This window comes from Rhodanobacter sp. FW102-FHT14D06 (genome assembly GCF_043950705.1).
Taxonomy (GTDB): Bacteria; Pseudomonadota; Gammaproteobacteria; order Xanthomonadales; family Rhodanobacteraceae; genus Rhodanobacter.
In genome coordinates, this window is sequence record NZ_CP170722.1 from 3,009,753 (window position 1) to 3,067,423 (window position 57,671).

The following is a 57,671-nucleotide window of genomic DNA, read 5'->3' on the forward strand; positions in this document are numbered from 1 at the left end:
GCGCGACGCCGCCACCGCCGATCACCGTGCCGTCGCGCTCGAGCACGAAATAGCTGCTGCGCGGTTGTGCGTAGGACTCGTACATCGTGTCGACTTCGGCGTCGTGGATCGCGAAGCCGGGGCCGTCGGCGCCGAACTCGGGCATCACCGCGCGGATGATCGCGGCCATCGCCGCGTTGTCGCCCGGTGCGATCGGGCGGATCAGGAAGTTTTCGCTCATGGGGTGTGGTCGGGAGTGAGATAGGGGAGGCCGGCCTTCATCACGAAGACCGGATGCTGGAGTGCGTCGATCTGCGCGCTCGGATCGCCGCTGAACGCGGCGAGGTCGGCCGCCAGGCCGGGTGCGATGCGGCCGAAGCGCTGCGACTGGCGCAGGATTCTTGCCGCCACGTCGGTGGCCGCGTGCAATGCCTGCGCGGGCGTCATGCCGCCGGCCACCATCGCTGCCGGCTCGCGCCAGTTCTCGCCGTGCGCGAACACGCCGACGTCGCTGCCGTTGCCGATCGTGACGCCCAGTTTCAGCGCGGTGCGGAAGGCGTGGTCGGCTTCGCGCATGCGCTCGGTCGGTTCGCTCTTGCCGGGCACGTAATGCTGGAAATATTCCGCGGTGGACTCGACCGCGGTGAGCGTGGGCTCGTAGGCGATGCCGTGCTGCTTCATCAGCCTGAAAGTGGCCTCGCTGGCGCCGTAGCCGTGTTCCACGCTGTCCACGCCGGCCTCCACCGCCATGCGCACGCCGGCGTCGCTGGCGGCGTGCACGGCCACCGGGCGACCGATCTGGTGCGCGGTGTCGACCAGCGCCTTCAGTTCGGCGGCGGTGAAGGTGGGCGCGGTAGCGCCGTCCGGGCCGACCCGGTAGTCGCCGTAGATCTTGATCCAGTCGGCACCGCGCGCGGCCTGTTCGCGCACCGCGGCCATCGCGGCATCGACGCCGCTGACTTCCTGCGCGCCGCCGGGCAGTTCGAGGTCCGGACGGAAGCCGCGCGGGCCGGGGCCGTAACTGGCGGTGGCGACGATCGCGCGGGTGGCCACGAACAGGCGCGGGCCGGGGATCAGGCCTTCGTCGATGGCGCGCTTGACCGACACGTCGGCGTAGCCGGCACCTTCGGTGCCCAGGTCGCGCAGCGTGGTGAAGCCGGCAAGCAAGGTGTCGCGCGCATGCTTCGCCGCCAGCAGCGTGCGGTAATCCTGCGGCTCGGTCAGCACCTGGTCGTTCCACAGCGTCTCGTTGTACGGATGCAGGAACAGGTGCGAGTGCAGGTCGATCAGGCCGGGGGTGAGCGTGGCGCCGGGCAGCTCGACCCGCTGCGTGCCGGCCGGCACGTCGATGCCTGCACGCGAACCCACCGCGGCGATCGTGCCGTCGTGCACCAGCACCGCCCAGCCCGTGTGCGCGGCATCGCCCTCGGCCGTCCACACGCGCTCGGGCAGCAGCAGCCAGTCGCCTTTCGGCGTCGCCGCCGCGGCAGTCAGGGAGCACAGCAGGAGCAGCAACAGTGCCGCCGTCCAGCGGATCATTGGGCGTGCACGCATCGTTTCGTTCCCTTCGTGGGCGAGGCTTTCGATGATAACGAGTCACGCAAGACTGCAAATGACAAGCTCAGCGAGCGGTACGCATAGGTAATCCGGCTGCTGGTTGAGATATTTCGGCAGCTGCGCAGGCTTGCAGGAACGCGTGTTTCAGAAAGTTGGTGTCAGCGTACGGTGAGTGGGCGGCGTGCCGTGCAAGGTCGCGCAGGTAGGCTTCCGGTAGCTTGCCCTCCGCACCCCCAGATTCGTCGTACCAGCGCCACTCGTCTTCCATGGCCACCAGCCACGCCTTGGCATCGGCTGCGCATAATTTGGCGCGGTAGCGCTCTTCGATGCCGTACACGTCTTTCCACGTTTCGATCTGCTCGGTCAACTCGGCAGGGCCGAAATCCAACGCGATGTCGCCAGGCTGCAGACCTTCGATGGCGCCGGACTTCAGTCCGACTTGAACTTGTACACGCCAAGGCTGGGGCGCGAAGGGGTAGAACAGCTTGCGGCGGGCCTGCTGGTCGCACGGATCCTTGGGGGTATAGGCAGGGTTTGTGCTGCCCTTGTAACTGCTGTTGCAGTGATGGCAGGCAGGCACCAGGTTGTGGAAGTTGATGCTGTTGAATGGGTAGAGCGCCTTGGGCAGGTAGTGGTCGTAGGCCTCGCGCTTGCTGTGATACTCGCCCAGCAGGTCGCTGAGTCCGCAGAACGGGCACTTGCCGGTGTTGTTGGCCCGTACGAACGCCTGATAGTGCGCGTCGATGTCGCCGATCTGCTTCCTGATGGCAGCAAGGTCGAGCTTCTCGTAAAGCCCTTTGAAGAACGTGGCGAACTGCTTGGCGAGTTCAGGGTTGACGGTCTTGATTTCCTCATAGCGGATCAGCGGAACGCTCGAGTCGTTCGCACAAACCTTTTCCAGGTCGTTGTTGCCGCTATACCAGCGGCGCAACTTTCGGATATGGCTTGCAGGCAGCGTCCGGAAAATCTTGTAGATCGACTCAACGTGGGTGTTGAAGAAGTCCGCGCCCTGGGTGTCGGAGTAGTGGAACGCCTTCATGACGGCGTACAGCTTGGCGTTGGTGGCGAACAAATGCAGACCGTAGGCTCCCCGAGTCCTTGCCTTGCACCAGACGGCAAAAAAGATGAAGTCGATGAAGCCCTGCATCTTCTCCATTGAGTGCTTCACGTAGACGTAGGGAAACAGCATCAGGCCGGCTCCGCGCCGTGGCGCTCGCTGCCGGCAAGTAGGGTGTTGACCAGCAGCACTTTTTCTACCGAGTCGCCCAGGGTGCGATCCAGCTCGCCGATCAGCGCCTCGAGTTGGCTGGGGTCGGCAGCAAAACGCTGACGCACGTCGTCCAGCAGGGCCTTGGCGTGACCGCCGATGGTGTCGCGCTTGCCGAAGCTGAGCATGGTGATCTTGTTGATCGAGGCGCCCAGCGTGTTGTAGTCCGGGTGGTGCACGCGCAGTGTGCCGTCGGTCTCGTTGCGTTCAAACAGCAGCACTTTGTCCGGAGTGCTGTCGGAGATCGGGAAGGGCGAGTGGGTGGTCAGCAGCATTTCCGCGTGCTTGCCGCCAGCGCCCAGGCAAGCTGCCAGCCGGCTGATGAAGCTGGCGCGCCAGTCCGGATTGAAATGGGTTTCCGGTTCGTCCAGCAGGAACAGGCAGCGGCTGCCGGCAAACAGCGTGCACAGGCCCAGGCTGTGCAGCAGCTGGTGCTCGCCGTCGGACAGACTCTTGAGGCTGAGCGGTTTGGCCACGCCCTGCTTGCGAAAACTCACATGCTTGAAGCGCATCACGCGTTCGTCCGAGGCCAGGGTGGGCACGGTTTCGCGCACGTAGTCGCTGCTGGAGCGATACAAATCAGCTTTCAGGCTGTCGCTGACGGGGTACAGGTTCAGCGTCAGCAGTACCTGCAAGGCTTGGAACAAGGCGCGCGCGTCGTCGAAGTTGGCCTTAAATGCCTCGCGTGTGTGCGCATCCACTCGGAAGTCCAGCACCAGGCTGTCGCTGGTCTCGTCCACGTATTCCAGCGTGGCGCAGCGGCGCAGTGCGTCTACCGCCAGCGAGGAGGGCTTCGTTTCGTCGGAGTCGGGCTTTTGCAGCAGGCGCAGCACGTCCAGCCGGTAGCCGTTGCTATCAGCATTGAAGGTGACCAGTGGTCGTTCGTTGCTGGTGCCGGTGATCGCTGTCATGAACCGTTCCGCCTGCGCTTCGACCAGTGGCAGGCTGCGGCGCAGGATGATGCGGAAGCGGGTGAGTGTCTCGACGCCGATGCCGGCAGCAAAGGCCGGTGGGGCGTCACCCTCGGCAAACAGCAGGTTGCACAGCAGAATGGCCTGGCTGAATTCGCTGTCCAGATAGGCCAGCCGCGCATCCGGGTGGCCGGCGTAGGCTTGGCGTTCGCGCAGCGCTGTCCAGTATTCGTCGAAGGCCACGAAGCGCATTTTGAAGAACGGCAGGCTGAGCACCTCGTTTTCACCTGAGGAATAGCCCAGCACGAAATCGGGCAGCAGCATCTCGCGCTGTTGCTCGCCACATTCGCCGTCGCTGCCGGTGCCTTCGGCCAGCTCACCGAAGCTGGCGGCGTTGATCCAATACATGCGCGGCGAGCCGCCGGGTTCCTTCACCACGCGCACCTGTGCGTAATCGCTGGCGTCGCGGGTGGGGTAGATCAGGTAGTCCAGTTCGAAGCCCTGTGGTGCGCCAAGATCATCAGCCTCAACCAGCACAGCGGGCAGAAAATTGCGACGCACGCGCTGCACGTCGAGCTGGTAGAAGATCGCCGCCAGCACCTCCAGTAGGTTGGACTTGCCGCTGCCGTTGCGTCCGGCGCAGACGAAGGGCACAAAGTCGGTGCCGGACTCAAGCTCGTTCTGGCGGCTCCATTCGGTGCGGAAGTCATGCTCGAAGCCGGGCGGCAGGCTGCGGAAGCCCTCCGGGTCGGTGATCTTGAGCCGCAACAGCTTCATGCGTGGGCGGTCCGCAGCGTGACGCGCTTGGACTCCTTGTCGTAGCCCTGAACCAGCGTGCCGTCATTCAGCGCGCCAAACACCCACTCTTTGATCTGATCGTAAGCAGCCATGCTCAGTTCCAGATCGTCTTCGGGGTAAAGTTCGGTCAGGCGAGTTTGCGCGGCTTCCAGAAAGTCGGGTAGCACGAAGGTGTGGCCATGCAGCCGTGCTTGCCAGGCTTCCAGCCAGGCGGTGAGCAGGGTGAGCCGGTCGGCTTCATCGGCCAGCGCGTCGGCGCTCAGGCCAAGGTCGGGCAGGGACGTGACGGGCACGTCAAGATCGACGGCGGCGTCGGCGGTGCCTTCCATGGTGGCAGGTTTCAGCGTCGCCGCCGGCAGCGGGATGCGCGAGAGATCTAGCTCGCCCTTGAAGGCCGACTGGCTCAAGGCGGCGTAGAGGGTTTCGAGGTCGGTGAGGGATTGGCGGTAGTGGGATTTGAGCTGATCGACGTGCGCGTGCACCTCGGCAAAGCGATTTTGCAGGCCAATGGGAGGGTGCTTGATCTTGGTTTCTTTGATGATGCCCAAGTTAAGTCCACTCATGATCGCCCCACGATTCCTGCTGGCCAACTGATTCAGAACAAATGGGCTGGAGTGGATGGAATAGGACAAGAACAGTGGGTTGGCGACTTCTCGGTTCAACGTGATTGCAGCGAGGTGCTTGGTATTTATGGCAACGGGAATGTCGTCAGGTATTACCGCAGAACGGCCGATAGTTCCCATGATGGTGATAATTACGTCGCCGGGGTAAATCCGGTAGTTCTGTAGCGACTGGTACTTGTCGTGAGTGATGAATCGGCGTTCGCTCCAGGCAAAATGATTCTGAACAGCGTTGTCTATGCCTAACACTGCGACGTCGCCTTCTGGAGTGAATTCGCTGTGCAGCAAATTGGAACCAAAAGGCCCTGTTCGTATCGCGCCCTTATGCTTGGCTGCAAGCTCGCGGATCTCAACTAGCGGCCACTTATCAGAGCCTGGGCTCATGGGCCCGAACATCTCCAGGAACACGCTCTTGAGCAGCTCGTCGAGCTGCAGCAGGTGCTGCTTGCGCTGGGCGATCAGCCCCTCCACCTTTCCCAGTAGGTGGGCAATGCGGATCTGGTCATTGCGTGGCGGGAGTGGCAGCTTGATGTTCTTAAGGCCTTTGTACTTCAGGGAGTCGCGGACTGCGCCCTCAGTGTTTGCACGAATCTGCGCGTTGCCCAAGTCGCTCTTGAGGTACCGCAGAAGAAATTCGGGATGCAGACTGTCCTCGCAGGTGAAGACGATGTACAGGGGGCTGACGAGGACTGGGTTTGCTTGGCAAAGATAGTCGATCGAACCGACGTTGATGCGGGAAGGGTTGTAGGCGAATTGACCAGGCATGACCACTTTGTAGTTCGAGACGTCCTTGCTGAAAACTTCTTTACTGAAATAGTCGGTTGACAGCTTGAAGCCTTCGGAATTGGTAACCGAAAACACTTCGATAGCAGCATCCTTGCGGTTTCGTTCGCTGATTTGATGGATATGGTTGCCAAGCGCGACGACGGGGAGGTGGCTTTTCATCCCACCATCTCTTTCAGTGCCAGCAATTCCCCCACGATGCCGCCCTGCAGCTTGCCCAGCTCCGCATCGTCCAGTTCTCCCACCTCGGCATGGATCAGTCGATCCAGGATCACGCCGGGGTTTTCATAGGCTACGGCCTCGAACACTTCTTGCCGGTAGCGCGAGAGTGAGAGGTCGAAACCTTCGTCCTTGATGTCCTTGTACGGCACCATGAAGCAGCGGCTGGCGCGGTCGTTGTCCTGCTTCGCGTTGCGCGCGTGGTAGCGGGCCACGATATCCTGCAGATCGCCATAGCCGTCCTGCTTGGCGCGCTTGTCGTCCAGTGAGTACCCGTCGGCCTGCATGTCGTAGAACCATATGTGTTCGGTGGCCGGCTTGCTGACCTTGTCGTCGCGGCCCCAGACTTTGGTGAACAGCAAAATGGCGGTGGCGACGCCGGCGTAGGGCTTGAACACGCCGCTGGGCAAGGTGATGACGGCTTTGAGGTCGCAGCGATCTACCAGCAACTGGCGCAGCTCCTTGAACGCCCCGGCGGAGCCGAACAGCACGCCTTGCGGGACGATCACGCAGGCGCTGCCGCCTTTCTTCAGCAGGCGATAGATGTTTTCGACGAATAGGAGTTCGGTCTTGGTGGTCTTTAAGTGCAGGGCCTCGTTGATGTCGCCCTTGTCGATGCTGCCGGTGAACGGCGGGTTGGCCAGCACCAGGTCGTAGGCGGCTTCCTCGTTGTAGCTTTTGCTTAAAGTGTCGGTGTAGTCGATGTTGGGCTCGTCGATGCCGTGCATCATCAGGTTCATCAAACCCAGGCGCACCATGGTGGCGTCGATGTCATAGCCGTACAGGCTTTGCTGCAGGATGGTTTGCGCCTGCTCGGTGAGGGTGGCGGCGACCGAGGTGCGGATGAAGCCGTCTTCGTCGGGCGTCAGGCCTTTGGTGCCGGCGCGAAGCGCCAGCTGGGTGACGATGTACTGGTAGGCGCCCAGCAGAAAGCCACCGGTACCGCAGGCGGGGTCGGCGATGCGGTGGCCCAGCTGCGGCTGCACCAGTTCGGCCATCAATTTGATGATGTGGCGCGGGGTGCGGAACTGGCCGTTCTTGCCGGCGGTGGCGATTTCGGCCAGCAGCATTTCGTAGACGTCGCCCTGGATGTCCTGGAAGGCCTGGCCGTTGTCCCGCGAGTCTTTCTCCATCACCGCGAAGATTTCGTCGATGGTCTTCACCGCCTCCACCAGCAGGCTGGGCTTGGGGATGATGAACACTGCGTTCTTCATGTGATGGGTGAAGCGGCTCTCGGCGCCGTTCAGGTCTTTCAGGAACGGGAACACGCGGGTCTGCACGTGGGCGAGCATCTCTTCGGCCTGCATGTGCTCCCAGTCGCTCCAGCGCAGGCTGCGGCGATCCACGGCGAATTGCTCGGGCTTGTCGTGGCTGCGGTATTCGGGCGGTATCCATTGGCCGTCGAAGCGCGAGGCATAGGGTTTGCCCAGCCACTCGGCGTCGGCGGCGCGCTTGGCGTCCAGCTCGTCCATGCGCTTCATGAACAGCAGGTAGGTGATCTGCTCGATGGCAGTGAGCGGGTTGGAGATACCGCCGGCCCAGAACTTGTTCCAGAGCTGTTTGATGGTGTTTTTGAGTTCGGTGTTGTTCTGCAGCATGGCGTGCTTCTTTTCAGTCTTCGTGCTTGGGGGCGGGTAGCTTGCCGCTGGCCTTGACCAGTTTCTTTTCCTCGGTCTTGACGCGGCGCTCCAGCTTCTTGATGTCTTCTTCGGGTGGCAGGCGCTCGGGCTGAATGCCGCGCTGACCGAGCATGGCCCGCACGCTTTGGTTGTTCTGCACATGCTCGCGGGTGATGGCCGGCTCGCCGTGCAGGTTGTCCTGGTCCACGTTGTGGTTGGTCATCTCGGTGGCGAGGTTCTTGGCGGCGATGGTGAGCGTGGGCAGGAAGTCGGCCAGCGGACGGGTCTGGGTGATGCCGTAGCGGTCTTTCATGGCTTGCGTGGTATGGCCACCGAACAGGGCGGCATCGCCCTTGGAACGGATGCGGCCGAACCCGGCATCGTCCACGCCACGTTCGTAGATGTTCTGCGACAGAGATTTTTCCGACTCGCGCAGGCGCTCGCGCGCATCCAGCCGGGCCTGCAGGCGCATGCGTTCCTCGATCAGCTCCTGCTTGCGCGTCTGTATGGCAAAGTAGCTTTGCGCAAAGGCAATGGGCTCCTTGCGCGGATCGCCGTTCTGCGCGATGAGGTAGCAGGCGTAGCGGGTGAGCATGAAGTCGTCGACCGGGCGCTTCGCACCCTTGCCGGTATCGATCAATTTCGTGGCGCCGCGAAAATGATCGTCAGGGTTGTAACCAGTTGTTTCACAAGAAATGATGGCGCGGGCGATGGCGCTCTGGAAGTTCTCCCAGCGGGCGTAGCCCAGCGGTTCCATCAGTTCACGGGCGAACCAGAACTCCACGCCTTCCTCGGACGTGCGCTGGCTCAGCGTGTCGAAACGCTGCTTGAGCATCTGGATGGCGGTTGGTTCCATGCGTGTGTTCTCCCTGTGCGGCCTCAGGCGGCCAGTTGCGTGGTCAGGTGCAGGATGTCGTGGATCTCCGCTGCGCTGAACACGCCGCGGATGCCTTGCGGGTGGATGACGGTGAAGGGTGCGGCGATCAGGTCTTGCTTCTCCACTTCTTCGCGCTCGATGAGTACGTTGCGCAGCAGGGTGAGAAACTCCAACTGGCGGCTGTTCAGTGTGCTGTGGGCGCGGATGAACTGATCGAAAGCGGCGCCGACTTCTTCGGGGAAGCTTTTGAGCGGCTCCAGTCCGAGGATGTGACGGATGAACTGGATGAAGCGCGCCTTGCGGTTCCGGTAGACCTGACGCAGCAGGTCTTCGGTGATGTGCGGGTGTTTCTGGTGCAGGTAGTCGGCCAGTTCGGCGGCTTCGGCCTCGCTGACCGGCTCGCCGTGCTTGAGCTTTTGCAGCACGGGGTTGGTGGCCGTGAGTTCGGCGATCAGCGCCTCGACCATCTCGCGGTAGCGGGCGATGCCAACCGATTCGTGCTGCGGGCCGAACTCCACCCATTCCTTGCGGTGCAGTGCGTCCTGCAGGTTGAGGTGCACCGGTTTGGCGGTTTCGCCGCCGCCATCGCGAAATTTCATCAGTGGCGCAAGCTTCTCGATCAGTTCGTCGAGCTGGTCTTCACCGGCATTGGCCCAGTAGTCGGGTCGCTGCGCGCTACGGATCAAGGCTTCCTGCTGCTTGACGAAGGGCACGGCGAGCGGCAGTTCGGCGATTTGTTCGACGATGGCATCGCGGATGGCAGCGGCTTGCAGCTTGTGTTCCTTGTCGTCGAACAATTTGGTCAGCGCGTACTCGACCAGGTCGCGCTCGAAGCGCATGGCCTTGAAATCCGCGTTGGATACAGTGCGGAACAGCGGTTTGATTTCGTGACGGAGAAAGTCGAGCCGGGCCTTGTCCAGCGTGATCCAGAAATTCTCCTCACCCAGCCGGGCCAGTGCGGCGGCGGCTTCCTTGATGACGACCGAAGTGGCAGGCAAGGCGGCGATCTGTCGACGAAACTTGGTGATCTCGCGCGTGGCGGTGTCGGCGCGGCCACGGGCCGTGGCCTGTTCGATCTTGTCGATGCGCAGCCCCGCCAGCTTCACCGGCAGCGGCAGTTGTGGCGCGGGCTCCTTGCCCTTGGGCTCAAGTTTGAAGTACTCGAAGTTGTCCCAGCAATCGAGGATCAGGAAATGATCCTTTTCCACGCACCATGGCTTGATCTTGGCCGGTTCCAGCAGGCGCGTGCCGCGGCCGATCATCTGCCAGAACTTGGTGTAGGAATACACCGGCTTGGCGAACACCAGGTTGACGATTTCGCGCACGTCGATGCCGGTGTCGAGCATGTCCACGCTGATCGCAACCCGGGGCATATCGTGGTTGGCAAACTGGTCGAGTAGGCCACCCTTGCCGTACACGCGTGAGTCGTCGGAAACCAGCACTTTGGCCAGTTCGCCGTGGTGGTGCGGGTAGAGCTTGTCGAAGGTTTCCTCGATACGACGGGCGTGCGCCTTGGTGGTGCAAAAGAAGATGGTCTTGCCGGGCAGTACGCCATTGGCGTCCTTGATGGACTCTTCCATGAATTCGCGCACGATCAGCGCGTTGGTGCCGGCGTTGATGACCTGCTTTTCCAGCTGGGTGCCGTCGAAATTGATTTCCTCGACTTGCTTGCCTTCGAGGATCAGCTTTTTCTGGTCTTCCAGCGAGATGGTGCGCTTGGAGATGCCTTCCATCTGGAAGCGGGTCTGGATTTTCATGACCCGGAACGTGCTGAGGTAGGGCGGAGCGTGATTGATCGCTTCTTCGAAAGTGTAGGCGAAACTGGGCAGGCCGTCTTCGCAGTCAAATAGCGCGAAGGTGTTGTGGTCGACCAGGCCGGTGGGCGTGGCGGTGAGGCCCAGGGTAAGCGTTTTGAAGTAGTCCAGCACTTCGCCGTAGGTGTTGTAGATGGAGCGGTGACTCTCGTCGACCACGATGAAATCGAAGAAGTGCGGTGACAGCGACTGCGTTTGGTCGCGGACGAGGTTGAGCATGGTGGGGTAGGTGGCCACGTAGATGCGTCGATCCGTGGCGATCAGCTTCTCGCCCACGTTTGGCCAGCGCGGCTCGTTGGGCAGGTGCTCCTTGAAGGCAGCCAGTGCTTGCTCACGCAGGGCGATGCGATCAACCAGGAACAACACCTTCTCGACGTGACCAGCGCGCATCAGGGCGTCGATCAGGGCAATGCAGGTGCGGGTCTTGCCGGTGCCGGTGGCCATCACCAGCAGAAACGCGCGCTTGCTGGCTTCGATGCCTTCGAGCACCGCGCGGATCGCGCGGATCTGGTAGTCGCGCCCGGCGATCGAGGTGTTGATGAACTCGCCGGTCAACGGTTTGCGGTTGCGACGGATGTAGGCGAGGCGCTCCAGATCGTCGCGCGTGGGATAGCCAACGATCTTGCGTGGTGGCGCATGACCGAGATCCCAGAACCAGAGATCGCGGCCGTTGGTATAGAAGCAGAACGGCAACTCACCACTACGATGGCGCTGGATGTTCTCGCAGTATTGCTTGGCCTGCTCGCGCCCCAGCGCGGCATCGCGGCTGGCCTTCTTGGCTTCGATCACGGCCAGCGGCCTGCCATCCTTGCCCAGCAACACGTAGTCGCTGAATTGGTGGCCTTCGTAGGGTGTGCGTGGCTCGGCCACGCCCTCGGGCAGGCCCACCAGAATGTCGAACTCTTCGGCAACCTGGGTGGGGTCCTTGACGTTCCAGCCGGACAGGGCCAATTGCCGGTCGATCAGCTCCGTGCGTGTATGGGCTTCCGTTGTGATCATGCGTTGCCGGCCTCGATGGCTGCGTGGCTGGTCAGGAGGCATCCCCTGTCTGGCAAACTCGGGCCAGGCGGACACTAGTATGTGCCAAGCATCCTTGGTTTCTCAGTATGAGCCCGAAGGTCGGCCTTGGCACGCTTGTCTGCGGCAGCACCCCAATGGCGCACACCGGGTATACAGCCAGGGTGTGAGAGTGATCAGCGCAGGGCTACACGATCTTCTTCGATATCTCGGTGGCAGCATGAGTTGCGGAGACTTCAGGCCGCGGCGGTGCGTGCCCGGGTGACCCGGCTGGCGGTTTCCTTGTGCAGTTGCGCGGCCAGCCAGGCGCCGGTGGCGACCAGCAGGTCGAGGTCGATGCCGGTTTCCATGCCCATGCCGTGCAGCATGTAGACCACGTCTTCGCTGGCCACGTTGCCGGTGGCGCCCTTCGCGTACGGGCAGCCGCCGGTGCCCGAGACCGCGCTGTCGATCACGCGCACGCCCTCCTCCAGGCAGGCCAGGATGTTCGCCAGCGCCTGGCCATAGGTATCGTGGAAATGCACGGCCAGCGCGGCGATCGGCACTTCCTGCGCCACCGCGTGCAGCATCGCGCGCGCCTTCGCCGGCGTGCCGACGCCGATGGTGTCGCCCAGCGAGATTTCGTGGCAGCCCAGCTCGTGCATGCGTCGCGCCACGCGCACCACGTCGCTTGCCGGCACCTCGCCCTGGTACGGGCAGCCGAGCACGGTGGAGACGTAGCCGCGCACCTGCACGCCGTCGGCCCGGGCCTGTTCCATCACCGGGATGAAGCGCTCGATGGATTCGTCGATCGAGGCGTTGATGTTCTTGCGGTTGAACGCTTCGGATGCCGCGGTGAACACGGCGATTTCGGTGGCGCCGACTGCGCGCGCGCGCTGGTAGCCCTGCAGGTTCGGTACCAGCACCGGGTAGCTCACGCCCGGCACCTTGCGGATGCCGGTGAACACCTCGGCGGCGTCGGCCAGTTGCGGCACCCACTTGGGGCTGACGAAGCTGGTCGCCTCGATGGTCTTTAGGCCGGTGGCGGAGAGCCGGTCGATCAGTGCGATCTTCACCTCGGCCGGCAGCAACGTCTTCTCGTTTTGCAGGCCGTCGCGGGCGCCGACTTCGACGATGCGGACGTGGTTGGAGGTGTTCATGAAAAAGCTCCGGAGGACGCGATGTCCTTCTCCCTCCGGCGACTGAAAGGAGTCCCCTTGGGGTGAGAAGGTGCCCCGAAGGGGCGGATGAGGGTGCGAGGCTAATGCGGGCATTTCGCTCCGGCCGAACCCTCACCCCAACCCCTCTCCCACTGGGAGAGGGGCTTGGAAGCTACACGGCGAAGCGGACCAGCACCGCGTCGGCCTCGACAAACTCGCCCTGCGCGGCATTCACGCTCTCGATGGTGCCGGCGCGCGGTGCCTTCAAGGCCAGTTCCATCTTCATTGCTTCCATCACCAGCAGTTCCTGGCCCTGCTCGACTGCGTCGCCGGCTTGCACCTTCACCAGCACGATGCGGCCGGGCATCGGCGCGATCACCTGGTTGCCGCCGGCGGTGTCCTTGGCTTCCCACGCGAACGCGGCCGCGCGACCGAGGCTGTAGCGCTGGCCGTGGGCGTCGTGCAGCAGCACGTGCGCGGCGTCGACGTGCAACGGCACGCGGCGCGCTTCGCCGTCGAAGCGGGCACCGAGGTTGTCGTCCGACAGGAGCGCGCCTTGCACCTCGCAGGTCGTTTCGCCGCGGCGCAATTGATAGTTGCCGGCGTGCCCGCGCGCCTCGATCTCGAAGCGCTGGTCGCGCCAGGCCAGCGCCACGATGCGCTTGCCGGCGTGGCCGACGCGCCATGCGTCGGCGCGGGCCCAGGGCGAATGCGGGTCGGCCGCGTTGCCGGCCACGTGCGTTTCGTCGTGCAGCAGCACGGCGGTCGCGGCGGCAAACAGCGCACCCTCGGCAGGAGCCGCGTCGCCGACCAGGAATTCGTCCAGGTGGCGATCCAGGTAACCGGTGTCGATGCGGGCCTCGACCACGGCCGGATGGCGCACCAGTCGTTCGAGAAAGGCGATGTTGGATTTCGGGCCGATGATCTCGCATGCCGCGAGTGCCTCGCGCATGCGCTGCAACGCCTTCGGGCGATCCCCGTCCCACACGATCAGCTTGGCGATCATCGGGTCGTAGAAGATCGTCACCGTGTCGCCTTCGACCACGCCACCGTCGAGGCGCACGTGTTGCGAGGGAGTCGGCAAGCGCAGCGACTGCAGCTTGCCGGAGCCGGGCAGGAAGTTCTGGTCGGGGTCTTCGGCGTACAGGCGTACCTCGATCGCGTGGCCGTGCGAGACCACGTCCTGCTGGGCCAGCGGCAGCGGTTCGCCATCGGCGATGCGCAGCTGCCATTCCACCAGGTCCAAGCCGTGGGTCAGCTCGGTGACCGGATGCTCGACCTGCAGGCGGGTGTTCATTTCCATGAAGTGGAAATCGCCCGCGGGACCGACGATGAACTCCACCGTGCCGGCGCCCACGTAGTTCACGGCGCGCGCGGCGGCCACGGCGGCGGCGCCCATGGCGGCACGCTTTTCCGGGGTGAGGAAGGGCGAGGGGGTTTCCTCCAGCACCTTCTGGTAGCGGCGCTGCGCGGAGCACTCGCGCTCGCCCAGGTGGATGATGTTGCCGTGGCGGTCGCCGAAGATCTGGAACTCGATGTGGCGCGGGTGCTCCACGTAGCGTTCCAGCAGCATCGAAGCGTCGCCGAAGGCAGCCTGCGCCACGCGCTGCGCGGTGGCCAGCGCCTCGGGGAACTCGGCGTCCGAGCGCACGATCTGCATGCCCTTGCCGCCGCCACCGGCCGAGGGCTTGATGATCAGCGGATAGCCGATGGCATGCGCCTGTTCGGCGAGGCAGGCGTTGTCCTGCTCGTCGCCGTCGTAGCCGGGCACCAGCGGCACGGCGTGTTTGGCCATCAGCTGCTTGGCGGCGGCCTTGGAGCCCATCGCCTCGATGCTCTCCGGATCGGGGCCGATGAACACGATGCCGGCGTCCTTGCAGGCGCGCGAAAAGGCCGTGTTCTCGGAGAGGAAGCCGTAGCCGGGATGGATCGCCTGCGCGCCGCTCTTTTTCGCAGCGTCGAGGATGGCGTCGATGCGCAGATAGGACTCGGCCGGCAGCGGGCCGCCAATCGGCAAGGCCTCGTCGGCCTGCCGCACGTGCTGTGCGTCGCGGTCGGCTTCCGAGTACACCGCGATGGTGCGGATACCGAGGCGACGGCAGGTGCGGATCACGCGGCAGGCGATTTCACCGCGGTTGGCGATCAGTACGCGTTCGAACATGCGAATCCCTGGAACCGTCTGGAGCTGAACAAAGTCGTTGAAGTTAGCAGATTGCAAGGTATCCGCGGATGCCGATGCCGATGCGCCGTCGTGGGGCGGGTACTGCCCGCCACGCCTGCCCTCCGAGAGCGGTCATGTTCCGCTTTCCCGCGGCGTGGCAGCGGCCCACGACGGTGCGCGCTTGTCGAGGAACGCGCCCAGGCCGTGCTGGCCTTCCGGCGAGACGCGCAGGCGGGCGATCAGCTCGGCGTTTTGGGTGTCGATGCGCTCGGCCGTGGCCGGATCGGCACCGGCAATGCGCAGCGCCAGCTGCTTGGCTTCGCGCTGGGCCAGCGGACCGGCCTTGGCGAGGAAATGCAGCTGGCGCTCGATCGCCTCATCCAGTTCCGCGCCCGCCACCACGGCGTGCAGCAGGCCGATGCGCTGCGCCTCCGCGGCGTCGAACACCTCGCCGCTGACGAACCACCGGCGCGCCTCGCGCAGGCCGATTGCCGCGACCACGTAGGGCGAGATCACCGCCGGCACCAGGCCCAACTTCACCTCCGACAGTGCGAACTTGGCGCCGTCCACGCCGATCGCGATGTCGCAGCAGGCGACCAGGCCCACGCCGCCGCCATAGGCCGCGCCGTTGACGCGCGCGATGGTCGGCTTGGAGAGGAATTGCAGGTTGCGCATCAGCCGCGCCAGGCGCAGCGAGTCCTCGCGATTCTCCTGCTCGCTGGCGGCGGCCATGCCGCGCATCCAGTGGAGGTCCGCGCCGGCGGAAAACGTGCTGCCGCTGCCGCTGAGCACGACGCAGCGGACCGCCGGATCGGCGTCGGCCCGGGCCAGCGCCTCGGTGAGCGCGGCGATCAGGTTGTCGTCGAACGCGTTGTGTACCTGCGGCCGGTTCAGGGTGAGCCAGGCCACGGCGCCGCGGCGCTCGTTGAGGATGGAGTCGGTCATCGGTCGTCCCGGCAAATAACCCGATGATAAACGCAGCGCGCCGCGACCACCGGCGTGATGCAGGCGCAGGGGCAAAGGAATACAATGCGAACCATTCTTGTTTGGATTCCGCCCGTGCGTCTGTCCGAATTGCCCAAGGGTGCCCTTGCCGTGGTCGAACGCGTGCTCGATGTGCATGCGGCCGATCCGATCGCCCAGCGCCTGCGCGACCTCGGCTTTGTCGACGGCGAACCGGTGCGGGTGGTGGCGGTCGGCCCGATGGGCGGCGACCCGGTGCTGATCCAGATCGGCTTCACGCGCTTTGCGCTGCGGCTTGCCGAGGCGGCGCGGGTCAGCGTGCGCACTGGGGTGGCCGCGTGAGCGCATCGACCCTGCGCATTGCCCTGGTCGGCAATCCGAATTGCGGCAAGACGGCGCTGTTCAACCTGCTTACCGGCGGGCGCCAGAAAGTGGCCAATTACGCCGGCGTCACGGTGGAACGCAAGGAAGGGCGGTTCATGGCGCCGTCCGGCCGACTGCTGCAGATCCTCGACCTGCCGGGCACCTACAGCCTGGAGGCGAACAGCCCGGACGAGCAGATCACCCGCGACATCTGCGCCGGCACCTATCCGGGCGAGGCGGTGCCTGACCTGATCGTCTGCGTGGCCGATGCCACCAACCTGCGCCTGCACCTTCGTTTCGTGCTGGAGGTCCAGCGCCTCGGCCGGCCGGTGGTGCTGGCGCTGAACATGATGGACACGGCGCGCTCGCGCGGCATCGTCATCGACGTGTCGGAACTGCAGCGCCGGCTGGGCCTGCCGGTGGTGGAAACCGTGGCAGTGAAGCGCGGCGGCGCGCAGGCGCTGATCGAACAGGTCGACGGCGAAGTTCCCGCCGCCGCACCGCGGCGACCCAGCGATGCCGCCAGCCGCGCCGACCTGCATGCCCAGGTGCGCGAACTGCTGGCGGCCACGGTGACGATGCCGCGCGTCACCGCCGAGATCGACGACGCACTGGACCGCTGGACCCTGCACCCGGTGTTCGGTCTGGCGATCCTGGCGGTGGTGATGTTCCTGGTGTTCCAGGCGGTGTATTCGCTGGGCAAGCCGATGACCGACGCGATCGGCGACGGCTTCGGCTGGCTGGGCGGGCATGTCGCCGCGTGGATGCCGGCCGGGCCGCTGCAAAGCCTGGTCAACGACGGGCTGTTCGGTGGCCTCGGCACGGTGCTTGGCTTCCTGCCGGAAATCCTGGTGCTGTTCCTTTTCATCATCGTGCTGGAGGAATCGGGCTACCTGCCGCGCGCGGCGTTCCTGCTGGATCGGCTGATGCTGTCGGTGGGGCTGACCGGGCGCTCGTTCATCCCGCTGCTGTCGAGCTTCGCCTGCGCCATCCCCGGCATCATGGGCACGCGCAGCATCACCGACCCGCGCGACCGGCTCGCCACCATCCTGATCGCGCCGTTGATGACGTGCTCGGCGCGGCTGCCGGTGTACGCGCTGCTGATCGGCGCGTTCATCCCGATCCATTACGTGTTCGGCGTGTTCAACCTGCAGGGCATCGTGCTGTTCGCGCTGTACCTGGCGGGCATCCTCGGCGCGATGCTGGTGGGCTGGGTGATGAAGCACATCCGCCGCGACAAGAGCGAGCATGCGCTGATGATGGAGCTGCCGTCGTATCGCGTGCCCAAGCTGCGCGACGTGGCGATCGGCCTGTACGAGCGCGGCATGATCTTCCTCCGGCGGCTGACCGGCGTGATCCTCGGCCTGACCGTGCTGATGTGGTTCCTCTCCACTTTCCCGGGCGCGCCGGAGGGCGCGACGCTGCCGGCCATCGACTACAGCTTCGCCGGCTACATCGGGCGCGGCCTGCAGTACGTGTTCGCGCCGATCGGCTTCAACTGGGAGATCAGCCTGGCGCTGATCCCGGCGTTTGCCGCACGCGAGACCGCGGTGGCGGCGCTGGCCACGGTCTACCTGGTGGGCGGCGAATCCGGCGGGCTCGGCCAGGCGCTGGCCGGGCAGATCCCGCTGGCCAGCGCGCTGTCGCTGCTGGTGTGGTTCGCCTATGCGCCGCAGTGCATGTCCACGCTGGCGATCATCAAGCGCGAGACCGATTCCTGGCGCAACGTGGCGATCTCGTTCGGCTACATGTTCGTGATGGCCTACACCGCGTCGTTCATCGTCTACCAGGTGACGAGGGCACTGACGTGAGGAGCCGCCCATGAGTGCCGGCCTGTTGCTGCAGTACGTGGTGATCGCGCTGGCCGTGCTGGCCAGCGTGTGGATCGTGCTGCGCAAGCTGGCCCGGAAAACGACCAACCGCTGGCTGGCCGCCGGCTCCATCCATTTCAACCAGCCCGGCCGCGGCGCCCTGGCGCGGGCGTTGGGCCGGCGCCTGCAGCCGATCGAAGCCACCGGCGACTGCAGCGACGGCTGCAGCACCTGCGGCGCCTGCGGCCCGAAACCGCCGGCGGCGGCGCAGCCCGGCGAGGCGATGCCGCTCGAATTCCGCCCGCGGCAGTAGGGGGGGCACCGCCCGCCGCTCCTGTCGATCGAGTTCCTTCAGCGGCAGCCCCTGCAGGGTGCGTTCGCGCAAAGGCCGGACGGTCGCGCACCGTCACCGGCGAAGCGGCGGGCGGTGCCCGCCCTGCAAGTACAGCGAAGAGCGACTCCACCGCAGCCCTCTCCTGCGCTGCAGGGGAGGGGCAAGGCGCGGACACGAAAAAGCCGGCTTGCGCCGGCTGTTTCATGCAACCCGAATCGCGTGGCCGGCTTACGCCAGTTCGCGGATCTTCGCGTTGAGGCGGCTCTTGTGGCGGGCGGCCTTGTTCTTGTGGATCAGGCCGCGGGCGGCGTAGCGATCCATCACCGGCTGGGCGACGGTGAATGCGGCAATGGCACCGGCCTTGTCCTTGGCCTCGATGGCCTTGACGACCTTCTTCAGGGCGGTGCGGACCATGGAACGTGCGCTGATGTTGCGCAGGCGGCGCTGTTCGGACTGGCGCGCGCGCTTCTTCGCGGACTTGATGTTGGCCAAGGTAGAACTCCGGGATGCAGTGTGTTGGGTGGAAAAAGACGCCAATTATGCGGTCGATTCATCGACGCGTCAATCACTTGGCCGGCTTTATCCGCAGCCGGCGTGGCGCGCGGCGGCGGGGGTGCCGGCATTTTGCCATAACCGGGCCGTGATCCTGCCGGCGCGGGCTGTCAAACTGTGCGCCCCGTGCGAACGACGCCGAAGGTAGAACCGCCGCCCATGAAGTCTCCCAGCATGCTCCGCGGGCTGCTCTCCTTCAGCAGCATGACGATGATTTCGCGGGTGCTCGGCCTGGTGCGCGACATGTCGATCAACGCCGCGTTCGGCGCCAACGGCGCCACCGACGCGTTCTGGGTGGCGTTCCGCATTCCCAACTTCATGCGCCGGCTGTTTGCCGAGGGCTCGTTCTCCACCGCCTTCGTGCCGGTATTCACCGAAGTGAAGGAGAAGGGCACGCATGCGCAGCTGAGGGAGCTGATGGCGCGGGTGTCGGGCACGTTGGGCGGGGTGCTGCTGCTGATCACGGCGCTGGGCATCATCTTCGCGCCGCAGGTGACTGTGCTGTTCTCGCCCGGCGCGATCGACGAGCCGCGCAAGTTCGAGCTGACCGTCGAGCTGTTGCGGCTGACTTTCCCGTTCCTGCTGTTTGTGTCGCTGACCGCGCTCTCCGGCGGGGCGCTGAACAGTTTCCACCGCTTCGGGCTGCCGGCGCTGACGCCGGTGATCCTCAACCTGTGCATGATCGCCGGCGCGCTGTGGCTGTCGAAGAAGCTGCAGACGCCGATCCTGGCGATGGGCTGGGCGATCCTGGCCGCGGGCATCCTGCAGTTGCTGTTCCAGTTGCCGGCGCTGCGGCAGCTCAACCTGCTGACCCTGCCACGATGGGGCTGGCGCCATCCGGAGGTGCGGAAGATCATGCGGCTGATGGTGCCGACCCTGTTCGGCTCCTCCGTGGCGCAGATCAACCTGCTGTTCGACACGGTGATCGCCTCGCTGCTGGTGGTCGGCTCGCAGAGCTGGCTGTCGCAGGCGGATCGTTTCCTGGAACTGCCGCTGGGCGTGTTCGGCGTGGCGCTGGGCACGGTGATCCTGCCGTCACTGGCGCGCCATCATGTCACCACCGACACCACCGGCTTCTCGCGGGCGCTGGACTGGGGGCTGCGGATCACCCTGCTGATCGCGGTCCCGGCGATGTTCGCGCTGATGCTGCTGGCCGGGCCGCTGGTGGCCACGCTGTTCCAGCATGGCCACTGGACCGCGCACGACACGCACATGGCGACCTTGTCGATCACCGCGCTGAGCTTCGGCCTGCCCGCTTTCGCGCTGGTGAAGGTGTTGCTGCCGGCGTTCTATGCGCGCCAGGACACGCGCACGCCGGTGCGCGCGGCGGTGGCTTCGCTGCTGACCAACATGCTGTTGAACGTGGTCTTCCTGGCGCTGCTGTTCGAACTGTGGGCGCCGGCCGGCTTGAAGCAGCTGTCGTGGCTGGATGGCATCGCCCGCGTGCCCGGCCTGCACATGGCGCTGGGCTTGGCCAGCGCGGTAGCCGCCTACGTCAACCTGTGGCTGCTGTGGCACTGGCTGAAAAGGGCGGGCGTGTACCAGCGCCAGCCGGGCTGGTCGCGCCACTTGCTGCGGCTGGCCGCGGCCTGCGCGGTGATGGTGGCGGTGCTGTTGCTGGGCCGCTGGCTGTGGCCGGACTGGGTCCACGGGGTGCCGGTGCTGACCCGGCTGTGGCATCTGGCCGTGCTGGTGCTGGCCGGCGGGGCCAGTTATGTCGCCGTCCTGTTTGCCGGCGGCTTCCGCCTGCGCGATCTGCGCGCGGCGTGAGGCCGCGACACCGACCGTTCTATATACTCGCGCGATGATGAGACTCTCCAGGGATGTCGCCGGCCCTTGCCTGGCGCCCGGTGGCAGTGTGGTCGCGGTGGGTGCGTTCGACGGCTTGCATCGCGGCCACCAGGCGCTGCTGGCGCAGGTGGCCGCGCGCGCGCGCGAGCTGGATGGCAGCCCGCTGGTAGTGAGCTTCGAGCCGCTGCCGCGCGCGTTCTTCTCGCCGCGGCCGGTGCCGCGGATTTCCAGCGTGCGCGACAAGTTGCGCGGCTTCGCCGCTGCCGGCATGCAGCAGGCCCTGCTGCTGCGCTTCAACCGGGCGCTCACCGCGATGTCGGCCGAGGATTTCGTCCGCCGCGTGCTGGTCGAGCGGCTGGCTGCGCGCGAGGTCTGGGTGGGCGCGGATTTCCGCTTCGGCCACAAGCGCGCCGGCGACGTGGCGCTGCTGCAGGAGATGGGTCCCGAATGCGGCTTTCTCGCCTGCACGATGCCGGAAGTGCAGTGGCACGATGCGCGGGTGTCGGCCAGTCGCGTGCGCGAATTGCTCGCGGCGGGCGAGTTCGCCGCGGCCGAGCCGCTGCTTGGCCGCCCTTTCGTGATCGACGGCAAGGTGCAGCGCGGCAACCAGCTCGGCCGCACCCTGGGTTATCCCACCGCCAACATCCATCTGCGCGATCGGGTCAGCCCGGTGCTGGGCATCTTCGCGGTGCGCGTAGGCCTGGGCGAGGGCGAATGCAGCTGGCCCGGCGTGGCCAGCCTGGGCGTGCGCCCTACCGTGAACCAGGTCAGCGAGCCGCTGCTGGAAGTCCACCTGTTCGATTTCGAGGGCGACCTGTATGGCCAGCGCATGGCGGTGGAGTTCGTCGGCAAGCTGCGCGACGAGCAGAAGTTCGACGGGCTGGAGCCGCTCAAGGCGCAGATGGCGCTCGACGCGCGCCGGGCACGAGAGCTGCTGGGCATGAATCCGCGGCTGGTCGGGGCGTGAACGCAGTCCCGGGTATTTCCCGTGAGCCCGCGCATCCATTAACTTAGAAGCCTTTGCCCGCCCATGGGCGGGCCGCAACACCTTCAACGGCACCTACGCGATGACCCACGATTACAAGAGCACCATCAACCTGCCGCATACGGATTTCCCGATGCGCGGCGATTTGCCGAAACGCGAGCCGGGCTGGCTGGCGCAGTGGGAGCAGGTGGGCCGCTATGCGCAGATCCAGCAGAAGACTGCCCATCGCGAGCGCGCGTTCGTGCTCCACGACGGCCCGCCGTATGCCAACGGTGCGATCCACATCGGCCATGCGGTCAACAAGATCCTCAAGGACATGGTGGTCAAGTCCAAGCTGCTGGCCGGTTACCGCGCGCCGTACGTGCCGGGCTGGGATTGCCACGGCCTGCCGATCGAGATCGCGGTGGAGAAGAAGTTCGGCAAGCCGGGCGACAAGCTCGACGCCGCCGCGTTCCGGCAGAAGTGCCGCGAGTACGCCACCGAGCAGGTCGACACGCAGCGCGCCGGCTTCAAGCGGCTTGGCGTGCTCGGCGACTGGGAGCACCCCTATCGCACCATGGATTTCAAGTACGAGGCCGACATGCTGCGCGCGCTGGCGCGCATCGTGGCCAACGGCCACGTGCTGCGCGGCGCCAAGCCGGTGTACTGGTGCTTCGATTGCGCCTCCGCGCTGGCTGAGGCGGAGATCGAATACGGCGACAAGGTTTCGCCTGCGGTCGACGTGGCCTACGACGCGGTCGATGCGAAGGCGCTGGCCGCGAAATTCGGCGTCGACGCAGGCGATGCCATCGTCGCCATCCCGATCTGGACCACCACGCCGTGGACGCTGCCGGAAAGCCAGGCGGTGTCGCTGGGCGCCGATCTCGAATATGCGTTGATCGAAGGGCCGGCGCGCGACGGCCGCCGCGTGCTGCTGGCGGTCGCCAGCGCGCTGGTCGACAACGTGGCGCAACGCTACGGCATGGAGCAGGCGACCGTGCTCGGCCATGCCGAAGGCAAGGCGCTGGAACGACAGATGCTGCGCCATCCGTTCTACCCGCGCGAAGTGCCGGTGATCCTCGGCGACCACGTCAGTGCCGAGGACGGCACCGGCGCGGTGCATACCTCGCCCGATCACGGCGTGGAGGATTTCGTGGTGGCGCGCGAGTACGGCATCGGCCTGCTCAACTATGTCGGTTCGCGCGGCGCGTATCACGCCGACACGCCGGCCGCCGACGGCGTCGAGCTGGCCAACATGCACATCTGGAAGGCCAACGACGCCATCGTCGACGTGCTGCGCCAACGCGGCGTGCTGCTGGCCTTCGCCAGGATCGAGCACAGCTACCCGAACTGCTGGCGGCACAAGACGCCGGTGATCTACCGCACCACGCCGCAGTGGTTCATCTCGATGGAGCAGGCGAACCTGCGCAAGACCGCGCTGGCCTCGATCAAGGACGTGCGCTGGGTGCCGGGCTGGGGCGAGGAGCGCATCGCCGGCATGGTGGCCGGCCGGCCGGACTGGTGCATCTCGCGCCAGCGCACCTGGGGCGTGCCGATCGCGCTGTTCGTGCACAAGGTCACCCAGGAGCCGCACCCCGATTCCGTCGCGCTGCTCGATCAGGTGGCCAGGATCGTGGAGCAGGGCGGTGTCGATGCGTGGTTCGCGCTCGATCCGGCCACGCTGCTGGGCGACCAGGCGGGCGACTACGAGAAGGTCACCGACGTGCTCGACGTGTGGTTCGATTCCGGCGTCACGCATTTCGCCGTGATCGGCCAGCGAGCGGAACTGCAGCGCGGCAGCGCGGACGAGTACAAGGTGATGTATCTGGAAGGCTCCGACCAGCACCGCGGCTGGTTCCAGTCGTCGCTGCTGACCTCCTCGGCGATCCACGGCCGCGCGCCGTATGACGAGGTGCTCACCCACGGCTTCACGGTGGACGCCAACGGCCGCAAGATGTCCAAGTCGCTGGGCAACGTGGTGGCGCCGCAGAAGGTGATGGATACGCTGGGCGCCGACGTGCTGCGCCTGTGGGTGGCCTCCGCCGACTATCGCAACGAGATGTCGGTTTCCGACGAGATCCTCAAGCGCGTCTCCGACAGCTACCGGCGCATCCGCAACACCGCGCGCTTCCTGCTCGGCAATCTGGACGGCTTCGATCCGGCGCAGCATCTGCTGAAGGTGGAAGACAGCCTGCTGCTCGACCAGTGGGCCGTGCAGCAGGCGTTCGACGTGCAGCAGGCCGTGGTGGCGGCCTACGAGCGTTACGACTTCCCGGAGGTGGTGGCGCGCGTCCAGAACTTCTGCACCAACGAGCTGGGCGCGCTGTACCTGGACATCACCAAAGACCGGCTCTACACCATGCCGACCGACAGCCGCGGCCGGCGCAGCGCACAGAGCGCGATGTACCGCATCGCCGAGGCAATGGTGCGCTGGCTGGCGCCGATCCTGGGCTTCACCGCCGAGGAAATCTGGCAGCAGTTGCCGGGCGAGCGGGGCGACAGCGTGCTGTTCGAAACCTGGTACGACGGACTGGCGGCGACCCAGGCCTCGCCGGAGCAGCGCCGCTACTGGGCCGACCTGCTGGCGATCCGCGACGGCGCCTCGCGCGTGCTCGAGGGCATGCGCAAGGCCGAGCAGATCGGCGCGGCGCTGGAGGCAAGGCTCGTCGTGCATGCCGACGCCGCACTCGCGGCGCGCTACGCCGAGGTGGCCGACGAGCTGCGCTTCTTCTTCATCACCTCCGACTTCACCCTGGCACCCCTGACGCCACGGACGGGCGAGGCGATGAAGGTGGAGCTGGAAGGTGCCGAGGCCTGGGTTTCCGCGTTGGTCAGCGATGCCGCCAAATGCATTCGTTGCTGGCACCGTCGCGACGACGTCGGTAGCCACGCCGGGCATCCGGAGCTGTGCGGCCGCTGCGTCGGCAACGTCGAAGGACCGGGCGAGGATCGCCGCTGGTTCTAGGCTTCGAAAAAATACCCGTTTGCCCTGAGCGTAGGCCCGCAGGGCCGAAGTCGAAGGGGTTGCCACGCGCCCCTTCGACTTCCTCGCTCATCAACCCGCGACCGTCCATGGTCGCTCCCCGCGTACGCTGCGCTACGCTCAGGGTGAACGGTCCGGATATTGCGCTCAGGATAGCCCCATGCCCCCCAAACCCAACGCACTCTCCTGGCTGTGGCTCTCCGTCGCCGTCATCGCGCTCGATCAGCTGAGCAAATGGTGGGCGATCCATGCGCTGCAGCCGATGGGCGTGCCGCATCCGGTCATCCCCGGCTTCCTGAACTGGACGCTGGCGTTCAACACGGGTGCCGCCTTCAGTTTCCTTGCCGATGGCGCAGGCTGGCAGCGCTGGTTTTTCGTGGTGCTGGCGGTGGCGATCAGCGTGGTGCTGGTGGTCTGGCTGGCGCGCACGCCGCGCCGCGACTGGCGCACCGCCTTGCCGCTGGCCTTCATCATCGGCGGCGCGATCGGCAACCTGGTCGACCGCCTGCACGCGTCGCAAGTCACCGACTTCATCCACGTGTACTTTCGCCAGTGGAACTATCCGGTGTTCAACCTGGCCGACTGCGCCATCACGGTCGGCGCGGTGATGCTGGTGGTATTCGGTCTGTTCGCCGACAAGCCCGCAGACAGCGTGCGATAATCCAGACCCGTGCGCAGGAGCCCGCTTGCGGGCGATGCCCTTCGAGTGGAAAGCATCGTCCGCAAGCGGGCTCCTGCGGAATTCCATATCGAGGTCGTCTTGGACATCCTGCTCGCCAACCCCCGCGGCTTCTGTGCCGGCGTGGATCGTGCCATCGCCATCGTCGAACGCGCACTGGAATCCTACGGCGCGCCGATCTACGTGCGGCACGAAGTGGTGCACAACCGTTACGTGGTCGACAAGCTGCGCGCCGACGGTGCGGTGTTCGTGGAGGAGCTGCACGAGGTGCCTGACGGCGCCACCGTGATCTTCAGCGCGCATGGCGTGTCGCAGGCGGTGCGCGAGGAGGCTGCACAGCGGCAGCTGAAGGTGTTCGACGCCACCTGTCCGCTGGTGACCAAGGTGCACATGGAGGTGGCGCGACTGGGCCGGATCGGCCGCAGCGTGGTGCTGATCGGCCATGCCGGCCACCCGGAGGTCGAGGGCACGATGGGGCAGTGGAACCCGGCCAACCCCGGGCAGATCCTGCTGGTGGAGTCGCTGGAGGATGTCGCCACGCTGGTGCCGAAATTCCCGCACGCGCTGTCCTATGTCACCCAGACCACACTGTCGGTGGACGACACCAAGGCGATCATCGAGGCCCTGCGCGCGAAATTCCCGAGCATCGAGGGGCCGCGCAAGGACGACATCTGCTACGCCACGCAGAACCGCCAGGACGCCGTGCGCAGGCTCGCCGACTCGGTGGACCTGATGCTGGTGGTCGGCTCGGTCAACAGCTCCAACTCCAACCGCCTGCGCGAGCTGGCCGCGAAACAGGGTGTGCCCTCCTACCTGATCGACGGCGCCGAACACATCGAGCGCCACTGGCTCGACGGCGTGCAGCGCATCGGCCTGACCGCCGGCGCCTCCGCGCCGGAAAAACTGGTACGCGACGTGATCGCCCGCCTGCAGTCGTGGGGTGCGGGTGCGGTGCGCGAACTGGACGGTGAGCCGGAGAGCATCACCTTCGCCCTGCCCAAGGAGCTGCGCGTGGTCGGCACCAGCGGCTCGGCCAGCTTCTGACGACCTTGTTACGGTGAGCTCGCAGGGCGGCACCGCCCGCCAGCTCCCGCATCGTCGCGAGAAGCGGCGGTACCGTTCGCCGACGCCGGCATCGCCGACCCTGCGCGGTTGCGCGGGGACGGCGGGCACCGTAAAATCCACGGCTCTTTGCCGGAATAGCTCAGTTGGTAGAGCGGCGCATTCGTAATGCGTAGGTCGTAGGTTCGATTCCTATTTCCGGCACCAGACACGGCACACGCAAGCGGCTCGATCTCCGGATCGGGCCGCTTGCTTTTGCGGCCGTGAAACCCGGTGCAGGCACGGCCGCGGATGTCCGTCCGTGGGGTGGCGCCGGGCCCTCGACGGTCAATTCTCGACCAGCGACCACGCCACCGTGCTCCCCGCGCGCATCGGCACGCAGGTGGCGTCGCCCAGAGCGAGCTCGGCCGGTACGGTCCAGGGCTTGCGTTCCAGCAGCAGGCGCTCCTGGTTGCGCGGGAGGCGATAGAAATCCGGGCCGTGGAAGCTGGCGAAGGCTTCCAGTCGGTCGAGTTTGCCGGCCTGGTCGAAGGCTTCGGCGTAAAGCTCGATCGCGGCGTGCGCGCTGTACACGCCGGCGCAGCCGCAGGCGGATTCTTTCGCGTGGCGCGGGTGCGGGGCGCTGTCGGTACCGAGGAAGAAACGGGGATCGCCACTGGTCGCCGCCTTCACCAGGGCGGCGCGGTGGGTTTCGCGTTTCAGGATCGGCAGGCAATAGTGGTGCGGGTTGAGGCCGCCGGCGAACAGCGCGTTGCGGTTGAGCAGCAGGTGGTGCGCGGTGATCGTGGCCGCCAGGTTGGCCGGGGCGGCGGCGACGTACTCGGCCGCGTCGCGCGTGGTGATGTGTTCCAGCACCATGCGCAGGGCAGGGAAGCGTGCGCGCAGCGGCATCAGGTGGCGTTCGATGAACACGCGCTCGCGGTCGAAGATGTCGATCGCGGGGTCGGTCACCTCGCCATGCAGCAGCAGCGGCAGGTCGTGGCGCTGCATCGCTTCCAGCACGCTGTTGACGTGCTCCAGATCGCGCACGCCATCCTGTGAATTGGTGGTCGCGCCGGCAGGGTAGTACTTCACCGCGAACACGCTGCCGCTCGCCTTTGCCCGCTCGATCTCCTGCACCGGCGTGGCCTCGGTGAGGTACAGCGTCATCAGTGGCTGGAAGTGGGCGCCGGGCGGCAGGCTGGCGAGGATGCGGCGGCGGTAGTCCTCCGCCTGCGCCACGTTGGTCACCGGCGGCTTCAGGTTGGGCATCACGATGGCACGGCTGAACCGGCGCGCGGTGTGGCCGACCACCGAGGCCAGCGTGGCGCCATCGCGCAGATGCACGTGCCAGTCGTCGGGACGACAGATGTCGAGGCGGTCGGCGGTCATCGGCGGGGATCCGTGGCGCGGCGTGCGGGCGGAGTGGCGGGGCAGGTGTGGCGAAGAGGCATGCGGATTGTCCAGAAGATTTGCGGCAGTGAGTTGGACCACTGGCTATTATCGCCCGCCAGCGCGTTGAAGCCTCCCCCTTTGGTTGCTGGCGAGAGAAGGGCGAGGAAAGCCCCTCTCCCTGCGGGAGAGGGGTTGGGGTGAGGGTTCGGGGTCGAGGCGTGGCTGCAGGTTTCTCCCCGCACCCTCATCCGGCCCTTCGGGCCACCTTACTCACCCGCAAGGGGACTCCCTGCGGTCGCCGAGGGGAGAAGGGCTTTGAAGGCTTCCCCGCCGCGTGATCGGGTTCACCCTTTCCGACAACGACCGCACCGCTCATCGGCCAATTCCTACCGCCGGTCGGCTGGGGGCTGGCCGCGCCTCGCGCGATGGGTACATTGCACTCAGGGGTATCAGGGAGAATTCCATGCAAGTCCTGTCGCGTCAGCGAGGCATCTCGTTGATCGAGGTGATGATGGCCGTGCTGATCTTCAGCATCGGCCTGATCGGCCTGGCCAGCCTGATGGTGATGGCCACGCGCTCCAACCACGCCGCTTACGTGCGCACCCAGGTGGTATTCCTCGCCAACAGCATGGCGGCGCGGATGAGTGCCAACCCGATCGGCGTGTGGAACGGCAACTACAACAGCGGCAGTTATCCGGTCTCCTCCAGCTCGATCGGCTGCGGCTCCGGCTCGGCCTGCGATGCAGCGGAGCTGGCCACCCACGACCAGCGCCTGTGGAGCAGCCAGTTGAAGACCTTCCTGCCCGGCCCGTCGGCCAGCATCGACTGCGGCGGCGTGGGTACCGCCGGCTACGACCCCACCTCGCAGCTGGCCATGCAGCCGCCTTATGGCGGCAGCTGCAAGATGAAAATCACCTGGAACGAGCAGGGCACCGGTGACCAAACCAAGCGTGCCAGCGAGCCACAGTCCTTCTCGTGGGAGTTCCAGCCATGAGCGCGTTCCGCATGCTGCCTCGCCATTCGCGCGGCTTCACCCTGATCGAACTTATGGTGGCGATGGTGCTGGGCCTGCTGGTGGCCGCTGGCATCGTCACCGTGTTCGCCTCCACCTCGAGCAGCAACAAGGCGCAGAACCAGCTGGCGCAGTTGCAGGAGGCGGGGCGCTTCGCAGTGACCCGCATGGGCACCGACCTGCGGATGGCCAACGGACAGTACTGCACCAACACCGGCGGCGTGGCCAAGATCGGCACGGGCGGCAATGCGCTCGATCACATCCGCGCGCCCAAGGTCTACGCCAAGAACCTGATCGGCGCCGCTGGCGCGGTCAGTGGCGCGTTCGGCGACGTCACCACCGCCTGGGGCGCCGGTTCGTATCCGGCTGCACCCGCGGCGCCGTACACGATGCCGTCGTTCCTGTTCATGCGTGGCTACGAGTGCACGCTCACCGCCTGCACGCCGGTCGATCCGAACACCACCATCAGCACCATCCCGGCGATGGGTACCGCGATCAACAATCGGGTCAAGGGCGCCGACGTGCTCACCGTGCGTTACGTCAACCCTGCCGCCGGCTGGGCCATCGTCCCGGCGGGCGTCACCGGCAGCACCTTGGCCACCAGCAGCAGCGCGGCCACCATCACCTCGATCACGCTGGTCCAGCGTACCGGCGAACCGCCGCTGAGCAATGCCGCCAACGGCGACCTGTTCATGCTGGCGGACTGCTCCAACGCGCAGATCTTCCCGGCCACCGCCAGCAGCGTCGGCGTGATCACCCCCTTGGCCAACACCACCGATGGCTTCGGCACCGGCGCGGCCAACCTGCCGACCGCGCAGGAGCCGGAGTCGGCGCCCAAGGTGTTCGACGTCAACCGCGATTTCCAGACCGTCACGTATTACCTCAAGCTGGTCAGCGTCAACAATGACGGCAACGCACCGTTCACCGGTGCACTGATTCGAAGGGTCAACGGCGGTACGGCCGGCCGCGGCGGCTCGGAGGATGAGCTGGTGCGAGGCGTCGAGCGGCTGGATTTCCGCTACGGCGTGCAGGACAACACCGGCAAGACCAGCTTCCTCACTGCCGCCCAGGTCGACGCCGCCCCCGCGGCAAGTTGCCCACCGGCCGAGTTGAATGCGATCACCGCCACCGGTTGCCTGTGGCGCAGCATCAAGAGCATCGAGGTCAGCCTGCTGATGGACGGCCAGACGCCGCTGTACACGCTCACCGGCAACCAGCTGAATTACCGCTACAGCGCCGACGCAAACACCGGCCTGCTGCCGCCGTCCGGTCATGCCATCAAACCCAGCGACCAGGGCTTCCCCGACCAGTTGCTGCGGCGCGAGTTCAGCGTGCTGGTGCCCGTGCGCAACTACAACCCGTGATGAAAGCGGCGGCGCCCACCGGTGCCGCCGCATGATGTTTTCCTGGAGCCAAGTCATGGCGATGCCGAACAAACCACGATCAATGCGAACCGGCCCGCACGCCCAGCGTGGCGCGGTGCTGGTGGTGGCGCTGATCTTCCTGATCCTGCTGACCATCCTGGCGATCAGCGCCTCCGGCCGCTCGCTGTTGCAGGAGCGCATGGCCGGCGGCCTGCACAACGCGCAGCAGGCGGACATGAGCGCGCTCACCGCGCTGCGCGGGGCCGAGTGGAAGCTGTGGACCAGCACCACCAACGTCACTGCCCATCTCAATTGCGGCACCGGCATCTTCACCGACTGCTACGTCTACGACCCGGCCAACCCGATCGCCAACGTGGTCGACTTCCGCACCAAGCAGGGCTGGGTCACGGCAGGCTCCACCGAGTACAAGGGCTACGGCGGTTCGGTCGACTACACCGGCGCCACGACGGGCGATCTCGCGCAGAACCCGCGCTACATCATCGAGGACCTGGGCGTGGAGCTGCCGCCGGGGGTCAGCGGCGGCCTGCATGAATCCGGGGCCACCGGCAGTTCCGGCACCGGCACCGCCAGTTCCAGTCGGCACATCTATCGCATCACCGCGCGCGCCACGGGCGGCAGCGCCAACACCGTGCGCGTGATGGAAAGCACCTTCGCGGCCAAGAGCAACTGAGTCGGAGTATTCAAGCCATGTCTAGTCGTCGGTTTCTTCCCGGACGCATGTCGTCGGCGCTGATGGGCGCCGTGCTCACCGCCGTGGGTGGCCTTTCCGCACCGGCCCCGGTGCCCGCGACGCTGTCGGTGATGGCGCTGGTCGCCGCCGGCAGCAGCTTCGTTTCCGCGCCCGCTTCCGCGGCCACGGCGGCGACGAGCGGCATCGTGGAGCTCAGCCCCACGCCGCCCAACGTGACCCAGGCGGTGCCGCCGAACATCGTGGTGACGTTCGATGATTCGGGGTCGATGGCCAGCAACTACATGGGCGACAACCGGCCGTTCGATGGTGGTAGCTGGAGCGGGCCGTGGCGCTGCGCCGGCGTGATCGATCCGCGCACCACGTCCAGCAGCGACGTCCGTTCCAAGGCCATGAACGGCGTGTACTACAACCCGAACGTCGTGTATTCGCCGCCAGTGAAGGCAAACGGATCGTTGTTCCCGAATGCGGACAAGACGTTGGCTGCGGTGTGGCTGGACGGCGTTGGCGTCAACCGACCGTATTCGCCGGTGACGGCCGACACCTACTCCAGCTACCGCAACAACCCCAATGGCACGACCGATCCCACCGGCCTGACAGATCTCACCGGTGTTCTCACCTACAAGACCACTGTCACCTACTACGCCATGTTCGGAACTACCTGCGCGGCGAACGCGGACACGGGTAGCTGCCAGACGAACACCTCTGACACTTCCAGTGGCGGCACCCACCGTTTCTGGACGGACAACGTCGCCAACACCAGCGGCAGCGGTATCGCCACCGTGTATTCGGGTACCAATCTGAAGACTCGGGACAGCAGCGGTTCCGGATACACCCGGAGGGACGGCGACAAGACCAGCGCCACCGCGAATTACGTTACCTGGAAAGTCTCGACCACCGACACCTCGACGGTGACCAGCGACAATCGCTGGAAGTGCGGTTATGGCAGCTCGCCGATGGACGGCAGCAGCGCTGACTCCGATGGCAACACCTATCCGAACGGCGGCCCGTACTACTACCGCTACAAGTCCACGGCGCCCACCATCACGGTCGATACTTTCGGCAACCCGGACAGCGCCGGCCGCGCCAATCTCTACACCAGCGCCAACTGGGAGGCTGTGGCCGTCCCCAACACGACCCTCACCATCAACGGCCAGTCGGTCAACCAGTGGCAGAACTTCGCCAATTGGTATGCGTACTACCGCACGCGCAACCTGATGACGAAAACCGCGTTGTCGCGCGTGTTCGGCTCGCTCGGTGCAACCACGGTCACCGGCGGCTTCGGCAACAGCATTCGCGCCGCGTGGCAGAACATCAATGACGGCACGTTCAAGCTGCCTAGCAGCGCGATCATCACCAGCTTGATCGATGCGTCCGGATGCGATGCGAGTTCGACGACAACCTCCAGTCCTTCGGCCATCCAGCAATCCGGCGCGATCAAGACTCCACCCGATTGCTACCGCAGCGCATTCTTCAACTGGATGTTCCAGACCGACGCCAGCGGCAGTACGCCCAACCGCGCTTCGACCATTCGCGCCGGCAAGTTCTTCCAGCGTGGCAATGGCAATACCGGCGGCACCGGCAACCTCCAGGATCCGTACTGGGATCCGCCCAAGGTCAGCGGAGCCGACGGCCTGGAGCTGGTGTGCCGGCAGAACTACCACATGCTGGTGACTGACGGTTACTGGAACGAGGGCGATCCAACTCTGCCCACCCCGTTCCAGACGTCGCAGTCGGCCGTCTCGGGCAATTTGCCTGACGGCACCGCCTATCCCGCCAATACCGCCGAGTCCCGCGTGTATTGGGACGTGCAGGGCAGCGTCTACACTTCATCGCTGGCCAATATCGCGTTCAACTACTGGGCGACCAATTTGCGCCCCGACCTGTACAAGCCATCCCAGGGCAAGATCGTGCCGCCGTACATGCCCGACACCACCACGGGCGTAGTCACCGGCGCCACCTCGCCGGCCCTGGAGAAGTATTTCAACCCGAAGAACGATCCCGCCAACTGGCCGCACCTGGTGCAGTACATGGTGACCCTGGGCGTACCCGGCAACCTGACCCATTCGACCGACGCCGACTGCACGGATGCCAACAACGATCTATGCCGTTTGCGGCGCGGGCAGACCAACTCCAGCGGAAGTACGGGTTGGCCGCGGCCGATCAACAACGATCCTGCAGCGATCGACGACACCTGGCACGCCGCCATCAACAGCCGCGGTGACTACTTCAATGCAGCCAACCCGCAGAACCTGGTCGACCAGCTGACCAACATCCTCACCAACATCAGCGCGCGCAACGTGCCAGCGACCACCAGTGCGCTGAACACCAGCGTGCTGGTGCAGGGCGCGATCGGCTTCACCTCGGGCTACAGTTCGGGCGACTGGACGGGTGTATTCCAGGCCATCACGGCGAACGTCGACGGCACCGTGGCGGGCCTGCAGTGGGATGCGGGCGTGATCCTCACTGACGCGACGAAAACGCCGCCGGCCAACCGGCAGATCCTCAGCGCCAAGGAGAAGGCGGATGGGTCGTTCGATGGCGGCACCGCTTTTCGCACCTTCACCGGCCTGGACAACCTGACCGCCAGCACGGGCAGCAGCTATCTGAGCGCGCAGGCCCTGCTCAGCGGCCTGCCGGCCAGCACCGGCAGCACGGACACGGGCCAGGCCCGGCTGGATTACCTGCGCGGTTCGAGGGCGCTGGAGAGCACTGTCTACCGCACGCGCAGCAGCCTGCTCGGCGCCATCATCAACTCGCAGGCCCTGTACGTGGGGGCGCCGTCGAGCGGCTACCACAGCGGCTGGCCGGCAGGCTCGCCCGAGGCCACCGCGATGGCCAACGACAACACCACCTGCGTCGTGACGGCGCCCACCCTGACCACCTGCCACAGCTACGAGGCATTCGCGAAGATCTACCAAGATCGGACGCCGGCGGTTTACGTGGGTGCCAACGACGGCATGCTGCACGCGTTCAACGCCAAGATGGTGCTGGACTCGTCGACGCCACCGGTGGCGGTGCCTGACGCCGACGCGGGCAAGGAGATATTCGCCTACGTGCCGCGCACGGTGTATCCGAACCTGGGCAATCTCACGGCCAGAACCAATTTCAAGTTTGCGCCGACCGTCGATGCCACTCCGGTGACGCGTGACGTGTTCTTTGGCGCCGATACCTCCACCCCGGCCGTGACCACCAAGGGCTGGCATACGTTGCTGGTGGGCGGCTTGCGCCTGGGCGGCCGCGGCGTCTATGCGCTGGACATCACCAATCCCGGCGACGTCACCGAGGCGAATGCCAGCCAGAAGGTGCTGTGGGAATTCAACGCCGATACGCCGGCGGTGAGCGGCGTGGGCGATCCGGCCGACCTGGGCTACACCTTCGGCCAGCCCAACATCGGCCGCCTGGCCAATGGCAAATGGGTGGTGCTGGTGCCGGGTGGCTATTTCCCCGACTGCAGCAAATCCGATCGTCCCGCGAACTGCGTGACGCTGGCGGCCGCCTCCAAGGGCTACAGCGCGCTGTTCGTGCTGGATGCGCAGACCGGCGCGATGATCCGCGAACTGAAGACGCTGACCACGATCAGCGGTGTCACCAGCGGTGGGTTGTCGTCGGTAGTGCTGGGCGACTACAACAACGACCAGATCGACGACGTGGCGTTTGCCGGCGACCTCAACGGCAACCTGTGGCGCTTCGACCTGACCGATCCCAACCCGGCCAACTGGCAGGCGCATGTGACGCTGGCGTTCAAGCCCGCCGTGCAGGGCGACCAGCCGATCACGGTGATGCCGCGGCTGTTCCCCGATCCGGCCACCAACCGCTTCATCGTGGTGTTCGGCACCGGCAAGTACCTGGGTGCGGACGACAACACCAGCAACAGCGCCAAGACCCAGTCGATCTACGGCATCCGCGACAAGCTCGACACCAGCGGCAACCCGATCACGGCGGTCAAGGCCGACCTGGAGCAGCAGACGCTGTACGAGGCGCAGTCCGCCAACGGGCTCAACACGCTGCGCGGCCTGACCGACAATCCGCTGACCCTGGCGCAGAACGGGTGGTACATCGACCTGGATCTGTCCAGCGCGCCGGGCGAGCGCATGGTGGTCACCGCCGGTGCGTTGTTCAACACCAACCGTGCCATCATCACCACCCTGATCCCGGGCAGCCAGGACCCCTGCAGCGCCACGATCGGCGGCGCCCTGATGGTGCTCAACGCGGCCACCGGTGGTGCGGGTGGCGGCCTGTCCAGCCCGTCCGGTCCGACCGGTGGCTGGAACACAGGGGTAAGTACCGTGGGCGGCCTGGTCAACAATCCGCCTACCGGTGGCTCGGTGCCGGTGGCGTCGGTGATCGGCGGCGGCAAGCTGCTGATCCCTGGCTTGGAGCTGCAGGGCGGCGGCAACCTCAATATCGATGACGCGATCTGGCGTCGACGCTCATGGCGGGAGTTGAACAATGACCTGTGACGGCAAGCCAAGGGGAATGGCGATGGGGCGCATGCGCGGCTTCACCCTGCTCGAACTGATGATCGTGGTGGTGATCATCGCGGTGCTCGCCGCGGTGGCGATCCCGACCTACGGGCGCTACGCGTTCCGCGCGCATCGGGCGGACGGGCAGGAGCTGCTGCTGCGCGTGGCCACGGCGCAGGAGCGCTACTACTCCACGGCCAATGCCTATGGCGGCCTCACGGACATCGGCTTCGACAATCCGGCGATCTCCGAGAAGGGCTTTTACTCGGTGACGGTGGTAGCCAGCTCCTCGTCGCAAGCCTTCGTGGCCACCGCCACGCCGGTCGGCGGGCAGGCCAACGACGTGTGCGGGCCGCTGACGATCGACAACGCGGGCGTGAAGACGCCCGGCCCGGCGTCGGCCTCCTCCAACAGCAACGGCAGCTGCTGGTGATCGCCATGAATGCCATGCCCAACCGCGCGCGCGGCTTCAGCCTGCTGGAGCTGATGATCACGATTACCGTGATGGCGATCCTGCTGGCGATCGCCGTGCCCAGTTTCCGTGACGTGATCCATCGCAACCAGGTCAGCTCGGCCAGCAACGCCTTGCTGGCCAGCGTGAACTACGCGCGCAGCGAAGCGATCACCCGCGGCCAACTGGTGTCGATGTGCCCGGGCGACAAGACCTCGGGCTGCACCTCGGGCGGCACGGTGTACGACCAGGGCTGGATCGTCTACACCTACCCGGCCGGCGCGGCCTCGGCCAACAAGGCCTACGCAGCAGCCAGCTCGATCCTGCTGCGCGCCACCGATCCGCAGACCAACGTGTCGATCCAGGCCAAGAGCGGCACCATCGTCACCTTCGGCCAGCAGGGCCAGCTCAAGCCGAGCACGCCGCTGGTGTTCGCCACCTGCTACCGCAGCGGCAGCAGCGGTACCGGCACCATCACCGCCAAGGTACCCGGCGTCCAGCTCGATGTGAACGGCTCGGGCAGCGTCACCACGAAATCGCTGACGACCGGGAGTTGCACGCCGAGCTGAGCCGGCCCAGGCATTGAACATGGCGCCGTCGCGGATTCCGCGGCGGCGCTTTTTTTGACACGAGTGTCATCGAAGTCCCTGCGGCCGAGGCTCATCTCCAACAGTCCTGCGGTTCACGCTCAAGGCGATTGGCAGCGAGCGGTGTCGAGTTGCGAGGCGGCGAGGCGCTCACGTAGATCGCCTGGCGCGCGAGATGGCGGTGTAAACCAATTCGCGCGTGAGGATGCGGTTGTCTTCGTCGGGCGGCAATTCAGGCGGATGGGAACGCCCTCGATTCTGCATTTTGCGCGGGAAACCGCCCCTTCTCCGGGCCGTGTTCGGTCCCTGCGCCCTCCCGGGCTTTATGCCACGGCTTGCAGGCGCCGCACGGTCGGCTGCTTCCGTTGCTCGGCCAGCGACAGCTCGTAGTTGGCCTGCAGCGTCATCCAGAACCGGGCGGTACTCACGCCGGCGCGCTCCAGCCTGATCGCCAGATCCGGGCTGATCCCGGCACGGCCGTTGATGACGCGCGACAACGTGGTGCGGGACATCCCGAGCCGGTGTGCGGCATCAGTGACTTCGATGCCGAGCGGCAGCAGCACGTCTTCGCGCAGAAGCTCTCCGGGGTGCGGGTGATTCTTCATCATGGCCATGACCTCTTTCAGTGGTAGTCCTGATAGTCGACCAGCTCCACGTCGGTGCCGACAAACCGGAACGTGACACGCCAGTTGCCACTGACCCACACGGACCAGTGGCCTTTCAGTGCCCCTTTGAGTGGATGGAGTTTGTAACCAGGCTGGTTCAGTTCAGCCTGTGACGTGGCTGCGTCGAGCGCCGCCAGAATGCGACCGAGCTTGGGAACGTGCGCAGCCTGCACTCCACGAGCAGAACCTGTCCGGTACAGGGTTTCAAGTCCCTTGTGGCGGAAGCCGATTATCATGGCTCAAGTGTAGCGTGTGGCGATACACGCTGCAATGAAGGTCACATTCTTTACGGCGAACGGATGGCAGCATGCTCCGCCCTCCAGGTGCGTTTCCTGCCTTCGCGGGAATGACGGTGGGGAAGGATCGATGGTCGGGGCGACAACGGGATGACGAAGGGGCGGCAAGGAGGCTGCAAAGGGGGAGTGGCGGCAGGGAAGGGCCGCCGTGTGGCGGTCAGCCGGCGAGGTGCGCGGGGTTGTCGCGATCGCCGCCATCCTGCGCCAACCGCTCGGCCAGGCCGGAGTGGCGGCGGGTACGGCGCGCCACCGCGTCAGCGATGATCGCTTCGCTGCCGAGCAGGCTGAACCAGCGGCGGGCGCGGGTGATGCCGGTGTAGAGCAGTTCGCGGGTCAGCACCGGGTTCATGGCTGCAGGCAGCACCAGGGCGGCATGCTCGAACTCGGAGCCTTGCGATTTGTGCACGGTGAGCGCGTAGGCCGTTTCCACTTCGGGCAGGCGCGAGGGAGCGACCAGGCGCAGGCGCGTGCCGCCGCCTGCTGCCGCGGCGAGGAAGGCCACCGCCAGCCGGCTGCCGCCGCCGGCGACAGGCAGCCGCAGGCACAGCCCGATGTCGCCGTTCATCAGGCCCAGCGCGTAGTCGTTGCGGGTGACCATCACCGGGCGACCTTCGTACCAGCCGCTGCTGGCGTCGATCAATCCCTGCGCGTGCAGCGCTTCGGCGACGAGCTGGTTGAGCTTGTCCACACCATGCGGTCCGTGGCGCAGCGCGCACAGCAACTGAAATCGATTGAACGCCTGCAGGGCGCTGGTGGCCCAGTCCGCGTGGGCGTCGTCACCGGCGTCGGTGGCCGGGCGGCAGGAGTGCAAGGTATCGAGGTAGTGGCGGTAGCCGCAGGCGCCGCCGGGCGCCGCGGTGCCATGGATGACGAGCGCTTGCAGCGTGCCGACGTCGGCAGCGGGCAGCCAGGCGAGGTCGTCGCAAGGTGCGCCCAGCAGCGCCAATGTGGCGGCCGCATCACCCATGTTCACGTCCTGTGCCAGCCGGCCGATGCCGCTGGCGGCGCTGAAGCGATGGCTCACGCGCAGCATGGCGATGTGTTGATCCAGCGGCTGTGCATCGGCCTGCACGAAGTCGCCGATGTCGTCGCCGCTGGTGGCCGCGATCCACCGTGCGGTGGTGGCATCGTAATGACCACCGTCGGCACGCCGGCACAGGTCGCCCAGTACCGCGCCGGCCTCCACCGAGGCGAGCTGGTCCTTGTCGCCCAGCAGGATCAGCCGCGCCGACGCGGGCAGCGCGTCGAGCACGGCGGCCATCATGTCCAGGTCGATCATCGACGCCTCGTCGATCACCAGTACGTCCAGCGGCAGCGGGTTGGTGCGGTCGTGGCGGAAGCGCCGGGTATCGGGGCGGGCGCCCAGCAGGCGATGCAAGGTGGCCACCTCGGCGGGCACGGTGGCGCGCACGGCGTCGTCCACATCCAGTCGGGCGAGCTGAGCGCTGATCGATGCATTGAGCCGCGCCGCCGCCTTGCCGGTGGGTGCGGCGAGGCGGATGCGCAGTGCCGGCGCCTGTGCGCGCCATTGCAGGGTCTGCAGCAGCCCGAGCAGGCGCACCACGGTGGTGGTCTTGCCGGTACCGGGGCCACCGGTGATCACGCCGAAGCCGCTGCGCGCGGCCAGCGCACAGGCGATGCGCGGCCAGTCGAGTGTGTCGCCGGCAGCGGTCGGGAACAGTCGCGCCAGTTCCTCGGCCAGGTACGGCGAGGGCGGTTCCGCGCGCGCCACGCGGTCCAGGATGCCCTTCGCCACCTGGCGCTCGTGGTTCCAGTAACGGCGCAGGTAGAGTCGCCCGCCGTCGAGGACCAGCGGCGCACTGGCCGGTTCGCCACCGTCGCCGGCGGCGAGCAGCGAAGACGCGGGCGGGTCGTCGCGCAGCGTGTCGGCCAGTGCACGCCAGTCATCGGGCCAGTCCTGTTCGTTGGCCAGCGCGTCGAGTCCGGCTAGGTCGAGGCAGAGATGACCGTCGGCCAGTTGCCGGCTGAGCACCGCGGCCAGCCAGGCGAGTGCGGGTGCGATGTTCGGTTCCCGTTCGATCAGGAAGCGCGCGAAGGCCACGTCCAGCGGGCGCAGGCGCTGCTGTTGCAATGCGAGGTCGAGCAACGAGGAGAGCATGTCATGCCGCATGGGCGGTGCTCCCCGAGGCGAAGAGCTGGTCGAGGGCGTCGACCAGGGCGAACGGCAGCCGTTCGCGATGCACGCCGCGACCGCTGCCATCCACCCCGCGCAGGTAGAGGTAGAGCACGCCGCCCATGTGGGTGTCGTAGTCGTAGTCGGGCAGGCGCGCCCTGAGCTGGCGATGCAGCGCCAGTGTGTAGATGGCGTACTGCAGTTCGTAGCGGCTCTGCAGCACCGAGGTGCGCATGGCCTGATCGGTGTACGCGGCGGCGTCCTTGCCGAGGTAGTTGGATTTGTAGTCGGCCACGTACCAGCGGCCCTCGTGCTCGAACACCAGGTCGATGAAGCCCTTGAGCATGCCGTTGACGAGGTTGGGCGCCAGTGCGGGACGTGGTGCGCCATCCAGCGTGTGCGCGGTGACGAGGCGATCCAGCGCCTGCGCCTGCACGAGATTGGCCTCGAACCAGAACTCCAGTTCGGCTCGGTAATGCAGCGGATCGGCAAGCGCGGTCAGCGCCATGTGGGTGCCGCCAGGCAGCGGCAATGGCGTGCGCAGCAGCGCGGGCAGCCAGGCGGTGAGCGGTTCGATCCAGTGCTTCCAGCCGCGTGCCTGGCAGCGGCGGGCGAGGGTGTCGCGCAGCAGCGACGACGGTGCGGCGGCGCGTGCGAAACCTTCCTCGGCGCAGTGCTCCAGCAGTTCGTGCAGGAACGTGCCGGGCGCGGCGCCACGCTCGAAGCCGTGAATGCCCGGCGCGGATGCGGAGGCCTCGATGTCGGCTTCCGTCTGCACGGCTTCGGCCAGCGTGGCCTGGCTCGCGGTTTCCGGTGCGGCGTGCGGTGCGGTTTCGTCGTGCCGGGCCAGTGCGCTGTAGCTGGCGATCCACCACGGCGTGTGCGCGGGCAGCGTGCACTGGCGCGCGGGACGTGGCTGGCTGGTGTTGTCCTCGGGCTGGTAGCGCCGGGTTCCCGCGGCTTCGGGAAGGGTGACGAGCTGGATGGCGGACTGGCCCCGGGTCAGCGTTTGCAGCGTGGGCATCAGCTCGCCGGCCTCGATGATGTTGCCGCCGGCCAGCACGTAGCCGAAGGCGGATTTGTGCAGGCCGGAATCCTTCTTTGCGCCGTCCTTGAGGCAGCCCACGCCCAGCCAGCACAGATAGCGGCCGCGGGTGAGTGCGACGTAGAGCAGGCGCAGGTCTTCCTGCAGGCGCGCGATCTCGGCGGCTTGCCAGGCGTCATTGCCGGGGCGCAGGTCGAAGTGCGCCACGGCGTGTTCGTCGTGCCAGAGCAGCGGTTTCTTGCCGTCGGTTTCCCTGTAACCGCAGACAAAGGGCAGCAGCACCACCGGGTACTCCAGGCCCTTGGATTTGTGGATGGTCACCACCTTGATCAGGGCGGCTTCGCTTTCCAGTCGCACGATCTGTTCTTCAGGTGCCTCGCCACCGGCGGGGTTGGCAATCTGCGCGGCGAGGTGGCGGATCAGCGCGTGTTCGCCGTCCAACCCGGTAGCGGCTTGTTGCAGCAGCTCGGCCAGGTGCAGCAGGTTGGTGAGCGCGCGCTCGCCGCCATCGCGTGCGAGCAGGCGCGCGGGCACGCCGAAGCGGTGCAGCAGTTCGTGCAGCATGGCCAGCACGCCATGGCGTCGCCACAACGCATGCAGCTGGCGGAAGTGCTCGCCGCAGGCTTCCCAATGGGCCTCGTCGGTGTTCAGGCGATCCAGCTCGGCCAGGCTCTGGCCCATCATCGGCGTGGCCAGCGCGGTGCGCATGGCGCGGTCGTTGCCGGGGTTGGCACAGGCGGCGAGCCAGGTTTGCAGCTCCTTGGCCTCGCCGCTGGCGTAGACCGATTGCTTGTCCGAGAGGTACACGTGGGCGAGGCCGCGCGCGTGCAGCGCCGCGCGCATCGCGGCGGCATCGTTCCTGTCGCGCACCAGAATGGCGATGTCGCCGGGTCGCAACGGCGTGAGCCGGCCCTCCTCGCCGACGAAGCCGCAGCGGCCTTGCCGCGCGGCGGTGAGCCATTCCACCAGCTGCGCGGCGGCGTGGGCGGCAAGCGTCTCGCGATAGTCGCCGGCGCCGATGGTGATGGCGGACGTCTGGACGGCCATTTGCATGGCCGGCAGGTCGGCGCCGTCGAGTTGAAGCCGATCCTTGCGGCCCCTGGCGTTCACCGCGACGAAGGGAAGCTTTGCGCCGAAGCCGAAGGCGCCCGTGACGCGCCCGCTCGTGGCGTGCTGGTCGGCGAACTCGAAAACGTGGTTGACCGCCTTCACCAGCGCATCGGTGGAGCGGTAGTTGGTGTCCAGCGTCCAGTGCGGGCTGGCGGCCTTGTCGCGCGCGGCGAGGTAGGTGTGGATGTCGGCGCCGCGAAAGCCGTAGATCGCCTGCTTGGGGTCGCCGATCAGCAGCAGCGCCTTGCCTTCGGCGCCGTGGAAGACGCGCTGCAAGATGCGCCACTGCAGCGGGTCGGTGTCCTGGAACTCGTCCACCAGCGCCACCGGGTATTGCGTGGCGATCAGGCGCGCGAGGGTATCGCCGGTAGCTCCGCGCAGGGCGGCATCCAGGCGCTTGAGCATGTCGTCGTAGCCGAGCAAGGCCTGCTTGCGGCGGGCCTGGTCCGTGCGCTGCGCCACCCAGGGCGCCGCATGGGCGAGCAGCAGCGGCGGCAGCGACGCGGCCTGCCGGCGCGCGGCCAGCAGATGCTCGACCGCCGCAAAGGCGTCATGCGTGGGCGGCTGCTTGCCGGCCATCGTGCGCTCGGCGAAATAGGCCGGCGTGAAGCGCTCCAGCGTGGCGTCGTCGAGCGCGTTGCCCTGTGCCCAATCGAACATGCTGGCGAGATGGCCGGGCAAGCCACGGGCTTGCAGTCGGCGGCCGTCGAACACTTTGGTTTGCGAGGCCGCGAGAAGCAGCGCTTCAATGGCATCGGCGTGCTGCAGCCACAGGCTTCGCGCCTGCATCTCGGCGGTGTGCAGGGCCTTGGCCTGCGCGGTCAGCAGGTCGCCGGGATCGCGCAAGGCAGTCAGCGGCTGGCCGTCCAATTGCAGACGCTCGACGTGGGGCAGCAGCGGCTTCAGCGAAGCCTGCAGCGCGTCGGGCGTATCCCACGACTGCGCGTACAGCGCGGCAGCTTCGATGCCCAGCGTCAGCACATGGCCGCGCCAGTAGTCGCGCACGGCTTCGGCGAGCAGGTCCGCCTCGTCGGCCACGGCATCCGCGCTGGCCGTCTCGCCGCTGGCGAAAGCGTGCTGGGTGAGCATGCGCTGGCACCAGCCGTGAATGGTGAACACGGCGGCCTCGTCCATCCATTGCGCGGCGAGTTCCAGCTGGCGCGCGGCGCGGGCGCGCGGTTCGGCGCCGGGGTATCCGGCGATCAGCTCGCGCAGGAAATCATCCGGCGCGGCCTGGTCGCGGAAGGCGGCGGCAGCTTCGGCCAGGCGCGTGCGGATGCGCTCGCGCAGCTCGGCGGTGGCGGCCTTGGTGAATGTCATCACCAGGATCTGCGCGGGCAGTAGCGGCGCGCCCCCGCCGTGGCCAAGCACCAGGCGCAGGTACAGCGCGGCGATGGTCCAGGTCTTGCCGGTGCCGGCGCTGGCTTCGATCAGCTGGGTGCCGGTCAGCGGCAGGCGCAACGGGTTCAGGGCTTGCGCGGCGCTCATGCGGATTCTTCCATGACACGTGCGCCGTCCAGCAGGGGGCGGTACAGGTGCAGCCAGCGTTCGAAGCCGGCGTCGTGCAGGGTGGCGAAGTCGGGCCAGCGGCGGGCGAGGGCGGGTTCCTCGTCCACCTCGCCGTGGCCGTGCGGGCCATCGCTGTGGTCGTAGACCCTGCTGGCATGGACGAAGGGATCTTTCTGCTTGTCGGGGCCGGCCCCCTGGTTCGCGGCCTCGACCTGCAGCCAGGCGAAGGCGCTCTTGCGCACGATCGGCAGTGGCGTGGTCATGCCGGTGGCAAAGGCGGCGAGCAGGTCGTCGAGGTGGTGCTTTGCGGTGGCGACGTCCAGCGGCAGCAACTGCACCAGCGCGTCCGGTGCCACGATGCAGGTGGTGGCGGGCAGGGCGTTGGCGTTCGCCAGCAGGTGCGCGACCCAGTGGGCGAGCAGTTTGTCGTGGCGCAGCGCCTTCTTGTCCACGAGCTTGCTGGCCGTGGCGATGAGGCGGGTGAGATTGCCGTGCTCGTCCTTGCGCAGGTCGTCCAGGCTGTCTTCCACGATCAGGCCGTGCGCGGTGGCGCGCAGCAGGCAGGTGTCGCCGGTGCGCGGGTAGTGCGCGTCCAGTGCCTGCCAGCGCGTGGCGACGCGCTCGACGGCGGCTTCCATCGGCTCCAGCGTCAGCGCGCCGAAGCTGCCCGGCGGCAGCGCACCTTGCTCGTGCAGGCGTTGCATGGCTGGCGCCACCGCGTCGTGGCCGTCATGGATGGCGGTGCGCAGCAGGGCGTCGGTGAACTGGTGGTTCTCCAGATGATCCAGCGCGAAGGGCTCGTTGTCCGTGTCGACCTCATCGTCGCCGGCAAAGTGCACCCCGAGGCGTTCGGCATAGAACACCTTGGCGGGCGACTTGAGGAAGCGCTGCAGCAGGGCGAGGTTCAACGGCGTTTCGCGCTGCCAGGGCTGGAGCGGGGCGTCGCCGCCGGCCGGTGCGACCTGGCGTGCGCGCTGCCATTCGCCGGCATAGGTGAACAGTCGCGCATCGCTGGCGGTATCGAAATAGCTGGGACTGAAGGCTTGCAGCGGGTACTCGGTGGTGAGGGACAAAAGGGGGTCGGAGTCACTTTTCGTGGCGGCCGACGCTGGCGAGCGGTCATCGGAAAAGTCACTCTGCCCCTCTATTTTCCACCCCGCGGCGAGGTAGTCGCGCAATTGCCCCACCAGCACCGACGGCGGCAGCTCGCTGTTGTCGCGAGCGCTCTTGCCCACCCAGCTCACGTACAGTGCGTCGCGGGCGGCGAGCAGGGCTTCGAGGAAAAGGTAGCGATCGTCTTCGCGGCGGGAGCGGTCACCGGGGCGTGACTGGCCGGGCGTGGCCATCAGGTCGAAATCCGGCGCGTTGGTGCGGCGCGGGTAGGCATCGTCGTTCATGCCGAGCAGGCACACCACGCGGAAGGGAATGGCGCGCATCGGCATCAGGGTGGCAAAGCTCACCGCGCCGCCGAGGAAGCGTTGCGAAAGATGGCTTTCGTCCACCGCGCCCAGCCAGTATTCACGCACGACGGCGAGTGGCAGGGCGTGTCCGAAGCACGCCTCAAGGCAGGTTTGCTCCCATGTTTCCAGCGCATCGGCCAGACGTTGCAGCAGGATGGCGTCGCCGTCGTCGCGGCCGGCATCGAAGAACGCCGCGAGCAGGCCGCGCAGGCGATCGCCCCACGCCGCGGGCGTGGCCGGGGTGGCGAGCAGGCGGCCGTAGTGGTCGAGCTGATCCAGCAGTTGCGCCAGCGGGCCGACCAGGGCGGCGTCCAAGCCGGCCACTTCGCCGTAGGGGGCAATGCCGTCCAGTGATTCGCCATCGCCCACCGCGTAGCCCAGCAGCATGCGGCGCAGACCGAAGCGCCAGCTGTTCTGTTCCTCCGGCGGCAGGCCCAGGTTTTGCTTTTGCGCGCCGTCCAGGCCCCAGCGGATGCCGGTGCCTTCGATCCAGCGGCGCAACACGGGCAGGCCGGCCTCATCCAGCTGAAAACGGCAGCGCAGTGCGGGCGTGTCCAGCAGGTCGAAAATGTCGCCCGCGGCGTAGCGTGATTCGGACAGGCGCAGCAGTTGTTCCAGCGCCACCAGCAGGGGCGCGGTGCCGCGCGCGGGGCGGTCGGCGATGCTGCAGGGCATGTGGCGCGGGTCGTTCGGCGGCAGGCGGCCGAACACGGCCTGGATGTGCGGTGCGTAGGCGGCGATGTCGGGCACCATCACCATCACGTCGCGGGGCGCCAGCGGCTTGCCATCGCGCACGGCCTGCTCGAACCGGGCGAGCAGGTTGTCGTGCAGGATCTCCACTTCGCGCTGCGGGTTGTGCGCAACGTGGAAGCGCAGCGAGTCGTCGCCGGCGATCAGCTGCCGGCGTTGCGCGGGGTCGGCGGGCAGCGGCTCCAGGTCGAGGATCGCCTGCTGCACCTGGTGCAGCAGGGTGCCCGTGCCCGGATCGTCGAACAGGTCGATGTCGCGGCCCAGTGCGGCGAAGCGTGCGCGGTACGCGGCCGGCGCATCGAAGCTGTCCAGCAGGCGGATGTAGTCACGGCCCTGCTTGCCCCAGGCGGCCAGCAGCGGGTTGGCGTGCTGGTGCAGGTCTTCGAAGCGCGGTTCGGGCGGCAGGCCGGGCTTGCCGGCGTGGCGGCGCTGCGCCGCCTTGAGCAGCTCGCGATCCTCGATGATGTCGGCCCAGTAGTGGCGACACGGGTTGGCCACCACCAGCAGCACCTGGCTGAAACGGGCCAGCGCGGTGAGCGCCTCCAGCGTCTGCTGCGGCAGGGAGGAGATGCCGAACACCACGATGCGCCGCGGCAGCGCCGCCGGCCGTTCGGCTGCGGTGGCGAGGCGCTCGACGAAGCTGCGATGCACGGCGGCGCGATGCTGCCGGCGTTCGGCGGGACCGACGTCGTCCAGCAGCAGGCGCCACAATCGCGGTTGCCAGCGCTGGCTGGCCTCGATGGATGTGCGCCGGCCACGCAGGTCGTCGCGCAGCACGTCGTCGCCGTGTTCCCAGTCGTCCAGCCAGTCCGCGCGATAGACCTGGTACTGGTCGAACAGGTCGGCGACCTGCGCGGCGAGCTGGTACTGGCGCAAGCCGTCGGCTTCGGCGTGTCCGGCCAGCAGGTAATCGCGCAACGGGCCGAAGTCGGGGTCGTCCACGTGCTGCGGAATCAGCCGCAGCAGCCGCCAGGTCAGCCGCGACTTGTCGAACGGCGAGGTGGTGGCCACCGCCTCGCGGCCCAGCACCGCGCGATAGGCGGTCCACAGGAACCGCCCGGGCAACTGCATGTCGATCGCCGCGCTGATGCCCAGCCCGCCATCCGCCGGTGCGCGGGCCAGCGCCAGCTTCAGCCACTGCGCGATGCCGTTGCTCTGCACCAGCATCAGCTCGTCTTCCAGCGGCCGCAGCGGCGTGCGTGCCAGCCAGGTGGCGAGCAGATCGCGCAGGTCTTCCAGGCGGTTGCCGTGCAGCACCATCAGGCCCGCTTCGATCGAACTCCCGGCAGAGATCGTGGCGGTGCTCACCGGGGGCGTGGCTCGTGTGCGCTCATGCGGCGATTGTCTCCAAGTGGAGCGGCATTGTCGCCCGTCCGGGTCTCGACGCCTGCGACGGGTGGGCCGTGTCGATCCGCAGCGCGCTGGTTCGTCGGTGAAGTGAAGCCGGCGCACGGTGATCCGGCCCCACGGGAGATACTTGCGATGCGATGCATGGTGATAGTCAAGGCCACCGCCGAATCGGAAGCCGGCGTGATGCCGAGCCAGGAGTTGCTGGCTGCGATGGGCAAGTTCAACGAGGAGCTGGTCAAGGCCGGCGTGATGCTTGCCGGCGAAGGGTTGGCGCCCAGCGCGCGCGGTGCGCGGGTGACGTTCTCGGGCAGGCAGCGCCATGTCGTCGACGGGCCGTTCGCCGAGACCAAGGAGCTGGTCGCCGGCTTCTGGCTGTGGCAGGTGAAATCGCTCGACGAGGCGATCGCCTGGGTGCGGCGTTGCCCCAATCCGATGGAGGGCGAGTCGGTGATCGAGATCCGCCCGGTGTTCGAGGCGGAGGATTTCGGCGAGGCGTTCACGCCCGAGCTGCGCGAGCAGGAAGCCCGCCTGCGCGCGCAACTGGGCCGCGAGTAGGGCGGGCACCGCCCGCCAGCGCGACGGGCGGCAGCCCCCACCAACGGCGCTTGCGCCCGCCGCGGACCGGTGCTGTGATCGGCGGTCATGAGCATGACCGACACCCATCGCACCATCGACGCGGTCTGGCGCATCGAATCGGCCCGGCTGATCGCCGGCCTCGCGCGGATGCTGCGCGATGTCGGGCTGGCCGAGGAACTGGCGCAGGACGCGCTGGTGACGGCGCTGGAACAGTGGCCGCAAACCGGCGTGCCGGACAACCCCGGCGCCTGGCTGATGACCACCGCCAAGCGCCGTGCCATCGATCGCCTGCGCCGGCACAAGCTGGTCGAACGCAAGCACGAGCAACTTGTGCACGAATGGGATCGCGAGCACGAATCCGCCGAGGCCGTCGCCGAACGCACGCTGGACGACCCGTTCGGCGACGATCTGCTGCGGCTGATCTTCACCGCCTGCCACCCGCTGCTCTCGATGGAGGCACGGGTGGCGCTGACCCTGCGCCTGCTCGGCGGGCTGGGCACGGACGAGATCGCGCGCGCCTTCCTGGTGCCGGAGGCAACGATTGCCCAGCGCATCGTGCGGGCCAAGCGCAGCCTGGCCAAGTCGGACGTGGCCTACGAGGTGCCGCGCGGCGACGAGCTGGCTGAGCGGCTGGCCGCCGTGCTCGGGGTGATCTACCTGATCTTCAACGAGGGCTATGCGGCCACCACCGGCGACGACTGGATGCGCCCGGGCCTGTGCGAGGACGCGCTGCGCCTGGGCCGCGTGCTGGCCGGGTTGATGCCGCGCGAGCCGGAGGTGCATGGGCTGGTGGCGTTGATGGAGATCCAGGCCTCGCGCGCCCGCGCGCGCACCGATGCGCGCGGCGAGCCGATCCTGCTGCTCGACCAGGACCGCGCGCTGTGGGATCGCCTGCTGATCGGCCGTGGGCTCGCCGCGCTGGAACAGGCGCGCCGGTTGGGCGGCGAGCTGGGCCCGTACGCCCTGCAGGCGGCGGTGGCGGCCTGCCACGCGCGCGCCGCCACGGCCGCGGAAACCGACTGGTCGCGGATCGCCGCGCTGTACGCCGTGCTGGCCCGGGTCGCGCCCTCGCCGGTGGTGGAGCTCAACCGCGCGGTGGCGGTGGGCATGGCCAGCGGTGCGGCCGAGGGCCTGGCCCTGGTCGATGCGCTGGGCGACGAGCCGAGCCTGCGCCATTACCACCTGCTGCCCGCCGTGCGCGGCGATCTGCTGGCGCGGCTGGGGCGCGGCGAGGAGGCGAGCCGGGAGTTCGAGCGCGCCGCCACGCTGACCCGCAACCGTCGCGAGCAGGCCATGATGCGCGAGCGGGCGCGTGCCTGCCGGTAGCGGCGCTGATCGGCCCGTTCTGACCCAAACGGCATGGATTTCCCCGGCCGCTGTCCGGCGGCATGGCGCGGGAATGCGGGCGATGCCTGCAGGCAAGGGGTTTCCGTGGTGCGGTTGCGGTGGCGTGGAACTTGCTTCTACTGCGCCGTGAACCGGTTTCCGGCGGGCTCTCGGTGGGGCGCAGCGCCTGGCTGCCGCCCGTCTTTCGGCCATCGGCCGGCTGAGCGGGGCGTCGGAGAGGATATTTGGGGGGAATGATCGGCATGGCGGTGCAGGGGCAGGATCGGCAGGATGGCGAACTTCGCGAGCGCTTCTACCAGAGCGTGGCGGAGACGCTTACCCTGCTGCACCCGGCCGCCGGCTACGATCGCCGCCGCGCCCTGCTCGAAGTGGCCACCACCGTGGTCAGCACGATGGATCTGCCGCTGGTGTGGATCGGCCGGCGCGAACTGGGCCAATCCACGCTCGAGCTGATCGCCGCCGGCCCCGCCGCGGAGTACGCCAGCGTGTGGCCGGTCAGCGACGATCCGCGCGAACCGGGCGGCCGCGGCCCGGCCGGAGCCGCCTTGCGCGACGGCCGTCCGCAGCTGGCCTCGATCGACTCGCCCGGGGACGCGGACTGGCAGGGCTCGGCCCATGCCTACGGCCTGGACTCGGTCATCGTGGCCGCCGCCGGCACCGCCGACGGTGGCCAGTTGGCACTGGCCGCGTACTCGCGCCGCGGCGGGCCCGCGCTCACCGACGAACTGCTCGACTGGGCGCAGCGCCTGGCCGACGAGCTGGCCCGGTTCTGGGACGACCAGGCGCAACTGGAACGCAACCTGCGGCTGGGCCGTTTCCGCGATGCGCATCGCACGATCCAGCGCGCGCTGCTGGCGCACCCCGAGCCGGCGGCGATCTACATGACGCTGGCCAATGCACTGGTCAAGGACGCCGCGGCCAGTGCGGTGATGGTTTATGTGCCCGAGGGCGAGGTGTTGCGCCGGGAAGTGGGTGCCGGGCCGCTGGTCGAGCGGCTGGCGACGCTGCCCGAACCGCCGCGACAGGTCGACGAACCGCCGATGCCGGTAGCCACCCAGGCGTGGATGGAGGGTGAACCGGTGGTGCGGCTGCGCCCGTCGGCGTGGCCCGACGTGTCGCTCGTGTGGCACGGCGAGTCGCTGGGCGAGGTGGCGGCGATCGGTTGCTGGCCGATCTTCCAGACGCTGCCCCGCGACAGCGGTGTCGAGTACCACGCCGCCGCCGTGTTGTTGCTGGCGGCGGCCGAGATCGACGCGTTCGATGCCGACCTGTGGCGCCTGCTCGACGAGATTTCCGACACCGTCGGCCTGGCGCTGCGCCAGTACTCGCAGCGCCAGGCCCTGTTCCGCGAACAGGAGCGGCAGACCTACCTGGCGCTGCACGACGCACTGACCGACCTGCCCAACCGGCGCGCACTCGATTACCACCTCGAACGCGCGCTGGCGCGGGCGGCCCGGCACCACCATCTGGTGGCGGTGGGCATGCTCGACCTGGACGACCTCAAGCCGATCAACGACCGCCACGGCCACGCCGCCGGCGACCGTGTGCTGGTCGAGGTGGCACATCGCCTGCACGACGCACTGCGCTCGGAGGATTCGGTGGCGCGCGTGGGCGGTGACGAATTCGTGCTGGTGCTGGAGGACCTCGCCAGCGAGGACGACCTGGCCATGCTGCTGGAGCGGCTGTGGCAATCGCTGCAGCAGCCGATCGCGCTGGGCGGACAGAACAACATCGACATCACCGTCAGCCTGGGCGTGGCCTTGTATCCGACCCACGCGCAGGACAGCGGCGAGCAACTGCTGCGGCTGGCCGACCAGGCGATGTACCAGGTCAAGGCACACAAACAGCAGCGCGCCAACTGGTGGGCGCTGGCGCGCAGCGAAGGCGCCCCCGTTGCGGCGGCGGGCGATGAGGCCGGCATCGCCGAGGCGCATGGCCCGCAGGCGGCCGCGGTGCTGCGCGCGTGTGCCGAGGTCTGGCAGGCGCAACTGCCGGTGGTGGCGCAGCGCTTCCATGCCGCCCTCGGCGCCCATGAAGGCATCGCCGGCCTGCTGGCGAGTTTTCCCGCGTCGGCGCGGGAGGCGTTCGAGGAACGCCTGGCGCGCCATCTGCAAACCCTGTGTTATCCCGAGCTGGAAGAAGCCGGCCAGCGCGCAGGCGCGATCCGCGCCGGTATCTGCCAGGCCGCGTGCGGGCTGGAAGAAGCGTGGCTGGCCGAGGCGATCGAGCAATTGCGCGGGATCCTCGCCGGCACCCTGGGACGCGGTCCGCGCGCCCAGCGCGATGCGCTGGCGATCGTGCTGCAGCGACTGGCGATGGACCAGCAATGGCAGCTGGAAAGCATGCGCGACCTGCAGCGCCGGCGTGACGCGGCGCTGGCGAAGATCCACGCCGCGGCGTGGTCGGCGCACGACAGCCTGGACCTGCTCGAAGACGTCGTGCAGGTGCTGGCGGCGCACGAGGAACTGGTCGTCTGCGCCGCCGGTCGCCCGGATGCCTCCGGCGACATGGTCAGCGAGCTGGTGGCCGGCGCGGTGCCGGCCGAATACCTGCGCATTACCAACCACGGCGTGGCGCCGCCGCTGCAGGTCGATCGCGCCGCGGCACGGGCGGAAGAACCGCTGCGCCGCGCCTGGCAAAGCGGTGCCGTCGAACGCAGCGCGCACTACGGCAGCGATCCGGTGATGGCCTTGTGGCGCGACACCGCCGAACGCCACGGCATCGTTTCGCAGGTCGCGGTGCCGCTGTGCCTGGCCCCGGGCCGGCCGGTGGCGCTGCTGGCGCTGTACAGCGGTTATGCCGGCGGCTTTCGCAGCGAGCACCAGCGCGCGTTCATCGCGCAGATCAAGCAGGTACTGGAACTGGCGCTGCTGCGCATGGCGCCGCAACGCCAGTTGGCGACCCTGCTGCCGGCCTTCGTGCGCCAGCGCTGGCGCAGCCTGCTGGCCGGCGGTGCGCTGCGCATGCACTACCAGCCGATGGTGCGCCTGGCCGACAACCAGATCGCCGGCTTCGAGGCGCTGGCGCGGCTGCGCGACGCCGGCGGCCTGCAGCTGCCGGCCAGTTTCATGCCGGCGCTCGGTGCGGCAGGGCTGATGCGGCTGTTCCGCGACGGCATCATCCAGGCGGTGGCGCGGCAGCAGTCGCTGGCACGCAGCGGGCTGGCGCTGGGCATGTCGGTCAACGTGCCGGTGGCGGCGCTGCGCGATGCCCGCTACGCGCGCACGGTCGAGACCATCCTGCAGGCCAGCGGCTGCCCGCCCGACGCGCTGCGTTTCGAGGCTTTCGAGAACGCCAGCGGCATCGGCTGCTGGGCGTTGCTGGCCGAAACCGGCGTGCAGTCGCTGAAGTCGATCGAGCACCACGCGCCGGGCGACGACCGCGCGCTCAGCCGCAACCTGGTGGCGCGGCTGAGCCAGTCGCCGTTCGACCGCATCAAGGTCGACCACGCCATCATCGGCCAGGTCCGGTTCGACCCGCTGGGCACCCTGCGCGCGCTGCGCCAGTTGATCCGGGTCAGCCACGACCTGGGTCTGGAGGTGGTCGTCGAAGGCCTGGAATCGGCCGGCATGCTGGAGGCCGCCGCGATCCTCGGCGCGGATTTCGGCCAGGGCTTTGCGCTGGCCCACCCGATGCCGGCGGAGGCGTTGCCCGGGTGGCTGGGGACCGTCCGTCCTCCGCGGCCGGGCGCATCGCCGCGCCATGCGCTCGGCGCGCTGGCCAGCGCGCTGCGTTGGGAGGAGCGTTTCGCCGCGTTGTTCGACGTGCCCGATGCGCTGCGTCGCCACGTCCATGCCGGCGGCGGCGTCGGGGACTGGCTGCGCACCGCCGAGGGCGTCGGCGCGCCGTTGCGGCTGGCCTGGCGCGAGATGCTCGACGGCGCCGCCGCGGGGCCGTTCGACCCCGGCCACGGCCGGCGCCGCGACCGGCTGTTCGCGCTGCTGGTCGAGCACGCGCTGGCCGAGGAGCAGGCCCCGGCCCGTTGACCGGCGCGGGCCGATCTGCACAAGCGCAAGTTGATGCGGCGACGGACCGATTTCCGGTAGGCTGATGATCGTTGCACCGAATCACCCACGACTGCCGCTTTGCCGGTGACTCCCGGCTTGTGCGGCAGGCAAACGCGCCGACACGATCCACGACGACGAGGAGCCGCCGAGGGAGTCCATGCCGAACCGAGCTGCCGTGCCCGGCGAACTGCGCGAGCGCTTCTATCGAAGCGTGGCGGAAACCTTGAGCCTGTTGCATGCCGCTCCCGGTCACGATCGCCGCCGGGCACTGCTGGAAGTCAGCCGCATCCTTGCTGCCACCATGAAGCTGCCGTTGGTGTGGATCGGCAGGCGCGAGAGCAACATGCACGCGGTCGAGGTGCTGGCCGCCGCGGGGCCGGCGCAGGCCTATGCCGAGACCCTGCGCTTGAGCGACGCGATGGACGAGCCCGGCGGCCGCGGCCCGGTCGGCATCGTGCTGCGCGAGGAGCGCGCCCGCGTCACCCCGGTGGCCTCCGCCGAGTTTGCGCACTGGCGCGCCGCCGCCCGCCAGCACGGCTTCGGTGCCTGCATCGTGGCCGCCTCGCGTACCCGCGACGGCGGCCAGCTGGTGCTGGCCTCGTACTCGCGCGAGGGCGGCCCGGCGCTTGGCGAGGAGCTGCTGGACTGGGCCCAGCGCCTGGTCGACGAGCTGAGCCGGTTCTGGGACCACCAGATGCTGCTCGAACGCAGCATCCGCATGAGCCGTTACCGCGATGCGCAACGCACGATCCAGCGCGCGTTGCTGGAGCAACCCGACCCGGACGCGATCTATCCCACGCTGGCGCGTGCGCTGGCGGACATCGCCGGCGCTGCGGCGGTCGACGTGTTCGCCGCCGTGGAGGGCCAGGACACCTTGCGCCGGGTGGCCCTGGTCGGGCCGATCGCCGAGGTGATGCTGACCTTGCCGATGCCGCCGCGGCACCAGGACGGCCCGCGCACCATCGCGCCTACCCAGGCGTTCATGCAGGGCACGCCGGTCATCCGGCGCAAACCCACGGCAGGCACGCCGAGCGACAACCCCTGGCGCCCCGAGCTGAGCGAGCACGCCAGTGCGGTCGGCTGCTGGCCATTGTTTGCCGGGCCCGTCGATGGCACCGACCCGAATGCGCGCACGCCGACCGGTGTATTCGTTGTGGTGACCGCCGAACCCGATGCGTTCGACGAGGAGATGTGCCGGTTGCTCGACGAGATCGCCGACGCCGCCGGGCTCGCCCTGCGCCAGCATGCGCAGCGCCACGCCCTGCGCCAGGAGCAGGAGCGGCAGACGTACCTCGCCTCGCACGACGACCTCACCGACCTGCCCAACCGGCGCGCGCTGGATCGCCATCTGGACGCGGTGCTGGCCAGCGCGCGGCGGCAGGGGCGGCGGGTCGCGGTCGGTCTGCTCGACCTGGACGATCTCAAACCGATCAACGATCGCCACGGCCACGCGGTGGGCGACCGCGTGCTGGCCGAGGTGGCCGAGCGGCTGCGCCTGCTGCTGCGCGGCGGCGACTACGTGGCGCGCTTCGGCGGCGACGAGTTCGTGCTGGTGTTCGACGACTTGCAGCACGAGAGCGACCTGGACGACCTGCTGGAACGGATCGGTGCCGCGTTGCTGCAACCGGTGCCCATCGACGGCCGGCTGCTGCCGATCGGCGCCAGCCTGGGCATCGCCACCTATGCCAGCGACGGCCATGCCAGTGGCGAGCAGTTGCTGCGCCTGGCCGACCAGGCGATGTACCAGGTCAAGGCGCGCAAGCGCCATCGCACGCGCTGGTGGGCGATGGCGCGCTCCGACGGCGCGCTGGCCACGGTGGAACCGGAAGGGCCGGTCGCACCCTACGGCGAGCAGGCCACCATGTTGCTGCGGGCCTGCCGCGACAGCTGGCAGCCGCGGCTGCAGGCGGTGGTGGAGAGTTTCTGCGCGGCGCTGCTCCAGCACGAAGGCATCGGCACGCTGCTGCGCGCGTTGCCGGACGGCGAGTACCGCGCGCTCAAGCTGCACATGCTGGCGCATCTGCAGGTGCTGGCCCGCGCGGACCTGGACCTGGCCGCCCACCGCAAGCGCGCCACGCGCACCGGCCTGTTCCACGCCGCCTGCGGGCTGGAGGAAGTGTGGCTGCTGGAGGCGATCGAGCAACTGCGCGACAACCTGGTCACGGTGCTGGCCTCGGCCGACCGCCGCGCGCTGGACGTGGTGCTGCAACGGCTGGATGCCGAGCGGCAATGGCAGCTTGAAAGCATGCGCGCGCTGCAACGCCGGCGCATGGCGCTGCTGGCCCGGCTCAATGCGCTGGCGTGGTCGGCCGAGGGCTATCTTGGCCTGATCCAGGGCGTGGTCGACATCCTCGCCTCGCACCAGGAATTTGCCGCCTGCGCGGTGGGGCGCCCGGACGATTCCGGCCGGCTGACCTACGAGGCGGTGGCGGGCAATGCGTTTGCGGCCTACCTGCGCGCGCTGAGCGCGGGCGAGGCATTGCCGATCCGCGTCGATCCCGATCACCCGGAGGGCGGCGGACCGAGCGGGCGCGCCTGGCGCACGGTCAGCATCCAGCGCTGCGTGCATTTCGGCAGCGATCCGGCCATGGCTAGCTGGCGCGACATGGCGCTCGGGCTCGGGGTGGTCTCCAGCGTTTCGATCCCGCTGTGTCCGTCGCGCGACAACCCGGTGGTGGTGCTGTCGCTGTACAGCCCGTATGCCGGCGGCTTGCAGAGCGAGGATCAACGTGCCTTCGTGGAGCAGGTCAAGTCGGTGCTGGACCTTGCGCTGGCGCGGCTGTCGCCACCGCGGCAGGGCGCCGAATTGCTGCCGTTCTTCGTGCGCGAGCGCTGGCGCGCGCGGATCGCCACCGATGCCTTGCAGATGCACTACCAGCCGCTGATCCGGCTGGCCGACGGCGCGGTCACCGAGTTCGAGGCGCTGGCGCGCTTGCGCGACGTGGACGACCAGTTGCTGGCGCCCGGCCGCTTCCTGCCCGCGCTGGATGCCGATGACCTGATCGTGCTGTTCCGGCATGGCCTGGCGCTGGCCACCGCCTGCCGGCAATCGCTGTGCGGTGCGGGCCACCCGCTGGACATGTCGGTGAACGTGCCGGCGGCGGCGCTGGAAGATCCCCGCTACGGCGCGGCTGCCGCCGCGGTCCTCGCCGACAGCGGTTGCCCGCCCGCGGCGCTGCTGCTGGAGATCCTCGAATCCCCGCTGGCCAGCGAACACCCCGGCTCGCTGGACGAGCCGGGCATGCAATCGCTGAAGGCGCTGGGCGTTCGGCTGGTCGAGGACGACCTCGGTGCCGGCTACAGCTCGCTGATCCGGCTGCGCCAATGGCCGTTCGACCGCATCAAGATCGACCAGGCGATCGTGCTGCAGGCCCGGCGCGACCCCTTGAACACGCTGCGTTTCATCCGCCAGCTGATACGCATCGGCAACGACCTGCGGCTGGAGGTCGTGGTGGAAGGGCTGGAAACGCCCGACCTGATCGAGGCGGCCTCGCTGCTGGGTGCCGATTTCGGCCAGGGCTACGCACTGGCCCGGCCGATGCCGGCCGAGGCGCTGCAAGGCTGGCTGCGCGCGCATCGCCCCGCTCCGCGGGCGCAAGTCCCGCTCACCAGTCTCGGCGCGCTGGCCAGCGAGTTGCTGTGGGAGGAACAATTCGTCGCGCTGCCGGCCGAGTCCGCGTTCTGGGCCACCCACAGCGGACGCACCTGCGGCCCCGGCGAATACTTCCACCTGGCCGATCTCGACGACAGCCTGGGCGCCAGCCACCACGCCATGCACGTAGCCGCGCTGAAAGGCCCGCAAGACCCGCACTACCGCCGCCTGCGCGAAACGTTTCTGGCCGCACTGGTCGCCCACGTGCTCGAATCGTCGGGCTGATCGTGCCGGGGCAGGCGAGATCCGTGTTGCTTGCCCGGCCCAGCCATTGATCACCGGGCGCCGGCCATCCCAGCGTCGGCGCCGCGCCGGAGGTCGCGCGATGGTTGACCGGCTCGGCATGTATCCCTAAAATTGCGCGTTCTCGGCGGGCGATTAGCTCAGCGGTAGAGCACTGCCTTCACACGGCAGGTGTCGCAAGTTCGATCCTTGCATCGCCCACCATACAGAATCGCGAAAAGGCCACCCAGCGGGTGGCCTTTTTCGTGTTCGCGGCGAAGGAGACGGCCTTGCCGGTCGCCGCCGGCTGCGGCGGCGTGCAAGGGGCGATGGTGGCGAATTGCTAGACTTGGCGCCTTTCCCGACGCAAGCGCACGCTCATGGCATTCCTCGACACCGAACTGGTTCGTATCCTTCACGCGCTGCAGCAGTTCGAGCTGACGCCGTGGAAGATCGTCGGCTTCGCCGGCACGCTGATGTTCACCAGCCGCTGGTTCGTCCAGCTCTACTACACGCGCAAGTACAAGCGCGTGGTGATGCCGCTGGCGTTCTGGTGGCTGTCGGTGTGCGGCAGCGTGTTGCTGCTGGCGTACTTCGTGTTCGGCAAGAACGACTCGGTGGGCATCCTCTCCAACTTCTTCCCGGTGTTCGTGTCGGTCTACAACCTGGTCGTGCACCTCCGCCATCGAAAGAACGGCATGACCGGCGACGCCACCGCTTGAGTTGACGCAGGGCGGGCCCTGCCCGCCGCCAGTGCCCGCCCTGCCCGGGCGATCGGTCAGTCGGGGTCGTAGTCGAGGTTGGCGGCGAGCCAGCGTTCGGCCTCGGCCTGGCTCCAGCCTTTGCGTTTGGCGTAGTCCTGCACCTGTTCCAGGCCCAGGCGGCCGACCACGAAGTACTGGCTGCCGGGGTGCGAGAAGTACCAGCCGGAGACGGCGGCTGCCGGATACATCGAGAAACCTTCGGTGAGTATGATGCCGGCGTTGTTCGTGGCGTCGAGGAGCTTGAAGAGCGTCGCCTTCTCGGTGTGATCGGGACAGGCCGGATAGCCGGGGGCGGGGCGGATGCCCTGGTATTTCTCGGCGATCAACGCCTCGTTGTCGAGGCTTTCGTCGGGCACGAAACCCCAGAACTCCTTGCGCACGCGCAGGTGCATGCGTTCGGCGAAGGCTTCGGCGAGGCGGTCGGCCAGCGCTTTCAGGATGATCGCGGAGTAGTCGTCATGGTCGGCGTGGAAGCGCTCGAGGTGCGGCTCGATGCCGAGGCCCGCGGTGACGGCAAAGCCGCCGATCCAGTCGGGCTTGCCGAACGACTTCGGCGCG

General features: G+C 67.5%; 38 protein-coding genes and 2 tRNA genes (2 of these 40 cut by a window edge). 21 read left to right on the top strand and 19 right to left on the bottom strand.

The annotated features are described in order from the left end of the window. The 11 genes from ACFCQI_RS13515 to ACFCQI_RS13565 all read right to left on the bottom strand — a co-directional run. Nucleotides 1–220: the 5' portion of a GNAT family N-acetyltransferase gene (locus ACFCQI_RS13515; protein WP_395117479.1), read on the bottom strand. It extends 269 nt beyond the left edge of the window; the window shows 220 of its 489 coding nt (coding positions 1–220); it begins with the start codon at nucleotides 218–220; the stop codon falls past the left edge of the window. After that, nucleotides 217–1,533: an amidohydrolase family protein gene (locus ACFCQI_RS13520; protein WP_395117481.1), complete on the bottom strand. Its 1,317-nt coding sequence runs from the start codon at nucleotides 1,531–1,533 to the stop codon at nucleotides 217–219. Before ACFCQI_RS13520 ends, ACFCQI_RS13515 begins: the two co-directional genes overlap by 4 nt. Nucleotides 1,534–1,600: 67 nt before the next feature. After that, complete coding sequence (locus ACFCQI_RS13525; RefSeq protein ID WP_395117483.1) at nucleotides 1,601–2,725, bottom strand: HNH endonuclease; 1,125 nt, start codon at nucleotides 2,723–2,725, stop codon at nucleotides 1,601–1,603. Further along, nucleotides 2,725–4,491, bottom strand: a complete 1,767-nt coding sequence (locus ACFCQI_RS13530; RefSeq protein WP_395117485.1) for a restriction system-associated AAA family ATPase — start codon at nucleotides 4,489–4,491, stop codon at nucleotides 2,725–2,727. The genes ACFCQI_RS13525 and ACFCQI_RS13530 overlap by 1 nt, the downstream gene beginning before the upstream one ends. Further along, a complete protein-coding gene (locus tag ACFCQI_RS13535) occupies nucleotides 4,488–6,077 on the bottom strand; it encodes a restriction endonuclease subunit S (RefSeq protein WP_395117487.1) in 1,590 nt (529 codons plus the stop codon). Before ACFCQI_RS13535 ends, ACFCQI_RS13530 begins: the two co-directional genes overlap by 4 nt. Then, nucleotides 6,074–7,732 carry an N-6 DNA methylase gene (locus tag ACFCQI_RS13540; RefSeq protein WP_395117489.1) on the bottom strand — a complete coding sequence of 553 codons (1,659 nt, stop codon included), beginning with the start codon at nucleotides 7,730–7,732 and terminating at the stop codon, nucleotides 6,074–6,076. The genes ACFCQI_RS13535 and ACFCQI_RS13540 overlap by 4 nt, the downstream gene beginning before the upstream one ends. A 13-nt stretch (nucleotides 7,733–7,745) precedes the next feature. Further along, nucleotides 7,746–8,609, bottom strand: coding sequence for a DNA damage-inducible protein D (dinD, locus tag ACFCQI_RS13545; protein WP_395117491.1), 864 nt, complete (start codon nucleotides 8,607–8,609; stop codon nucleotides 7,746–7,748). A gap of 23 nt (nucleotides 8,610–8,632) precedes the next feature. Beyond that, nucleotides 8,633–11,443: a DEAD/DEAH box helicase family protein gene (locus ACFCQI_RS13550; protein ID WP_395117493.1), complete on the bottom strand. Its 2,811-nt coding sequence runs from the start codon at nucleotides 11,441–11,443 to the stop codon at nucleotides 8,633–8,635. A 254-nt stretch (nucleotides 11,444–11,697) separates the two neighbouring features. Beyond that, nucleotides 11,698–12,600 (bottom strand): hydroxymethylglutaryl-CoA lyase, encoded by a 903-nt coding sequence (locus tag ACFCQI_RS13555; RefSeq protein ID WP_395117495.1) that lies wholly within the window; start codon nucleotides 12,598–12,600, stop codon nucleotides 11,698–11,700. Nucleotides 12,601–12,772: 172 nt separating this feature from the next. Next, complete coding sequence (locus ACFCQI_RS13560) at nucleotides 12,773–14,761, bottom strand: acetyl/propionyl/methylcrotonyl-CoA carboxylase subunit alpha (RefSeq protein ID WP_395117497.1); 1,989 nt, start codon at nucleotides 14,759–14,761, stop codon at nucleotides 12,773–12,775. Between the two features lie 132 nt (nucleotides 14,762–14,893). After that, nucleotides 14,894–15,706, bottom strand: coding sequence for an enoyl-CoA hydratase-related protein (locus ACFCQI_RS13565; protein WP_395117499.1), 813 nt, complete (start codon nucleotides 15,704–15,706; stop codon nucleotides 14,894–14,896). Between the two features lie 114 nt (nucleotides 15,707–15,820). Here ACFCQI_RS13565 and ACFCQI_RS13570 point away from each other — a divergent pair, with 114 nt between their 5' ends. Genes ACFCQI_RS13570 through ACFCQI_RS13580 form a run of 3 tightly spaced genes read left to right on the top strand, consistent with a single transcriptional unit; the run spans nucleotide 15,821 to nucleotide 18,211 of the window. Then, nucleotides 15,821–16,066 (top strand): ferrous iron transport protein A, encoded by a 246-nt coding sequence (locus ACFCQI_RS13570; protein ID WP_395117501.1) that lies wholly within the window; start codon nucleotides 15,821–15,823, stop codon nucleotides 16,064–16,066. Beyond that, a complete protein-coding gene (locus ACFCQI_RS13575) occupies nucleotides 16,063–17,898 on the top strand; it encodes a ferrous iron transporter B (RefSeq protein WP_395117503.1) in 1,836 nt (611 codons plus the stop codon). Before ACFCQI_RS13570 ends, ACFCQI_RS13575 begins: the two co-directional genes overlap by 4 nt. Before the next feature lie 10 nt (nucleotides 17,899–17,908). Continuing rightward, nucleotides 17,909–18,211 (top strand): DUF6587 family protein, encoded by a 303-nt coding sequence (locus ACFCQI_RS13580; RefSeq protein ID WP_395117505.1) that lies wholly within the window; start codon nucleotides 17,909–17,911, stop codon nucleotides 18,209–18,211. Between the two features lie 249 nt (nucleotides 18,212–18,460). Here ACFCQI_RS13580 and rpsT read toward each other — a convergent pair whose 3' ends face one another. Next, on the bottom strand, nucleotides 18,461–18,724 hold the full coding sequence (gene rpsT / locus ACFCQI_RS13585; RefSeq protein ID WP_072760571.1) for a 30S ribosomal protein S20: 264 nt from the start codon (nucleotides 18,722–18,724) through the stop codon (nucleotides 18,461–18,463). Between the two features lie 219 nt (nucleotides 18,725–18,943). Between rpsT and murJ the strand changes: the two genes are divergently transcribed. The 6 genes from murJ (at nucleotide 18,944) to ACFCQI_RS13615 (ending at nucleotide 26,470) form a co-directional block, all read left to right on the top strand. Further along, a complete protein-coding gene (murJ, locus tag ACFCQI_RS13590) occupies nucleotides 18,944–20,554 on the top strand; it encodes a murein biosynthesis integral membrane protein MurJ (RefSeq protein ID WP_395117507.1) in 1,611 nt (536 codons plus the stop codon). A 34-nt stretch (nucleotides 20,555–20,588) separates the two neighbouring features. Then, nucleotides 20,589–21,542, top strand: a complete 954-nt coding sequence (locus tag ACFCQI_RS13595; RefSeq protein ID WP_395117509.1) for a bifunctional riboflavin kinase/FAD synthetase — start codon at nucleotides 20,589–20,591, stop codon at nucleotides 21,540–21,542. A gap of 100 nt (nucleotides 21,543–21,642) precedes the next feature. After that, nucleotides 21,643–24,504, top strand: coding sequence for an isoleucine--tRNA ligase (gene ileS, locus ACFCQI_RS13600; protein ID WP_395117511.1), 2,862 nt, complete (start codon nucleotides 21,643–21,645; stop codon nucleotides 24,502–24,504). Between the two features lie 178 nt (nucleotides 24,505–24,682). Beyond that, nucleotides 24,683–25,183, top strand: coding sequence for a signal peptidase II (gene lspA / locus ACFCQI_RS13605; RefSeq protein WP_395117513.1), 501 nt, complete (start codon nucleotides 24,683–24,685; stop codon nucleotides 25,181–25,183). Between the two features lie 99 nt (nucleotides 25,184–25,282). Beyond that, a complete protein-coding gene (ispH, locus tag ACFCQI_RS13610; protein WP_395117515.1) occupies nucleotides 25,283–26,245 on the top strand; it encodes a 4-hydroxy-3-methylbut-2-enyl diphosphate reductase in 963 nt (320 codons plus the stop codon). Between the two features lie 149 nt (nucleotides 26,246–26,394). Next, nucleotides 26,395–26,470 (top strand) — tRNA-Thr (locus tag ACFCQI_RS13615). Nucleotides 26,471–26,590: 120 nt separating this feature from the next. Here ACFCQI_RS13615 and pyrC read toward each other — a convergent pair. Further along, nucleotides 26,591–27,634: a dihydroorotase gene (pyrC, locus tag ACFCQI_RS13620; RefSeq protein ID WP_395117517.1), complete on the bottom strand. Its 1,044-nt coding sequence runs from the start codon at nucleotides 27,632–27,634 to the stop codon at nucleotides 26,591–26,593. A gap of 466 nt (nucleotides 27,635–28,100) precedes the next feature. On the opposite strand from pyrC, the gene pilV reads away from it, so the two are divergent. From pilV to ACFCQI_RS13650, 6 genes are all read left to right on the top strand, one after another. Next, nucleotides 28,101–28,631 (top strand): type IV pilus modification protein PilV, encoded by a 531-nt coding sequence (gene pilV, locus ACFCQI_RS13625; protein WP_395117519.1) that lies wholly within the window; start codon nucleotides 28,101–28,103, stop codon nucleotides 28,629–28,631. Next, nucleotides 28,628–30,013 carry a PilW family protein gene (locus ACFCQI_RS13630; RefSeq protein ID WP_395117521.1) on the top strand — a complete coding sequence of 462 codons (1,386 nt, stop codon included), beginning with the start codon at nucleotides 28,628–28,630 and terminating at the stop codon, nucleotides 30,011–30,013. The genes pilV and ACFCQI_RS13630 overlap by 4 nt, the downstream gene beginning before the upstream one ends. Before the next feature lie 82 nt (nucleotides 30,014–30,095). After that, a complete protein-coding gene (locus ACFCQI_RS13635; RefSeq protein WP_395117523.1) occupies nucleotides 30,096–30,704 on the top strand; it encodes a PilX N-terminal domain-containing pilus assembly protein in 609 nt (202 codons plus the stop codon). Between the two features lie 17 nt (nucleotides 30,705–30,721). Next, on the top strand, nucleotides 30,722–35,185 hold the full coding sequence (locus ACFCQI_RS13640; protein WP_395117525.1) for a PilC/PilY family type IV pilus protein: 4,464 nt from the start codon (nucleotides 30,722–30,724) through the stop codon (nucleotides 35,183–35,185). A 22-nt stretch (nucleotides 35,186–35,207) separates the two neighbouring features. After that, nucleotides 35,208–35,621 (top strand): type IV pilin protein, encoded by a 414-nt coding sequence (locus tag ACFCQI_RS13645; protein WP_395117527.1) that lies wholly within the window; start codon nucleotides 35,208–35,210, stop codon nucleotides 35,619–35,621. A gap of 5 nt (nucleotides 35,622–35,626) precedes the next feature. After that, the gene (locus ACFCQI_RS13650; RefSeq protein ID WP_395117529.1) at nucleotides 35,627–36,208 is read left to right on the top strand and encodes a GspH/FimT family pseudopilin; all 582 of its coding nucleotides are present in this window, start codon (nucleotides 35,627–35,629) and stop codon (nucleotides 36,206–36,208) included. A 341-nt stretch (nucleotides 36,209–36,549) separates the two neighbouring features. Here ACFCQI_RS13650 and ACFCQI_RS13655 read toward each other — a convergent pair whose 3' ends face one another. From ACFCQI_RS13655 to recC, 5 genes are all read right to left on the bottom strand, one after another. Continuing rightward, nucleotides 36,550–36,840: a HigA family addiction module antitoxin gene (locus ACFCQI_RS13655; protein WP_395117531.1), complete on the bottom strand. Its 291-nt coding sequence runs from the start codon at nucleotides 36,838–36,840 to the stop codon at nucleotides 36,550–36,552. Nucleotides 36,841–36,848: 8 nt separating this feature from the next. Next, nucleotides 36,849–37,127 carry a type II toxin-antitoxin system RelE/ParE family toxin gene (locus ACFCQI_RS13660; RefSeq protein WP_395117533.1) on the bottom strand — a complete coding sequence of 93 codons (279 nt, stop codon included), beginning with the start codon at nucleotides 37,125–37,127 and terminating at the stop codon, nucleotides 36,849–36,851. 217 nt (nucleotides 37,128–37,344) lie between these two features. Continuing rightward, nucleotides 37,345–39,318: an exodeoxyribonuclease V subunit alpha gene (gene recD / locus ACFCQI_RS13665; protein ID WP_395117535.1), complete on the bottom strand. Its 1,974-nt coding sequence runs from the start codon at nucleotides 39,316–39,318 to the stop codon at nucleotides 37,345–37,347. Next, nucleotides 39,308–42,964 (bottom strand): exodeoxyribonuclease V subunit beta, encoded by a 3,657-nt coding sequence (recB, locus tag ACFCQI_RS13670; protein WP_395117536.1) that lies wholly within the window; start codon nucleotides 42,962–42,964, stop codon nucleotides 39,308–39,310. Before recB ends, recD begins: the two co-directional genes overlap by 11 nt. Further along, on the bottom strand, nucleotides 42,961–46,503 hold the full coding sequence (gene recC / locus ACFCQI_RS13675; protein WP_395117537.1) for an exodeoxyribonuclease V subunit gamma: 3,543 nt from the start codon (nucleotides 46,501–46,503) through the stop codon (nucleotides 42,961–42,963). Before recC ends, recB begins: the two co-directional genes overlap by 4 nt. A gap of 174 nt (nucleotides 46,504–46,677) precedes the next feature. Here recC and ACFCQI_RS13680 point away from each other — a divergent pair, with 174 nt between their 5' ends. The 6 genes from ACFCQI_RS13680 (at nucleotide 46,678) to ACFCQI_RS13705 (ending at nucleotide 57,071) form a co-directional block, all read left to right on the top strand. Further along, nucleotides 46,678–47,100: a YciI family protein gene (locus ACFCQI_RS13680; RefSeq protein ID WP_395117538.1), complete on the top strand. Its 423-nt coding sequence runs from the start codon at nucleotides 46,678–46,680 to the stop codon at nucleotides 47,098–47,100. A gap of 87 nt (nucleotides 47,101–47,187) precedes the next feature. Then, complete coding sequence (locus tag ACFCQI_RS13685) at nucleotides 47,188–48,447, top strand: RNA polymerase sigma factor (protein WP_395117539.1); 1,260 nt, start codon at nucleotides 47,188–47,190, stop codon at nucleotides 48,445–48,447. A gap of 254 nt (nucleotides 48,448–48,701) precedes the next feature. Further along, the gene (locus ACFCQI_RS13690; protein WP_395117541.1) at nucleotides 48,702–52,454 is read left to right on the top strand and encodes a diguanylate cyclase domain-containing protein; all 3,753 of its coding nucleotides are present in this window, start codon (nucleotides 48,702–48,704) and stop codon (nucleotides 52,452–52,454) included. A gap of 178 nt (nucleotides 52,455–52,632) precedes the next feature. Next, nucleotides 52,633–56,352 carry an EAL domain-containing protein gene (locus tag ACFCQI_RS13695; protein WP_395117543.1) on the top strand — a complete coding sequence of 1,240 codons (3,720 nt, stop codon included), beginning with the start codon at nucleotides 52,633–52,635 and terminating at the stop codon, nucleotides 56,350–56,352. A gap of 147 nt (nucleotides 56,353–56,499) precedes the next feature. Beyond that, nucleotides 56,500–56,574, top strand: a tRNA-Val gene (locus ACFCQI_RS13700). Nucleotides 56,575–56,729: 155 nt separating this feature from the next. After that, nucleotides 56,730–57,071 (top strand): lipid-A-disaccharide synthase N-terminal domain-containing protein, encoded by a 342-nt coding sequence (locus ACFCQI_RS13705; protein WP_395117545.1) that lies wholly within the window; start codon nucleotides 56,730–56,732, stop codon nucleotides 57,069–57,071. Nucleotides 57,072–57,127: 56 nt separating this feature from the next. Here the strand turns inward: ACFCQI_RS13705 and metH are convergent, their stop codons facing one another. Next, a protein-coding gene (gene metH, locus ACFCQI_RS13710) for a methionine synthase (protein WP_395117547.1) crosses the window boundary here: on the bottom strand, nucleotides 57,128–57,671 show its end. It continues 2,156 nt past the right edge of the window; only the last 544 of its 2,700 coding nucleotides appear in the window; its start codon lies off the right edge, out of view — the gene reads right to left on this strand; its stop codon occupies nucleotides 57,128–57,130.

Coding starts and splice junctions, on each gene's coding strand:
- ACFCQI_RS13520 (WP_395117481.1), bottom strand. CDS start 1,533: ATGCGTGCACGCCCAATGATCCGCTGGACGGCGGCACTGTTGCTGCTC.
- ACFCQI_RS13525 (WP_395117483.1), bottom strand. CDS start 2,725: ATGCTGTTTCCCTACGTCTACGTGAAGCACTCAATGGAGAAGATGCAG.
- ACFCQI_RS13530 (WP_395117485.1), bottom strand. CDS start 4,491: ATGAAGCTGTTGCGGCTCAAGATCACCGACCCGGAGGGCTTCCGCAGC.
- ACFCQI_RS13535 (WP_395117487.1), bottom strand. CDS start 6,077: ATGAAAAGCCACCTCCCCGTCGTCGCGCTTGGCAACCATATCCATCAA.
- ACFCQI_RS13540 (WP_395117489.1), bottom strand. CDS start 7,732: ATGCTGCAGAACAACACCGAACTCAAAAACACCATCAAACAGCTCTGG.
- dinD (WP_395117491.1), bottom strand. CDS start 8,609: ATGGAACCAACCGCCATCCAGATGCTCAAGCAGCGTTTCGACACGCTG.
- ACFCQI_RS13550 (WP_395117493.1), bottom strand. CDS start 11,443: ATGATCACAACGGAAGCCCATACACGCACGGAGCTGATCGACCGGCAA.
- ACFCQI_RS13555 (WP_395117495.1), bottom strand. CDS start 12,600: ATGAACACCTCCAACCACGTCCGCATCGTCGAAGTCGGCGCCCGCGAC.
- ACFCQI_RS13560 (WP_395117497.1), bottom strand. CDS start 14,761: ATGTTCGAACGCGTACTGATCGCCAACCGCGGTGAAATCGCCTGCCGC.
- ACFCQI_RS13565 (WP_395117499.1), bottom strand. CDS start 15,706: ATGACCGACTCCATCCTCAACGAGCGCCGCGGCGCCGTGGCCTGGCTC.
- ACFCQI_RS13580 (WP_395117505.1), top strand. CDS start 17,909: ATGAGTGCCGGCCTGTTGCTGCAGTACGTGGTGATCGCGCTGGCCGTG.
- murJ (WP_395117507.1), top strand. CDS start 18,944: ATGAAGTCTCCCAGCATGCTCCGCGGGCTGCTCTCCTTCAGCAGCATG.
- ACFCQI_RS13595 (WP_395117509.1), top strand. CDS start 20,589: ATGATGAGACTCTCCAGGGATGTCGCCGGCCCTTGCCTGGCGCCCGGT.
- ileS (WP_395117511.1), top strand. CDS start 21,643: ATGACCCACGATTACAAGAGCACCATCAACCTGCCGCATACGGATTTC.
- lspA (WP_395117513.1), top strand. CDS start 24,683: ATGCCCCCCAAACCCAACGCACTCTCCTGGCTGTGGCTCTCCGTCGCC.
- pyrC (WP_395117517.1), bottom strand. CDS start 27,634: ATGACCGCCGACCGCCTCGACATCTGTCGTCCCGACGACTGGCACGTG.
- pilV (WP_395117519.1), top strand. CDS start 28,101: ATGCAAGTCCTGTCGCGTCAGCGAGGCATCTCGTTGATCGAGGTGATG.
- ACFCQI_RS13630 (WP_395117521.1), top strand. CDS start 28,628: ATGAGCGCGTTCCGCATGCTGCCTCGCCATTCGCGCGGCTTCACCCTG.
- ACFCQI_RS13635 (WP_395117523.1), top strand. CDS start 30,096: ATGCGAACCGGCCCGCACGCCCAGCGTGGCGCGGTGCTGGTGGTGGCG.
- ACFCQI_RS13640 (WP_395117525.1), top strand. CDS start 30,722: ATGTCTAGTCGTCGGTTTCTTCCCGGACGCATGTCGTCGGCGCTGATG.
- ACFCQI_RS13645 (WP_395117527.1), top strand. CDS start 35,208: ATGGGGCGCATGCGCGGCTTCACCCTGCTCGAACTGATGATCGTGGTG.
- ACFCQI_RS13650 (WP_395117529.1), top strand. CDS start 35,627: ATGAATGCCATGCCCAACCGCGCGCGCGGCTTCAGCCTGCTGGAGCTG.
- ACFCQI_RS13655 (WP_395117531.1), bottom strand. CDS start 36,840: ATGGCCATGATGAAGAATCACCCGCACCCCGGAGAGCTTCTGCGCGAA.
- ACFCQI_RS13660 (WP_395117533.1), bottom strand. CDS start 37,127: ATGATAATCGGCTTCCGCCACAAGGGACTTGAAACCCTGTACCGGACA.
- recD (WP_395117535.1), bottom strand. CDS start 39,318: ATGCGGCATGACATGCTCTCCTCGTTGCTCGACCTCGCATTGCAACAG.
- recB (WP_395117536.1), bottom strand. CDS start 42,964: ATGAGCGCCGCGCAAGCCCTGAACCCGTTGCGCCTGCCGCTGACCGGC.
- ACFCQI_RS13680 (WP_395117538.1), top strand. CDS start 46,678: ATGCGATGCATGGTGATAGTCAAGGCCACCGCCGAATCGGAAGCCGGC.
- ACFCQI_RS13685 (WP_395117539.1), top strand. CDS start 47,188: ATGAGCATGACCGACACCCATCGCACCATCGACGCGGTCTGGCGCATC.
- ACFCQI_RS13690 (WP_395117541.1), top strand. CDS start 48,702: ATGATCGGCATGGCGGTGCAGGGGCAGGATCGGCAGGATGGCGAACTT.
- ACFCQI_RS13695 (WP_395117543.1), top strand. CDS start 52,633: ATGCCGAACCGAGCTGCCGTGCCCGGCGAACTGCGCGAGCGCTTCTAT.
- ACFCQI_RS13705 (WP_395117545.1), top strand. CDS start 56,730: ATGGCATTCCTCGACACCGAACTGGTTCGTATCCTTCACGCGCTGCAG.